The sequence below is a fragment of the Halobacillus sp. B23F22_5 genome (assembly GCF_043497085.1).
Classification (GTDB): Bacteria; Bacillota; Bacilli; order Bacillales; family Halobacillaceae; genus Thalassobacillus.
The window spans coordinates 1-57671 of record NZ_JBIEKI010000008.1 but is presented as its reverse complement, the minus strand read 5'-3'; the positions used below and the strand labels follow the sequence as shown (position 1 = coordinate 57671).

Here is a 57671-nt window from a genome sequence, read left to right as displayed (position 1 = left end):
GTGGAATACCGGAAACAAAAGCTGTGCGTAGTGGCGGCCGCTATATAATTAGCGGCAGAAAAACTTTCACCTCGATGGCTGATTGCCTGGACTATTTCATCGTATCTGCTTATGTGGAAGAGCTTGGGGAAGTCGGCTGGTTTTTGATAGATAAAAATCAGGAGGGTGTAACGGTCGAACATACCTGGGATACCCTTGGCATGCGGGGAACGGGGAGTGATGATCTCGTCTTGAATGGTGTTTCGGTAGAAGATGATAAGCTAGTCGAACTTACCAGTCAGAAATCATCCGTACCGAAAGGCTGGCTGTTGCACATTCCGGCATGCTACCTTGGCATTGCGATTGCTGCCCGCAACGATGCGATCGACTTTGCGAAGAATTTTCAACCGAACAGTCTCGATCACCCAATTGCTGAAGTTCCACACATTAAGCAAAAAATAGGTGAAATAGAGTTGAAGCTTATGAACGCGCGTTATTTCATGTATACCATTGCCGAAAAATGGGATCAGGAGCCAGAGAACAGGAAACAGCTTCAGGCAGAACTGGCAGCGGTGAAAGTAACAGCGACCAACACTGCAAACGATGTCGTCGATCTTGCTATGAGAATTGCCGGCGGGAGAGGGCTGTCGAAGCGATATCCTTTTGAAAAATATTACCGGGATGTCCGGGCAGGGCTGCATAACCCTCCAATGGATGACTCTGTTTTCGACATGCTTGCTGATCAAGCTTTCCTTAGATAATGTGAATAGGTTTCTTGTAAGCCAGCCTGCTGCAGGCTGGCTTTTGATTTGGCTAAAACCCAATCTTATGCATAGCGGGCAGTGCATAAATAAACTTCTTCCACAAAGACTATGAAAAAAGAAAAGGGATTTCTACTATGATGAAGGACGAGCCAATTTCTTATTTGCAATTATTATTTTTAATAATGATGTCATCCGGCTTCTATAATCATGTGATTATTGGACCGCCCATTTTAGATGCAGCTAAACGTGATGCCTGGATAGCTTCATTAATGACGACTTTTTCTTTTACAGTAATCCTCATTATCATTTATATCATTCATCGGATTACGAAAGATCAATCCGTCCTTCAATACTTGCAAGATAATATTGGGAAAGTGGGAAAGATGGTGTTCACTGTCCCGATCTTGGTCTATGTGATTCTTAGTGGCTACATCACATATTTTGATACCGTCACTTGGACAAACATCTCCTATTTGCCTAAAACTCCAAAAATTTATTTGGGCATTCTTACAATTTTAGTGATAATAGTGATTTTGAGAGGTGGTATGCAGACGTTAGCGATCACTGCTGGTGTATTGCTTCCATTAGTAGTGGTTCTTGGCTTCTTTGTAACGATTGCCAATATGAACAACAAAGAATACAATTTGCTATTTCCTGTTCTTGCAGAAGGGTGGGAGCCTGTATGGCATGGGTTCCTGTTAGGCAGTGGCGGGGCACTCGATCTAGGCTTCATTTTATTGATTCAACACCAAGTGAAGAAAAAAATGTCTTTTTGGAAATATATCGTCATTGGCGCTGTGCTTGTTAATTTATTGGTAACGCCCGTTATGGGTTCGATAGCGATGTTCGGTCCAGAGCATGCGTCCGAGTTGAGATATCCAGCTTATGAGCAATGGCGAATGGTCACCGTGGGGGCCTATATCAGTCATGTAGATTATTTTACGATATATCAATGGTTGTCCGGAGCAATTATTCGTATCGCATTGGTTGCTCATCTGATTCCTTATCTATTTCCGATTAAAACGAAAAAGGCAAAGTGGAGGATACAATTGTTTTTCTTATTTGGGTTATTAGTATCCATCTACTTACCACTGTCCGATATGCAGTTTTTAAATCTTCTTAAAGACTTTGTATTGCCGTGGATTGTATATGCCATGGGCTCATACTTGTTTATTCTCTTAGGTGTTATCGTTATGATCCATAGGAGGAAAGCGACATGAAAAGAAAGCGGAATAAGAAAAAAACAATCACTACTAAAGATACTTTCACTTTCGATGAACGCTCCCTAAGAGAATTATTTGAGGGATGTGAAGATGTAATTATCCGGAAAATGTCAATAGAAATAGGCAACATCCTGATCATATCCTGTGAAGGGTTATACGATCAGAAAGCCTTATTTGACTATGTGCTGAACCCCCTGCAAAAAAACAATGATAAAAGTAAGGGTTTGAAAGAAGTTCTTTCTGCTACTGTGAAAGAACTTGGCCCTTCTGTTACAAAAGAGCATATCGTCGAAGCTGTTTTTATAGGAAAGGTCGTATTATTGCACATGGAAAGTTCCGCGCTTTGGGAAGTAGAAGCGGTCGACCACCCGAAAAGAAGTGTAGAGGAGCCGAATACTGAAGTATCAATACGGGGTTCTAAAGAAGGTTTTGTAGAAGAGATTAAGATGAATACAGCTTTGGTCCGTAAGCGAATGCGAAGTTCTTCGCTGAAAGTGGCCACCTATGTTATAGGGGAGCGGACAAAGACTACTGTGCAACTCTTATATATGGAGGATATAACCAATAAAAAAGTAATAAAAGAGGTACAATCGAGGCTGGAAAAAATAAATATTGATGGGTTAGAAAGTAGTCTGCAAATCGAGGAGTTAATCGGAGATACTAAAAAGCCGCTATTCCCTCTTTTCGCATATACCGGAAGGCCTGATTATGTAATTGAAAGTTTGTTGCATGGGAGGTTCGCTATCCTGATGGATGGCACGCCTACTGCATTAATAGCTCCGGTCAATTTGTTTTTTATATTAAAAACGGCTGAAGATCACAATGTGTCTTCCATTTTTGTATTTTTTGAGCGAATGATGAGGGTTATTGGATTATATATTGCATTGTTCCTGCCTGCTTTTTGGATTGCCTTGATTTCATTCCATCCGGATCAACTGCCATTCACATTGCTTGCGACCGTTACCTTATCACGGGATGGGGTGCCATTTTCGGCAGCGGTGGAGTGTTTTATGATGTTATTTCTATTTGAAATGTTCCGGGAAGCCGGTGTGCGACTCCCCACTGCTATTGGACAAATTTTGTCTGTAGTGGGGGGATTGATTATTGGGCAGGCAGCTATTGCGGCAGGCTTCACAGCACCAGGGATTCTGGTGGTAAATGCCATTGCTTTAGTAGCGACTTTCACATTGATCAATCAATCATTAACAGGACTGGTAGGGATAATACGCCTCATCATTCTCTTTATCACTTCGTTGTTTGGGATGTTTGGTTTCTTTTTGTGTATGTTTGCATTGGTTGGTTATTTAGCAGGGTTACGGTCATTTGGGATTCCCTACTTATCCCCTTTGTCGCCACCACGACCAAAAGAGGTAATTGAATCTTTTTGGCATTCTGCTAATGATGCGAAGCGCCGGCCAAAAATGTTGAAAACCATTGATTTTTCCAGAAAAGGTCGTGAATGACATGTATAAAAGAGCTTTATCTATCATGTTTTCACTACTTATATTATCCGGTTGCTGGGATAGTAAAGCAGTCGATCAAATGGTTTATGTATCTGGATTAGGTGTTGATTACCAAAATGGGGAGTTCCTTATTTATGCCAGAATCCTTCCGTTTCAAAATGTCGGAAAGCAAGAGGGCGGTGGTGCACAAGGCACTAAGGATTTCCCCCTTTGGGGTGCTATGGGGACCGGATCCAGCTTCGATAGTGCCACAGATGATTTATACTATACAACACAGGAACCGATTTCCTGGGCGCATATAGGAGAAGTAGTATTTACAACACGGGCACTGGAAAAGAAAGCGATTATTGATGAAGTAGTCGATGTTTTGAACCGCTATTCGGAAACTAGAAGTGCCCCCTGGTTGTATGTAACAGATGAAGAGCTTCCTACTCTCGCCCAGGGACGGCCTATCTTAGGAACATCTCCATGGTATTCCAGGGTAAATGATCCTTTCCCTGTATTTGGTCAATTTTCTACCGTTAAACCAAAAGCAATTCGTGATTATTTGATTAATCGGTACGAACCGGGAAAAGTTGTTATTATTCCCATGATTCAGTTAAACACCAGCAAATGGTCAAAAGATAACCAGCCACACCCTATTCATGAATTTGGGGGCGCTGCTTTTGTTGATCACGGTGAATTTAGAGGCAGTATGAATGCAGATGAAGCAAAAGGTCTTCGGTGGATAGAGCCGGGATCAGAACGCATCCCGCTTTATTTATATAAGGGTGAAAAAGATTATGCCTCGCTAGTTTTTACGGAGCCTAAGGTGGAAATAAAACCACAAGTAGAGGGGGAGGGAGTAAAAGCTTCTCTCACAGTTGAAGTAGCAGGGGAAATCATTGAGAACCCTTTTCATGAAGAGGACGATGTATTGAAGAAAGTGGCAGCAAAGGAAATTGAAGAACAAATTATATCAACATACAAAAAAGGATTAGAATTCCAGGTAGACGTCTATCAAATCGGTTATCACTTTTACCAGGAAAATCCGCAATCCTTCAAGAAAATAATTGGAATGAAAAAAAGCAATTGGTTAAAAGACAGTACGTTAAATGACGTGCAGGTGAAAGTCGAGATTGTTTCTTCAGGTAGAATAAGAGCTGATAAATAACAGAAGGAAGCTGGATTAACAGCTTCCTTCTCCGGCCTTTCTAATCCTTGGCAAGGTGGTCAGCGAATGCTTTCGCATATGGAGGCAAATCTGGTGGACGGCGGGCTGAAATGATATGACCGTCTTCGACTACTGCTTCATCGGACCAATTCGCACCGGCATTTATCATATCGTCTTTTATACCAGGTGTACTGGTGACATTACGTCCTTCCAGTATTCCAGCAGAAATCAATACCCAGCCGGCGTGACAGATTTGCCCGATTGTTTTTTTCTTTTCGTCCATATGGCGGACAAAATGCAGGACTTCCTCATATCTCCGGAGCTTATCCGGTGACCAGCCGCCAGGGACGAGAATGCCGTCATAGTTCTCCGGAGAAATCTCATTGAAAGCGTAGTCTGAATCTACAGGAACCCCGTATTTTCCGGTATATTTCTTGTCTGCTTCTTTTCCAACAATATGAACAGTAGCTCCTTCTTCTCTCAAGCGAAGAACCGGGTACCAGAGTTCCAGGTCCTCAAAATCATCACTGACCAGTGCAATCACTTTTTTATTTTCTAAACGCATCTAGGTACCTCCTTTTCTTTTGGAAAGCTATCCACAGTTTAACAGACAGCCGGAATGTTTCTCGAAGGAAAAAAGCTGTTTCCCTGGTTCAGAGAAACAGCTTTAACTATTAAGAAGTTTCTAGTTTATTCTTGAATTCTTCCAATTTATTTTTCGTCTCTTTTGCAAGTTCCTTTATTTTGTCTGTGTCCGGCTTGTCAGCCTGTGCTTCGTCGATTAACGGGTATAGACTTTCTTCAATATTTTTGTAATCCCCTTCATAATTTTCCTCTACCTGCTTTTCGATTCGGTCCCAATCCTCTTCTAACGTCTTGCCTGCCTGGTTTATTTTAGCCGTGTCATTTGAAGATTCCTTAACCGTCGTAGTCAAGTCTTCAACGGTAGCTAGTACGACATCGACTCCGGATGGTAAGTCTGTAGAGACTTCACCACTTGAGCTTGAAGATTCCTTGGATTCCTGTTCTGTTTCTTCTTCAGCCGCACCTGAATCGTTTGTATCTTCTGGTTCAATCGTGTCATCGTTGCCTGATGTGCCGCAGCCTGCCAATACAATTCCGGCAGCCAACATAAAACTTAGTGGTCTGAATAGTTTCATGAGTAGACTCCTCCTTTGTTTGTTAGCAAGTATTCCCAACAAGAAAGAGTTACAAACAGTGTCTTTTTACTTAATATTATTAGATACCTTTTTATGTCATAAGATCAAAAGTGTGATGCCGGAAAGAAGCAAAGAAGTTATTGTCATGGCAAGCATCGGCTTTAATGCTTTTGAACGAAGGGCTGCTAAGCTGACATTAAGTCCTAATCCGACCATCGCCATGGTCAAAATAAACGTGGTAGCTGTGGAAATGAAAGAAACCAAAGCATCATTGAAGGGAATATAAGTTCCTAATACATAACTTCCTAACAGGCTGGTGGCAATAAAGCCGAGAAGGAACCATGGAAAGGCTACTTTTTCAGTGGTTTCGGGATTACCTTTTTTTCGCATGATGTAGATGAACAGGAAGCTGAGTGGTACCAGCAAGAGAACGCGACCTAATTTTCCAATAAGAGCCATCGCCAGGCCATCTTCCCCGGCAGGAGCTGCTGCAAGTGCAACATGGGCAACTTCATGCAAACTGATGCCTGCCCAGGATCCATAAGTAGCCGCATCGATTGGAAGTTTCGGCCGGATCAACGTATAACCGATCGCAAAAACGGTACCAATCAGAGAAATGATGCCAGCGCTGATTGCTGTATCATCGGCTTTCGCTTTCAATATCGGTGACACAGCGGCAATTGCGGAAGCGCCGCAGACTCCTGTCCCTACACCAAGGAGTAATGACAAGGAGTAATCCGCACGAAACAGCTTTGCAAATAACAAGGTCACTCCGATGGCAAATATAATTACTGCTACATCTCTAAGCAGGAGTGGTAAGCCGTCATGAAAAATGACATTCATATTCAACTTCAATCCAAACAGTATAATAGCTAGTCGTAACAATTTTTTAGCGGAGTATTGGATACCGGATCGGAGCTTTTCCGGATAGCCGAATAGCTGACGGTAAATGACAGCAAGGATGATGGCAGTTGCTAAAGGACCGATCATAGCAAGCCCTGGTATCCATGCGAGTAAAAAACCTAACCCAGCCATCAGTGCTGTAAACAGAATACCGGCGACCCATGATAAATGACCTTTAACTCTGTGATTATTTTTGAGCATAGCGCACGCTCCTAAAAAGTTTTGCGTTTAAAATCACTATACGTCAGCATTAATTATTAGTAAAATATAATTTAATAATAGTAATCATTAATAATACTAATGGTAGGTGAAATTATGGATTTAGAGGCACTGCGGACGTTGATAGTTGTAGTTGAAGGGAAAAGTTTTACGAAAGCGGCCAAAGCCCTTTCCATCTCCCAGCCCAGCGTCAGCCTGCATATTAAAAATCTTGAGGAACTGTTTCAAACCAAATTAATTGACCGTTCTCCAAAACATTTTCATGTCACACCGACTGGAGAGATTGTTTACCAGCGGGCCAAACAAATAGCGAGTATCGTTGAAAAGACACATGAAGAAATATTCTCCTACCATAATCAGTTGACTGGATCGCTAACGATCGGTGCGAGTTATACAGTTGGTGAATATATACTGCCATCTTTATTAAAGGACTTCGATCACAACTATCCGGATATCGATTTACAGATATATATCGAAAATACAGAAAAAATCAATCGTTCTGTGCTGTTACATGAATTCGATGTTGGCCTCGTTGAAGGTCAGGTCAGATCGAAAGAACTACGTTCGTTCCCATTTTTAGAAGATGAAATGGTATTAATCGTACCTCCGGGCCATCCAATCCGTGAAATAAATAACCTTAAATTAAGTGACCTGCAAGGACTTACATGGGTAGGAAGGGAGGAAGGATCCGGGACGAGAGATATTATGGATGCCGTATTTCGCGCTTACAGTATTAATGCAAAAAAATTGATTACCATTGGCAGTAACCATGGTGTCGTACAGGCGGTGCAGCATGGATTGGGGTTATCCTTCATTTCCCGATCCATCGTAGAAAATAAATTCGGTGAAGATCTTATGGTCCGTCTCCCGATCATTCAGTCACCGAATCGCTTTTTTTCTTGTGTGCTGCCTGCTGAAGGAGAGTTATCCAAAAATGTGGAAGTATTTATAGAGGCGATCACAGATAAATATAATATGGAGAACTGAGCTCTAATTCAAAAACAAGAAACCTTTTTATCCTTCATTCGTATATAAGCACAGCGGTAAAAAGGTAGGTAAGCCTCAAGACCGATTTACTCTTTGATATAATTAGTACATGATAGGGGTGTGCAAGAGGATTTGCACGAATAATCCTGAAAACAAGGAGAAGAAGTTATGCTAAAACGTATAAGTTTGATTATGATGGCACTGGTTATCTGGGCAGGAGCAGGGTTGACGCCGTTTGTGTCTGCTTCTACAGATGGCAGCAGTGATCAGGGAATCAACGAGAAGCTTGGAGTACCGATTGTAGTTTATGGTGATACATTGACAGATGCTCAGGAAGAAGAAGTTCGAAACCTGTTAGAGGTGGAAAATCGTGAAAATGTAGATGAGTTTTATGTAGATGGACAGGATATAGCCAATTATATTAATGGTAACCCGAATTCGCGTATGTTTTCTTCTGTGAAAATAACGCCCCAGGAACAAGGGGAAGGCCTTAAAGTCAATATTGTGACACCCGATAATATAACAGCGGTGACTAAAGAAATGTATGCCAATGCTTTGTTGACCGCGGGTGTAGAAGATGCGATTGTCGATGTGGCATCTCCTGTAAAAGTAACGGGACATTCTGCTTTGACCGGTATTTACAAAGCCTATGATTCTAAAGGCGTTAAGCTGGATGAAGACCGGATGGAAGTCGCCAGTGAAGAGTTGGATGTCGCCACAGAACTTGCCGAAAAGTCGGGCGTGGATAAAGAAAAAGTCAGTGAACTGCTGACTGAAATCAAAAAAGAAATGGCAGCTCAAAACCCTGCAACGAAGGAAGAAATCGAGCAGATTATCAATGAAAAGCTGCAATCCTTGAATATTGAGCTCAGTGAGGAAGATCGACAGTTATTGATCAACCTTTTTGAAAAGATGCGAGCATTGAATATCAACTTTGACCAAGTGCAAAAGCAGCTTGAGGATATCACCTCAAGTGTGAAGGATCTGCTGGGCGATAAAGGCTTCTGGCAGAAAGTTTCAACTTTCCTGCAGCGTATTGTTCAGGCCCTGTCTGACTTCTTCACCAGCATATTTGGATGATTATCATCGAGTGTAGGCCAGTGTTGGCTTACACTCAATTTTTGTATGTAAAAAAGCTTAGGGAAGGGCCCTAAGCTTTCGCTACATCCAGTTCCAGCGCCTACCCCCTCGAGGTTTGTTTTAAGCTTGTCGGAGGCCTGCAGGACAAGGAAAGCTTCTTAGAACTACATCGCACGAAGAAAAAGCGGTTTTCTTTTTCGAGGATGCAGGTCAGTTCGACGTCGGCACACTAGAACTACTTCTTAGAATGTACTTCGCAGAAAAAGACAAAGTCTTTTTTGAGGACGTGCCGTTTTTAGTCGAACGTCATTACTAGCAAGGCGCTTGCGCTTTTGTTCAATAATAAGGTGAAATCATCAGGTAAACAATAACTCCTGTGAGACTTACATATAACCAGAGGGGCATCGTCCATCTGGCGATTTTACGATGCTTGTCTACTTTCATAGCAAGTCCACGGAAAAGAGTGAGTAAAGCTAATGGAACAATCACCGCTGCTAAAATAATATGAGTAATCAATATAAAGTAATAGATTGTCTGCAATATTCCTTCTCCCCCGTAGGAAGTGGAGGAAGCCATCGAGTGATAGGTCAGATAAGATACAAGGAACAATGCGGTGGATGTGAATGCTGCGAATATGAACCGTTTATGCCAGGTAACATTTTTTCGTAAAATCATAAATAATGCTGCCAGCAGAAATACAAATGTGAAGGAATTCAAAATCGCATTGAGAAGCGGCAGTAAGGTAATGTCAAAGCTGGTACCACTGTCTATTTTTGGTACAAACAACAGGGCTACGACTATCAAGTTGATTGCGATTGATAAGCCTACCACCCATGGCACATAGTTGAATTCTTTATTGATATTCAATGTCGATTCCCCATCTCTAAAAATATAATTCATCCCTTAGTATATCGAAGTGTAATAGGAGAAGCACCTTTAAAATCTTACTATTTTATGAATTATCATCGTGTTAATAGTGTTATAGGAAAGGGTAAGCAAGTACATAGATATGATTGGAGGGGTTTATATGTTTATTTTTAAAGAAGATGCATTACAGGGGAGACATATTTTAGTTACTGGAGCGACCGGCGGAATCGGTTTTGAAACAGCAAAGGCGGCAGTACAGGCTGGTGCTGCCGTTACGATTACCGGCCGCAATGAAGAAAAATTGGAAGAGTTGAAGCAAGCCTGTGAGGAAATTACCACTGATGCGAAAGTTTTTATACAAAAAGCCGATCTGACTAAGGACGAAGATCGAAGACATTTAGTTGAGGAAGCTAATGAGGTAAATGGAAGGATTGATGGATTAGTCAACTCTGCCGGAATCGGTGGGGGAGGGCCAGTCAAAGATTTACCGGAAGAAGAGATGAGGAAAATTATGGAGCTCAATTACACCTCAACCGTGCTTTTGACACAATTAGTATATGAAACGATGCGAAAAGCAGAAGCGGGGGCTATCGTAAACTTATCTTCTTTATCTGGCCTGAGAGGAACAAAAGGAAATTCCGCTTACAGCGCATCGAAGTTTGCGGTAACAGGTTTTACACAAGCATTTGCGCATGAGGCGATTGAGGAGAATGTCCGTGTCAATGCGGTTTGCCCGGGTTTTGTTGATACCTCAATGGGGCTCAACGCCATCAAGAAAAAAGGAGAGCGTGAAGGCCGAGGTTTTGAAGAACAAATGAAGGTGGTAGAAGAGGGGATACCTTCAGGCCGGATTACGAAAGCGGAAGAAGTTGCTAATACGATTGTCTTTTTACTGAGCGATGCAGCTGAAAACATTGTCGGCGAGTCCGTGAAAATTTCCGGTGGAAGTGTCATGCGCTAATTCACTCGTGCACTAATCAAGGTTTTCACACCAGGTACAGAAGTATCGTACTGTTCGACAAATTTTCGAGCTATTTTCGGCTTTTTCGATCGTAACATCAAAATATCGAGCCTACTTAAAAAGAGCCTGGAGCAATCCAGGCTCTTTTATAGGATTTGGTCAAACGTTTGTTCAGTTTACCCATGCGACTCAGTAAGTTCATCTGGAAGGTCAGTAGGAAAATGGTTTCGGAATGAAAAGAGTACAACCAGTAAAGCAATCTCAGCAATTAGATGCAGAATAACGGTAATCATGATAAAAATCGGTGTCCATTCACCGTACGAATTAATCATGAATGTCTGAGCTACTGCCCCAACGAGTGCAATCGGAAGGTAAAGGTTCAACACTTTTTTAGCGCGTCGCTCACCGTCCAGCCACCCATATTTTCTTGCGGATTCGGTCATTCCTGTAAGCAAGTAATAGACAAGCATGATTTTGATTAAGCCAAGCAGCAGTGTATACCCTGTATATACGATCAGGTAATCCATGCCATATGGATCATTGGTGTTTTGGATGAAGACTGTAGGAATTGTTAGTATTGCAAGACCATACGCTAATTTGTGCAGCTTTTCATATCCCCCTGTGTGTTCCTGAAGGGTGATGATCCCTGAAGCAATTAACAAGTAGCCAACAGGATCAGCTAAGATATCAAACGCGAGGATATGTATTTCGAGAAAAACTAATAAAAACCCAACAAAGATACGTCCGAAAGATTGCTCGGTCATTGGCTGTCCTCCTTATGGCGTTTGATAAGTTCGTCTATATCTTCCTGTTCCAAATTGGGTTCATACTGAGCGATACTGGTAGGCATCGTGGATTCCCCATCTTCTGTCTCTGCGATAGCTCTGATAGGAAAGCGATAGCGGTGAAAACGATTTGGATCTTCTCTTCCAAAATCAAAACGGCTGGAGATTTGCAGCCAATCTCCTTTGTCAAAGTCTACAGGCAGAGGGTAATCTGTGATGCTGGTTCCCTCAAGCACGCGTTCTCCCGATCCCGAGGCAGGAGGTTCCTTAGCTGTCATGTCAGTATAAAGAGAGGCAAGTAGATTTTGATCATCGGCAATATTCACTTGAAAAGCTTCGTGTAGCTGATCCTCAAAAGGATAGTAGAGCTTCTGTAATGTGAAAGTACGCTCTGTTTTCATCAGCAGGCCATCTTCATTTTGATTGGAACTGCTGCTTGCCATATGGCTAAAGGTATCATCATGATTTATTTTTACAAAATTGATGTTACCAAGATCCACTTGTTGGCTTGTTCCGTCAGAAAAAAATACAGTCGCTTGCTGGAATTCAAACTTCCCGTTTTTATCCAGCATTTCTTTTAATTGATTGTGCTCAATATTAAAAGAGAAGGCTTTAAGTGTATGGTGTCTGAATTGCTGCAAAACGGACTGGCCAGGATTTCCATCGTCCACAAACGTTCCTGAATAGTTATGCTGGGCGGGAGAGGTAATCAGGCCGGGCAGCTCAACACTAGTGATCTCAACAGGCTTGTGACGGTTGGTTATGTATTGGACTTGAAGAGGTGTGTTTTCGCCTTGTTCAATTTCCTGGTATTGTTTCAGTATAATCGGTGTCTCCAGCTGGTTTATGGAAAAGTAAATACTGTTACCCAGCCAGCTAAGAAGGGCCAGAGCCATCCCCAGCCATAAGATTTTTTTCTTCATATGATTCTTCCTTTCATTTCAACTCCTTTTTTAAATACCAATCTGCTGCATTGGAATATAATACTTTCTCGGCAAGTTCTTCTCCCAAGGTCTCCTGGATGAGTTCAATATCCGTATCACAAAAAGGACGGGGGGCACGGGTGGAAGGGAGGTCGGTGCCGAACATCAATGCATCAGGATTCACGTGGACTATTGCTTGTAAGGCTTGTGCTACATCGATATTGACCCTGCCGAACCCGGTCGCTTTAACTTTCACGCCATGCGAAACGAGGTTCAGTAACGTATCAAAACCAGATTCCGTCAGGCCAAGGTGATCGATGGAAACAGCGGGGAGCGTTTTAAGCGTATGCTCGATTTCTGGCAGGTTTTTTGATTCGATATATAATTCCACATGCCAGCCCGCGAGGTCATAAATCCGGTGAGCAAATGATTCTAAATGTGCGAGCACCCCAGGTCCTCCGCGTTTAACATTAAAGCGGACCGCTTTTATTCCGTCTTCATCCAACGATAGTATTTCCTCGTCCGTTGTATCTACTGGAAGCTGGGTTACTCCAACGAATCTATTGCCCAAAAGTTGAAGGGCATTTTTTAAATACTGTTGGTCAAACCCCTGAAAAGAACCTGACACAACAGCACCTCCGGCTAAGTCCCATTGTGTCGTCCGCTTCTGATAGTCTTCACAGGTGAAAGGCTTTGGCAGATAACCCTGATTTTCAATCAATGGAAAACGAGGGTCGATGATATGTACGTGCGCATCAAAGATTCGAATGAGGTCCACCTCTCTCTGGGGAAAAATTATCCATTTTTAATTCTACCATATTCAACTTTTGAGAGTAGGACGGGAAGTGAAAAGCATGGTTGTCATGGCTACCACCAGTATAGTGATAGCGGAAAGCAGCAGGGTCTGCGAAGAAAAAAGCCATCCTCCTAACAAAATGACTCCAAGGTCGATGGTGAAAATGGCAAAACCGACATTGATTTTTAAAACATCAGCGACCATCTGTGCCAGCAAGTCTGTTCCTCCCGTGCTTGTCTGGTAACGAAGCATCAGCCCGATACCACCACCTACGAAAGCCCCGCCAATCATCGAACTAAGGGCAGGGTCGAGAGCTAAATGGAAATTTCTCAGCCAATAAAATAGATCGATGAAAAAAGAGGATATCAATAAACCATGCAGGCTGTTATAAAAATAATTTCGATACTTGAACCAGGCGATCAAAAAGATCGGAATGCTGACAAATAGAATGGTCAAGCCCGTTTCCAATCCCCACAAATAATGAAAAATCAATCCGATACCAATGACGCCCCCATCAAGTACATGATCTGGTACTAAGAAAAAGTTGATCCCGAATGCCAGGCATGCACTGCCAATGATAATGATGATTCCTTTTTCAATCAGTTCCTTCATACGATAACCCCTTCATTTTGGACAGGTTCACTACATTTATATGCAGGATGTTGCTTAATAAGAAAGGGTTCTGCTAAAACATCAAAATAGAAGGCAATATGACTTTACAGTTAAGGCTCCCTTTGCTTGAAGACTCAGTTTCGAGATAGTTGTGGCCGTTACCATGAGAGGAATGGGATGGTCTTGGAAACGACTCGCTTTCCTGCGGGGACCTGGCAAGCTTCCTCAGGCTTCGCCCTGCGGGATCTCGCCTAGCCCCTTCTCCCGCGGGAGTCTCGCCGTTTCCCTTCCCATCCAGCCAGTTTTGTACTACACGGCCCCTTCAAAAAGAGAAAGTATGTAGCTTAAACCTTCATATTGACGCATTTATAAAACGAGCCATAGTTTTCTTTCTAATATTATGGGCGGTTTTCACAAGTGTGATTTCGAGAACTTTCTATTATGGCAAGGGGCGTAAGGAAACGGTGAGACTCCTGTGGGAGCTGAGTGATAGCTGAGGCCCCGCAAGGCGTAGCCTGAGGAGACTCAGCACACGCCCACGGAAAGCGAATCGTTTCCTGGAGCCCCTAAACTCCAATAATATCTCGAAATAAAGTCTTCGACTTTACGGCCCTTTAGTTGAATAAGCAGCTTATGAAAAAGTTCACAACTTTTAACAGAAGCTTTATGAAAAGACAGAATGCCTGGAAGCCAATTTGCACAAACTAACGATTAATGAACTAGCGAGAAATGAGGGATTTATACATGGATTTTGATTTGCTATGGAAAGCAGTTGTCGTGGTAGTCGGTGGAACGCTGCTACTAAGGGTAGCCGGGCGGAAATCGATTTCACAGATGACCCTGGCTCAAGTAGTCATTATGATTGGAATCGGCTCATTGCTCATCCAGCCGATTGTTGGAAAAAATATCTGGACCACACTAATTGTCGGTCTTACCCTGGTTTTGACGTTATTAGTCATGGAGTATGTACAAGTAAAGGCAAATCCATTAGAAAAATTCATTACTGGCAGTTCCAAGGTTGTCATTGAAAATGGAGAGCTCCAGATTGATAGACTGAAAAAACTGCGGCTGACGGTTGATCAATTGGAAATGAAGCTTAGGCAAAATAGTGTCACTGATATCAACGATGTCGCCTATGCCACGATAGAACCGAATGGACAACTGGGTGTAGAGTTGAAGCAGCAAAAACAGCCAGCGACAAAAGGGGATATAGACAGTTTGAAAATGGAAGTGTTGGCATTGAAACAGCAGCTTGGCCAGCTTGGAACAACGGCTGCTTATACTGCCAGTAATCCAGCGCCTGCCATGCAAAAGGATATTTTTACAGAAGTATCGCAACAGGGTCATACCGAAGATCCGCCTCAAGAGTTCCAATAAAAAAGAAAATAAAGCTTCCCCTTTCTGAATAGGTATAAAGAGGACTATCCATCAGGAGGGGTTTTTTTGAGAACTTATCTGGAAGCTGCTCAGTTTGAACATGCTTTTTGGCTGCAGATATTAGGAGACCATGCCCGTTTCATCCGTGACTCGCTTTATCCGTCTGAAACGGAAGACATAGAAAAAACAAAGCAGTTCATTACTATATTTGACGAAATGGGAGCTAAGTCCAAAAATTTGTCCTTTGAGGAAGCTAAAACATTCACTAAAAAGGCAGGAGAACACGCGCGAAACTTCCGAGTGTATAAGCTATCACTCATCCAAAGGTCACTGGAAGGAAAGATTGGCATTCATTTGACACCTACTTTTATTAACCACATGGTTAATGAGCTGGAAGAATACCTGCTTGTGATTGGTTATCTGGGGAAAAGGAAGGAGCCGCCCGTTTTTCATGAGCTCCATCACCATATGTTATGGCTTTTAGATGCTTCCGGCCATGCCGGGGCGATCAATGACACAATGGATGCAACCGAACAGCAAATTAAAAAACAGAGCGATGCCTTTCGTCAAACGTTCAATGATTTGTATTTGAAATCAGTAGAAATGACGGGGTATTTGCGAGCTAATATCGAATCCTTTCCCGCATTGACACGTTTCAATAACGAAACGAAAGTCGAAATGAAATTGTTTCAGACATTTTTGAAGGAACTGGAAGAAATGGAGTTAACGGACGAGGCTTTAAGTTCCTTTACAGCTCTGATGGCAGACCATATGTTTCGGGAAGAATGCTACTACCTATTCAAGGTGGCGCAATCCACTGCTTCAAAGTATCCGGATTGTGATCCAACCAAATCGCGTCTTGAAAAAGAGGATAAATAAAAAGCTACATAACGGATATGCTAATAATCGACGTTTATAATCTTCAAACAAAGTAGGAATGTATATGCCTGAATTCAAATATGACTCCTGTACCATCCATTATGATGATATCGGTAAAGGGATAACACTAGTCTTGATACACCCGCCTGGCATGGGGAGGCAGGTCTTCACCTATCAACACCCCTTGAGCAATCAATACCGATTATTGATTCCAGACTTAAGTGGACATGGAGATTCATCGATTGCATCAGAACCCGTCACGATAAAGCGGTATGCTGAGGAAGTCAAGGCGCTTCTTGACCATACAGGCTCTCAGAAAGCTGTCATCTGTGGCTATTCAGCAGGCGGGGGAGTCGCCCAGGAGTTCGCATTATCTTATCCAGAGCGTACCAGAGCGTTAGTATTATCTGGAGGATATCCAAAAGTAGAAACACCACTATTGAAGCTCGAATACCGTATAGGAATGAAATGGCTTGAAACAAAGCCTGATTCTTTGATTCGGGTCCTTGCCCGATCTCACTTTTTAGATACGAATGTTCAGCAGATGATAACCGGTCATATGGGGAAAGCAGATTTAAAAAGCTGGTATGACTTTTACGATGAGTCCTATCGATATGATTGTTCAGCACGTTTAGGCGACATAGACTGCCCGGTCCTTTTAATGTATGGCGTTCGTGTTTTCTGGATTCATCACCATAGTTACCATTATCGAAAATGCGAAGATGTCCGCTTAACTCATATCGAAAAGGCGACACATCAACTGCCGACAAAGCATTGGCATAGCTTCAATCATTATGTGGACTTCTTCATACAGGAAAACCTGGCAAAACAAACCTATCACCAAGCAAAGATCATTCGATAAAAAACATCCCTCGATGAGGGGTGTTTTTTATTAGATTTAATGCATAAATAAATTCCCAGACTCAAACTGGGGGGACTTTGGTATGGATTTCTGTCGATATTTACTGCTAACTTCTTATCCAATATCAGTAAATTATGTGGTAAACTGAGAGAAGTGATAATATTCGGAAAATTCGGAGGGGTACGAAATGAAAAATGTGAAGGAAGTGAAAAGGGGAATATATCGAATCAGTCTGCCACAGCCGGTTTCTGGAGATGTGTTCGTATATTTGATTAAAAAAAATAAAGTCACACTGATTGATGCCGGTCATCCGTCTTCAGATTCTCAGGCCTGCCTGGCTGCTGCCTTGAAAGAGCTCGGAATAGGATGGGGGGATATTGATCAACTCATTGTAACACACCGGGACATGGACCATATTGGCGCTTTATTGGGTCATTCTGATGACCTTAACTGCAGGGTGTTTGCCGGATATCCATCTAAAAAAGAACCGAAACTTTACGAACAGCTTGAGGGCATTCGTCCTCAGCTGCCAGATCAGTTTACAGAAGAACTGTTGACCAAAGTGACAATGGACGAAATCGACTTTGCTCATGCAGAGCATCTTCCTATCACAGATCTTGTGAAACAGGGAGATATGATTGATATAGGAGACGGCAGGCTGGAAGTACTCGAAACCCCGGGCCATAGTTATGATCATATTTCTCTCTACGAACCGGGTTCGAAGCTGTTATTTGGAGGAGACGTGCTGATTGAAAGTGGCCCTCCGACGAAAATCATAGATTTGCAGCAATACTTACTTACGCTGGATGCATTAAAACAAAAAGATGTAGCTGAAGTTTTTCCAAGCCATGGGCCAGTCATGTACCACCATCATGATGCGATCGAGCAATCGATTACCACCATTATTGACATCGACCAGAAAATCATTACTTGCCTGAAGGATGGCTCTAAGTCATGCTACGATCTGGCTCTCCAGTTCAATAATGGAAAAGTGGATGAGCACTTGTTGTTTTATATACAATTGATTTCCAACCATCTCAATCGATTAAAGGATAAGGATATCATCATTGAAACAGACAAGGGCGTCTCCCTGCAATAATTTCCATATGATTTCGAAAAGGTTAATTAATTTTTCATGTGGCAAACTAAGCTTAAAAAAGGAGCTTACATTGTGAATGACGTTGCCATTAAAGAATTAAATGCTTTTCTAAAAGGTCAGTATATGGGGATTCATGCATACGAACACCTTATTCAGCGCGTGGACGACCCTGGTATCAAGCAGGAGTTACAAAATATTCAGCAAGAGCACAAGATGCATGCGATGGAAGTAGCTGAACGAATTCAGAATCTTGGTGGAAATCCGGTGGACGATGAAGGTTTTGTCGGGTCGATGCAGAATTTTGTCAGTAGATTCACCACCCCTGATTCAACAGCAGGGGTACTGGAAAGTGCTTTAAAGGGAGAAGACGTATATGGTTTACATTTATCAGAAGAGATTGTTAAAGGGGATCTTGATCCGGAGAGTAAGCAGATGATTGAGAGAATACTCGATGAAGATCGTAATCATCTTCAAATTTTAAAAGGGTTGATGCCAAACAGATAAGAGGGGGGTTCCCCTCTTTTTTTATTTGTCATTCTTTTTCTCGTGATTTTCAACTTCGTGATGACCGCTCATCATTTCACCTTCAGTAGGATGTTCTTCTCGTTCCTGTTTTGGAGGAAGAAAAGATTTAGAGAAAGAAATTCCTTTGCTGAAGACCTCGGCTTGTTCATTAGATGTTTCAACGGTAGCCTTTCTTTGTTTTTGTTGAGTCATGAAGATGGCCTCCTTTTTTAATATGTTATTATTAGTTATTATTCCATGGGAATGAAAAAGCTAAACATCCATGATGAGTAGCAGGAAATATCGGGAGAAAGAGGTGGTCTGATGGTCGAATTATTGACTGTATTGGATGACCAAGGTAATGAAATTGGAGTGGAGGACAGAGAGGAAGTACATAAGAGAGGGCTGTGGCATCAAACGTTTCAGTGCTGGTTTGTAGAAATAGATGCTGAAGAACCTTATATTTATTTACAGCATAGGGCGGCGAATAAAAGTGATTTTCCAAGTACACTGGACATCACTGCTGCAGGGCATATTGAGGCAGATGAAGCAATTATTGCGGCAGGAATTCGGGAAATAGAAGAAGAGTTGGGAATCAAGGTGGCAGAAAACGATTTGATATATCAAGGGTGTTACCAGGAAGAGCTGATTACAGAGCATATGATCGATCGGGAGTTTTGCCATGTTTATTTTTATCCTGTAAACAAGCGTCCCGGTTTTAGGGTCACTGATGAGGTAGAGGATGTCATCCGACTTCGTTTCCGTGACTTTGAGGAAATTTTACAAGGGGGCAGAAGGGAAGGGAGCTATTTAGTAAGCGGTGTGCAGAAGCCGATAAGTTTACATCACTTATGTCCCCACACTTCCGGTTACTTTTCTTTCGTTGCAGAAGCCGTCAAAAAACTATCCTCCTTTTGACAGTTATGCCTCTTGGGGATATAATCAAACTATTCAAAATAAAGGTACGTGCGCTTTTATGGGGAAGATCCTCATGACTGAGACGCCTCTTCTTAGGAAGAGGTTTTTTTACACTTTAAGAAAGTTTATTGTTGAAGGATGAAAGTATATAAAAAAACCAGGCTTACGCCATAATTTGGCGACTAGCCAGGTGTTTTTAATCGAAGGGAGCAGACAGACGTTATGGCAAAATCATTTGAAACGAAAGTCGTACATAGTAAATTGAAGCAGGAAGAAAACAAGATAAACAGCAAAGCTACCCCGATATATCAAACATCGGCCTACTCCTTTGAGAGCCTGGAAGATTTGGAAGGCTACTTTGAAGGAAATGCTCCTTATCTTTATACGAGGAACGGCAATCCGAATACGGACGATTTGGGCTACTCTGTAGCTCAGTTGGAGGGAGCACCTGCTGGAATGGCATCCTCATCCGGAATGTCTGCGATTTTATGCGGCATTTTAGCAGTAGTCGGGCATGGCGATCATATTGTAGCAGCAGAAGACACCTATGGTGGTACCTATCAGCTGCTTACCCAGGAACTGCAGACCTTTGGTATTGAAGTGACACTCGCTTCTTTTGATAACCTGGAAGAAGTAGAAGCTGCCATCCAGGAGAATACGAAACTTCTATACAGTGAATCTGTATCCAACCCATTTCTACGTGTAGAAAATATCAATGCTCTCGTCGAGATGGCAGAACGCCACCAGCTAATGACAATGATTGATAATACTTTTGCAACTCCATACCTTTTGCAGCCATATGAAGAGGGCGTCGACCTTGTCGTTCATAGTGCGACTAAATATATAGGTGGTCACAGTGATGTTTCTGCAGGCGTACTGGTCGGCAGGGAAGAACTAATTGAAAAGGCGAAAGGGAAAATGGTCAATCTTGGTGCCAACCTTAGTCCATTCGAAGCCTGGCTTGGTCATCGCGGGCTGAAGACCTTGGCGCTGCGTATGAGGCAGCAATCGGAGAATGCCGATTATGTAGCGGAAAGCCTGCGCAACCATACGGATATCGAGCATGTATATTACCCGGCCTACGTTTCGGAAAAAGGAAACGGAGCCATCATTACGATTGAATTGAATGAGCGCTGCGATATGGATACATTTTTCAAATCCCTGGGATGGATTAAAATTGTACCTTCGTTAGCTGGAGTGGAAACAACGGTATCTTATCCGAAAGGAACATCTCACCGTGCACTTACTGATGAGCAGCGGGAGAAAATCGGGATCAATGAGCGTGTCGTCCGAATTTCTATCGGAATAGAAGGGGCCAAGGATATTTTGACCCAGCTTGGTGAAGCGATTGAGGAATCGTTGAATGAGGCTTAAGTCCTGATTAAAGTTGGTGAAAAATTCACCCCGGCACCCATGCTATAATTGAAAGTGGAGCACGTCCTTTTAGGGAGGATCGGCTGCCCCCATCTATCAGGAAGGGGGGTGATGCCTACGAGCATATACGAAGTGTTGACCGTCATCTGGTCTTTCGGCACGTTTTTGATCGCTTTGCTCGCGTTGATCATGCAAATGATCAATAAAAAATAGACCTCCCTATTCACTCGGCCAAAAGTTGATAGGGGAGAGGCCTATTCCTGTAGTGGATAGCTGATCCCCCGGAGGGGGCGTGTATCCATGGCCGCAGCATCAGCTGCGGCTATTTTTTATTGTATGATTATCTATATACATCATACCACATCTGGCTATTTTTTAAATCAGTAATGTCCAAGAAGCCCTTTTTTCATGGCATACCTTTCGCAGGCAAGATAGACGGAAACACCGATAACTCCGTAAACAAGCGCATTGGCAATCAGCCACGTATAGTCCGATGTTGAGAAATCAGCCAGGGTATAGTTCTGAATCATGATCTGTCTTGTCATATCGACACCTTTTACGAATGGTGCAGCTATCAGGTATGGAGCCACAGATAATGGTACAAAGGTCAATCCCATGATAATGAATTGAAGAATTTGCAGAAATGCACTAATCTGTTTGAAGATGATTGACAGCCCGGCGATCATGAAACCGACACCGATCATGCTGGCAATGGTCAGCAGCAAAATCGGAATGGTGGCTGCTGGATTCAAGTTCAGCCATTCGCCAGTGGTTAGCATTGATAAAAATAACAAAAGTATCACAATCAGGAAATGGATGAATATCATCCCTGATAACCGGGAGAGTAAAATCCGCCATGCTCCCATCGGCGACATATATAATTGCTCCAGCGTCCCGCGCATCGCTTCGTCAGATACGGTCCATCCAATCGATTGAAGGGTCATCATAGCGAAGTACCAAAAAATATAATTGACGATGATGAATTGCGTGTTGGCACCTGCTTCTGCCGGATCGCCGATGACCTGGATTCCGAAAAACATGGCGAGAAAAATGATATAGAAGGTTAGCAGCAGACTCAATGTATTTGCGAAGTAACGTTTCATTTCAATATATTCTTTTTTGGTATTAACCCGGATGACATTCCATAGTGTCGTCATGAGGCCGCCTCCTCTTTGACCAACTGCATGAATACTTTTTCAAAATTGACTTCGGTTCGGCTGATGGTTTCGATCGGTGTATGGTTTCTTTTCAGGATGTCCATCAAAGCGTAGATTTCTTGATCTTCCTGCAGGCTGACCTGTAAGTCCAGGCCCTCCCAGGAGTGTATTGGGAATTCAAAATGAAGCATCTCCTGCTGTTCTTCTGTAAGCGGTTCTTGTAAGTTGATTTGGTAAGCGCTCGTTTTGAATAATTGAAGGAGGTGATCTACGCGTTCATCGGCAATCACCTTTCCATTGTTAATGATAACCGTACGCTCACATAAATCCTGGACAACAGGCATATCGTGGGTGCTGATGATAATGGTCTTGCCTTCCTTTTTAGCTATTGTCCTCAGAATCTCCCGTACTTCGTAGCCGGTTTCCACATCCAATCCTAAGGTCGGCTCATCCAGCAGGATGACATCGGTGTTTGCCAGCATAGCTACTGCGATTGCCAGCTTCTGCTGCATCCCGCGGGACAGCTTATTGACTAACTCGTGTCTTTTTTCTTGCAATCGGAACTGCGTCAATAATTTATCGATATGTGGCTTCATTGCTTTTCTGGACATGCCGCGGTTTCCGGCAAAATACTCGAGATTCTCCTCAACGGTCATCCGCCAGTAAAGGTTACGGTTACCTTCCAGGACAGCACTGATATGTCGCAGGGCTTTATTCCGTTTTTTGACGCTATCATAACCATTGATTATAACGCTGCCTTTATCGGGTACCAGCAATCCGCATATTGTTTTGATTGTAGTCGTTTTACCAGCACCGTTAGGACCGAGCAAGCCAAGTATTTCTCCTCTTTCTACTTCAAAAGAAACATCATCTACTGCCACGAACATTTCTTTAGCCTTACGCATTTTATAGATTTTTCGTATGCCATCTACCTTGATGATACTATCCATATATCCAGCTCCTTCCAAAACCTCTGATTTAAATTATATAGAATTTTCAAGGAATCACATCATTCCTTTAAGGTAAATGGCATCGGTCTCCAGACGGACAAATGGAAAAAGGTCGTAAGATAGTTTGTTCATCGTAAATCAGGAATATTTGCTCATAACACTTTATAAATGGTTACAAAAGTAAACCCGCTTCTTCAAAAAGAAGCGGGTTGTAAGATATCTTCTGCTTGTTTTATTTCTTCCTCGGAAGGAGAGTGGTAGCCCTTAAGGGGATAAGCTAGCCCGAGGTGTTCCCATTTATAAACTCCCATTGTGTGATAAGGAAGAATTTCTAATTTTTCTACGTTACCCAATCCATCGACGAACTCTTTTAATTGCTGAAGTGTCTTCTGTTTCATTAGTAAGTCCAGGAATGAGCACACGCCTGATCCAGACAGGAATGTTTTTTTCAGCTAATAGGTGGGCAAATGCATGGATCTGCTTATTGGTCATACCGGTCAATGACTTATGTTTATCGGAGTCCATTTGCTTCAGGTCAAGCAGGACTAAATCAGTTAACTTTAACAGTTCTTCCATCTTAGCTAAAAAAGTTGGGGAGCTGCTGAAACAGCCGCCTGATGAATCGATAGCAGTATGGATACCGAGTTCTTTGCACCGTGTGAAGAGTTCCATCAGAAAATCGATTTGCAGCAGAGGCTCACCGCCACTTACGGTAATGCCCCCTTTCGCTTTGATATAAGGGAGGTATTCCTTAATATCTTCCATGATTTCATCGACTGATTTCTCCGTCCCTCCAGTGCGATTCCAGGTGTCAGGGTTATGGCAAAACTGACACCTGAGCAGACATCCCTGGGTGAAGATGACGTATCGGAGACCGGGACCATCGACTGTTCCGCAAGTTTCGATTGAGTGTATACGACCGTTCATAAAAATACCTCCCTGTATCTGTTGAGCAGGAGGGAAGCCCTCCTTTTTTTCTATTGCATATCCAACACGATCCGTCCGTTGATTTTACCTTCTTCTAAATCAGAAAATATTTGGTTGATGTCTTCAAGTTTCGCTGTTTGGACGATGGTTTTTACTTTTCCTTGTGCTGCAAATTCCAATGCTTCTATAAGATCTTTTCTTGTTCCTACAATGCTTCCTACCACACTGACTGCATTCAATACGGTGTCAAAGATTGGTATCTCGATCATTTCCGGCGGAAGCCCAACCGCAACGCATTTACCTCCACGTTTAACGGAATAATAGGCTTCATCGAATGCTTTTTTAGATACGGCTGTACAAATGGTTGCTTGTGCGCCTCCGACCTCCCGTTGAATAAATTCACTTGAATTTTCAATAAGCGGGTTAACCACCAGGTCAGCGCCAAGCTCCTGAGCCAGCTTGAGTTTCTCGTCATGGGTATCAACAGCTACTACATTGTAGCCCATAGCCTTAGCGTATTGGACGGCGACATGTCCAAGGCCGCCGATACCATAAATGGCAACCCAGTCACCGGGTTTTGCTTCTCCAACTTTAAGAGCTTTGTAGGTAGTCACACCTGCACAAAAAATTGGGGCAGCTTCAACATAATTTAGATTATCAGGAAGTTTTACAGCATAATCGGCAGCTGCAATACAATATTCCGCATAACCTCCATCGACTGAATATCCGGCATTTTGCTGGTTATGGCATAATGTTTCCCGCCCGGTCAGACAGTACTCACAGTGGCCGCAGGCACTATATAGCCACGGGATGCCGACACGATCACCTTTTTGGAGGTGAGTCACCCCATCGCCGACTACAATGACTTCGCCCACACCTTCGTGCCCTGGAATCAAAGGGAGTTTCGGTTTTACTTTCCAATCTCCATGGGCAGCATGAAGGTCAGTATGACACACACCGCATGCTTTGATTTGGACAAGTACTTCACCAGGTGAAACATGGGGGATGGAGACGTCTTCAATCTGTAAATCTTCTTTAAATCGGCGGACAACTGCCGCTTTCATCGTCTTTGTGTTCATGTCCTTTGTTAATGTTTGCGTTGATTGATGGTGGTCGCACATGATTAATTTCCTCCTTCGAATTTAAAACGCTATATTTTTTCATGGAATGTACGGTTAATGACATCCAACTGCTGTTCACGAGTCAGCTTTACAAAATTGACAGCATAGCCAGAAACCCGGATAGTAAGCTGCGGATATTTTTCTGGATGATCCATGGCATCCAACAATGTTTCCCGTTCAAATACATTGATGTTCAAATGGTGCCCTTCCTTAATGGCATAGCCGTCTAAAATGGATACCAGGTTATCGATTCGATCGTTCAGTGTACGTCCAAGCGCTTTTGGAACAAAACTGAATGTATTGGATATGCCATCTAAAGCGTATTCGTAAGGTATTTTAGCGACACTGTTCAAGGATGCCAGCGCTCCTGATTCGTCTCTGCCGTGTAATGGATTGGCTCCTGGTGCAAATGGTGTTCCAGCTTTACGGCCGTCTGGCGTGCTGCCTGTTTTCTTTCCGTACACGACATTGGAGGTAATGGTCAAAATTGAAATAGTAGGTACGGCATCCCTGTATGCCTTATGCTGTTTGAATTTATTCATGAACGTTTTGACGATATCGACAGCAATATCATCGACACGGCCATCATTGTTTCCATATTTAGGATAATCACCCACGACTTCATAATCGACTGCCAGCCCATTCTGATCGCGAATGACGTGGACTTTTGCGTGCTTGATCGCGCTCAGGCTATCAGCCACAACACTTAATCCAGCGATGCCCCCAGCCATCGTACGCAAAACTTTTTGGTCATGAAGGGCCATTTCGATTCGTTCGTAAGCATATTTATCGTGCATATAATGGATGGCGTTCAGCGTATTCATATACAACTTAGCCAGCCAATCTAAAACATTATCGTACTTTTCCCGCACTTCCTCGTATTTTAAAATGTCATCAGTCACTGGCCGGAATGGAGGAGTCATCTGTACGTTCAATCGTTCATCAATGCCGCCATTGATAGCGTAAAGTAAAGCTTTTGCCAAGTTGACACGTGCTCCGAAAAACTGCATTTGTTTGCCAATCTCCATGGCACTCACGCAGCAGGCTATACCATAGTCATCGCCGTAATGCTCACACATGAGATCATCATTTTCATATTGAATCGAGCTGGATTCAATCGAAACCTTCGCACAGTATTGCTTGAACTTTTCTGGCAGCTTTGTGGACCATAATACAGTCAAGTTAGGCTCAGGAGCGGGACCAAGGTTAGTCAGGGTATGCAAGAATCGGAACGAGTTCTTCGTAACTAATGGATCGCCATGGACACTCACTCCACCGATCGATTCCGTCACCCATGTCGGATCTCCACTGAAAAGTTCGTTGTATTCAGGCGTGCGCGCAAATTTGATTAACCGCAGCTTCATGACAAAATGGTCGACTAATTCCTGAGCTTCTTCTTCGGTCAAAACGCCTTCTTTTAAATCCCGCTCCATATAGATATCAAGAAAAGTAGAAACTCTGCCAAGGCTCATCGCCGCTCCATTTTGCTCTTTAGTTGCAGCTAAGTAGGCGAAATATAGCCATTGGAATGCTTCCTGGGCATTGACAGCTGGGCGGGAGATATCAAACCCATAACTTGTGGCCATTTCTTTCAGTTCATGCAGGGCGCGGATTTGCTCAGCATGTTCTTCCCGTTCACGCAGGATGTCTTCTGACATCACACCGTCTGCCCCGAGCTGGTGATAGTCTTGTTGTTTCTTTTCTATTAAGAAGTCAACCCCATAAAGCGGCACTCTACGATAGTCGCCGATGATGCGTCCTCTTCCGTATGCGTCCGGCAGACCTGTTATGATGCCGACTTTCCTTGCCAGCTTCATTTCTGGTGTGTAGACATCAAAGACACCCTGGTTGTGAGTTTTCCGGAAATCGGTAAAAATTCGTTCGGTATCTTCGTCGAGTGTATAACCATAGGATTCACAGGACTGTTTGGCCATCCTTATTCCACCATAAGGCTGCATCGAGCGTTTGAAAGGCTGATTGGTTTGCACACCCACAATTTTTTCAATTTCTTGATTTAGATAGCCAGGGCGGTGCGAAGTGATCGACGAAGGGGTTTTGGTATCCATATCCCATACGCCTCCGCGCTCACGTTCTTCCACCGTAAGCTCCATCACTTGCTTCCATAGTTTCGTTGTCTCATTAGTAGGACCGGCGAGGAATGCATCATCTCCGGTATAAAGAGTATAGTTGCGGACAATAAAATCTCGGACATCAATTTCATTTTGCCATTTACCATCAGTAAAAGTTCTCCATGCTTGTGGCAGGGCCATAACAGTCGTCATGTTAATCCCTTCCTTTCTGTAATGATCATTCTGGTTATGTATTTATTGTAAAATAAAAATCTAATTGTGAATCATTTCACATTTGGAGATTATGTGAACATTTTCCAGGACTGTGGTTTAGCATTAAATTCAGGAATTAGCCAATATAAATTAAAAATAGCCAATAAATATTGAATTTGGCTCATGTCATCAAATAATGGCTAATAAATTCATAATTTCAGAAAACCTGGACAACCTCCATGTAAGGAAGGTGCGCATTTTCCGTTAAAGAAGTTGGAAGAGGTAGAGGTGTTAAACCGTCTCCTTATAGGGTATGGAAGAATAGAGGATGAAATCGCAGACAGAGAAGGAGAGATTGGATGTATTCGGTAACTTTTCAAAAAATCTTACTTTATATCGGTATCGGAGTATTCATCGGACTTATGGTGGGTCTTATCTTCGGCGATGTCCACCTGGGTATTTATTCGATTTTCTTAAGTATCATCACAATTCTGCTTACGGCGATATTCGCTGAGTTGTATCACGTCCGTGAAGCGATCAACAAACAACGAACAGAGCAAAATAAAATACGGAAGTAGAAAAAAGAGTAAAGCGACTTATTATCGTCGCTTTACTCTTTTTTAACGGAATAAACAAGTAAACAGCTGTTGAAATTTCATATAGTTATAGATGGTGTTTGCATGGCGTCCCTCTAGTGTATAAGGGTTGATTTTTGCCCGGAGGCAATCCATGAAGGCACGATCACAGAAGCAAGATGCGCCGTATTGTTGATAGCAAATGTCATGATACATACAACATGTATCCACACCATTCACTGGTGCACCGGGTCCGCTGCACCCTGGTCCGCACCAATTATAGCCGGGAAATACACAAAGACCCCTTTCCAATGTAAAATCACTTTGGTAGCCGGACATGTCAGTTTCCTCCTATAGTTATTTAGTTTAGGTTATGTTTAGTTGAAGGAAAAAGGGAGAGTATTCGCCTAGCGGGTTCAAATAAAAAGAAAACCTTGACCAGATCTGGTTAAGGTTTTCTTTCATTAGGGTAATCACAGTATTCAATGATTGTCCCTCCGGTATCAGCAGGATTGAGGTAGATCAATCTTCTGCCATGTTTATTGGTCCGTAATGTTTCCTCCAATGTTCGAATTCCTTGCTGCTGTAGTGTTTCCAGGGCTTCATCCAAATCGTGGACATGGTAGGCGATATGATGGACTCCCTTACCTTTTTGCTTGATGAAGCGGGCGATTGGAGAAGTAGTGTTATTCGTAGGTGCCAGCAGCTCCGTTCGGTTACCATTAATTTCTATTACAGCTATCTCACTTTCCACCCCTTTGGCCTCGCTTCGGTAGCGGTCGACCAATTGACCCCCAAGTATATGTTGGTAAAATTGGACACTTTCATCCAGGTTCCGCACCGCAATTCCAATGTGATCCAGTTCATATTTCATTTGAAGTTCCTCCCGTAGTTATTTGTATCCTTCATCATAGCAGTTTTCTGGTTTGCTATTGAAATATTTACGGTGCGATGGATGCATTTTTGTGAGTACAAGGAATGATTTTTAGTGATATGGAAGGAATTACTAACCGTGTCTAGAACTTCTTTGAAATAAGGAGGAGATTCGACATGAACGGAAAAGTAAAGACAATGGTTGAGCCGAAAGTCATCAGTAAAAAAGCATTCAAAATTATTGGATTAGCTTTTGAGACAACCATGGCGGAAAAGGATGTAAAAATTCCACGGCTGGTCGAGGAGTTTCATACGGCAAGAATCGTCGATATTGAAAACCGAGTGAATGCCCCGGTTTCTTATGGAATGTTTATAGACCCACCCAACTGGAATCCGGAAACAGAACCATTTACCTGGATGGCTGGGGTGGAAGTGGACAGCCATGACGTTCTTCCACCTGGAATGGTTGCCAGAACGTTTCCTGACCACCAGTATGCCACTTTGCAATTCAACCCTGCTGAGCATGAGTTTGATCCTTATCAATTTTTACACAAATGGATCAAGCAAAACGGTTATGAGCAAATAAAAGGGTTTGGTTTTGAGCTTTATGAGCCTTATACGGGATCACAGACGATGTTTACCCTTCATTTTCCAGTACGGGAGACGGAGAGCCAGGATTGAGACTCTCGCTAATGTCTTGTAGAATAGCTAGATGATTAGACATAAACAGAAAAGGTGTTTTTAAATGCAGTCATATATTGTGATTGGAGCAGGGATCCTGGGAGCATCTACTGCCTATCATCTGGCGAAATCAGGGGCAAAGGTGATCTTGATCGATCGTGAAGAACCAGGGCAGGCAACGGATGCGGCTGCTGGGATCGTATGTCCGTGGCTCTCTCAACGGCGTAATAAAAAATGGTACCGGCTGGCCAAAGGGGGAGCCAGGTATTACCCTGAGTTGATCGATAAACTAAAAGAGGACGGAGAAACAGAAACCGGTTATGAGAAAGTCGGAGCCATCAGCCTCCATACCGATGAAGACAAATTAGAGAAAATGGAACAACGCGCTTATAAACGGAGGGAGGACGCTCCGGAAATTGGAACGATTACCCGGCTGTCTCCAGAGGAAACAAGAGCACTCTTTCCACCCTTATCGACTGAATATGGTTCTGTGCACGTCAGTGGTGGTGCCCGTGTCAATGGGAAGGCGATAAGGCAAGCGCTGATTCGAGCGGCTGAGAAAAACGGCGCTGTCTTTTACCGTTCGCATGCTTCCCTCATCCATGAAGGTAATCGAGTAACTGGAGCGGAAATAGATGGGAGCAGACTTTTAGCAGACAAAGTAATTGTCACTGCAGGCGCCTGGGGTGGAGAACTGTTTCGTCCACTGGGACTAAACCTCCATATTACTCCTCAGCGTGCCCAGATTGCCCATGTAGAAATTCCCGGGGAAGACACAAGCGCATGGCCTGTCGTCATGCCTCCTACACCTCAATATATGCTCTCCTTTGAAAATGGACGGATTGTGGTCGGTGCGACGCATGATGACGGCGTGGGGTTTGACCATCGGGTGACTGCTGGCGGATTGCATGAAATTTTTGATAAAGCCTTACAGATAGCTCCTGGTCTGGCGGATAGCACGATGTTAGAAGCAAAAGCAGGGTTCCGGCCGTTCACCCCAGGTTTTCTTCCAGTCTTTGGGGAAGTACCTGGATTTGAAGGTGTTCTGATGGCTAATGGCCTGGGTGCTTCCGGCCTCACAGTAGGACCATATTTGGGAGCAGAGCTGTCCAGGATGGCACTTGGAGAGAAGACAGAGTTGGATCCTGCTGAGTATGATGTCTCAGAAGCCATCATTAAAGAGTGATTTAGATAAAAAAATTTGTAGGAGGCACACTTCCTGGTAGGGGTGTGCCTCTACGCATTGTTTTGATCCAAATGGTTTTATAATAATCAAGCAGTGGTAAAGGAATAGGGTTAACGACAACCACGAGGAGTTAGTTTATGGATATATTAATGTTTGTATTATTTATACTTTCTGCTATAGCTGCGTATTACCTTGCTGTGCAGTTAGCATCGTATGGAGACGGTGTAAAAGAAAAGACGAGAGCCTCGTCTGCTTTCGTCGGAATAATAATCGGGGTAGCCATCTCATTGCCAGAACTGACGTCAAGTGTCACAGCTATCATGATTGATAGCCCTGACTTAGCAATGGGTAATTTGCTTGGCAGTAATCTTTTTAATATCCTGGCATTGGCTTTACTGGATATCCATTATCGCCGCCAGCAAATCATGGGCCACACGAACCTGGAAAGTAAATTATATAGTTATTTATTGATTCTTATGACCATGGTCGTCATGATGGCTCTATCCCTCACGCTTCCAGAAGGGATTTATCATGTCGGTTATACCTCTGTAGTGTTGGTATTGCTTTACTTTGGCGGAATCAAATGGATCAATAGCCGTTCCGAAGAAAAAGTTAAACGGAGGTCCAGAGAGAACCGGCGTTTTGACGATCATTCTAAAAACCAGGTTGTATTACGCTTTATTATTTATGGTTTATTAATAATGGTTGCAGGTTCTGTTTTGACCATCACAGCAGATCAGATTGCTCAAATCACCGGTTTGGGTACTTCCTTTATTGGGTCCATTCTGGTAGGCGCAAGCACTTCCCTGCCCGATGCTGTCAGTGTTGCCACTGTCTTGAAGTTAAGGAATTACAATATGGCGGTAAGTTCAATGCTCGGAAGCAGTGCATTCAACCTCATGCTTCTTTCCTTTACAGATGCAATTTATTTCGGAAATAACTTATTCCAGCACGCCGGGCCTACCCACATGGTCACTAGCGGTGGGACCATTTTAACGGTGCTGCTGGTTTTATACAGCATTACCAGGAAAAAGCCTAGGTCTACGTTTGTCTATATCCTGCCTTCACTATTAATAGTTGGTGTCTATCTGGCAGCTACTGTTGTAATGTTCCTAATGAAGTAAAAAAATGCGCAAGGAAGCGTTCGAGCTTCCTTGCGCATTTTTAATAGCTATCCTTCCCCAACGACCCTAAGATCCTCAAACATCTCGAAATCAAGTCTTCGACTTTTCGGCCATTTAGTTGAATAAGCCTCTGAGGAAAAATCAGTAAAAATGGTTAACATAGCCTTACCACTAGTAATTAGAATACCATGTGATATGTAGGGGAGACAGCGGGTGCTGAGCTGTTTTGAATTCACATAAAAAGGGAAACATTGCGGTTATAGAGCAGCTAAATTAATGGATGAAGGTGAGAATATGAAATTACCAAAAGAGTTACTGCGACTGGCTGAAGAAAGAATTGCTCCCTACGATACCGAGGGGTTAGTGATTGGAGCTGGTAATGAAAATGGGGATATCATGATTGTCGGAGAAGCTCCTGGAGAAAAAGAAGCAGTGGAAGGAAAGCCATTTATCGGACGGGCTGGGAAAGAGCTGGATAAGCAATTGGATTATCTTGGGCTGACCAGGGACGATGTCTATATTACCAGTGCTGTTCGCAGCCGCCCTTATAAATGGGTCAAGACAACCAGGAAAGGAACAGGAGGAAAGCGTAAGGCCAACCGAAAGCCTAATCAAAAAGAGATACTGGCCCACGCTCCTATTCTCGATTATCAAATTGAACATATGAAGCCCCGCTGGATCATAGCACTTGGCAGTGTCGCTTATGAACGGTTAACAGGTCGTAAGGATAAAATGACCGAGATAGTGGGGAAATCCATCGAGACACCGATAAAAAAATTGAAAGATCAAACAGGCTCAGAGTATACCTATACAGATGAAAAATTCACAGTCATCCCGCTATACCATCCAGCAGCCGTCTTTTATAATCCTGTCATCAAAGAAGATATATATGCAGCGCTGGATCAGTTGAAAGATCATTTGACGAAGTAATCGTTGAAGCTCTGCATACTGTGCGGTTCATTATTGTGATTTTCTTTTACGACTGAGTGAGCCGCAGCAAGGACTGTTGTGCACATAACGAATAATACGATTAAACCTGTCATGTTTCGCACCTCCTTTGTTGGTTATACTTTAATTTATGAAACGCGTTTCAGAGCAAGGATAATTTTCAGTAAGGAGGGAAATACATGAGCAACATCCGTGATATTGCCAAACTTGCACAGGTTTCCGTTGCTACGGTTTCCCGTGTCTTGAACAACCATCCATACGTTAAAGAGGAGAAAAGGAAAGCGGTTTGGCAGGCGGTGCAGCAGCTCGATTACCAGCAGAATATCAACGCCGTCCACCTATCAAAAGGGAAGACCTTTGTCATTGGAGTCGTTCTTCCTTATATCAACCATCCTTACTTCAGCCGGCTTTTAGAGGGGATTGCTGACGCCGCAGAAGCAAAAGGATATAAGTTGATGGTGATTCAGACCAATTATCACGTGGATAAAGAAATGGAAGCACTCGATATGCTGCCACTGAAGCAGGTAGATGGGGTTATTTTCACTTCGCGAAGTTCTCCTTGGAATATACTGAAAGAGTATCGTGCATATGGTCCGGTGGTTGTCTGTGAGAATAAAGTGGATAATCAGATTTCAGCGATTTATATCGATCACTATCAAGCTTTTCAGCGGGGGATGGAATTGCTGATACAAAAAGGGCATCGGAAAATTGGCTACTGTATCGGCAGAAGAAAAGGAAGCAATAGTCAGAAGCGACATGAAGCCTATTGTGATCAACTAGCTGAAATTGGGGAGCCAGTGATGGAGCAGTGGATTTTTGAGCAATGTTTACATATGGAAGATGGAGCACGCGTGCTCAGGGAATGGCGTGATATGAAAGAAGCGCCAACCGCTCTTGTGGTAACGAATGATTTAGTGGCAGCAGGAATCATCCTGGAAGCCGAAAAGCTGGGAGTTTCGATACCGGAGCGTCTGGCGGTCATCGGATTTGATGATCAGCCGTTGGCAAAAGCTCTCCAGATTACTACCATCCGTCTTCCGCTTCCAAGCATAGGTAAGGAAGCGTTTCTGCAAGCAATCCAGGACGTAAAAATCATTCATAAAGCTTTACCGTTTGAGCTGGTTGAACGAAAAACCGTATAGGAAAATGATGAGAGTAGTAATAGCCGACCATTGGAAAATGGAAGGCTATTTTTTTTCAGTCCAATCGTCGTTAACCGGTAACTTACGCTTTTGATCGTCCAGCTCCAGCTACCAACGACTCGTGTACTTCCTTCACCTGCGTACGATAAGTTAACATCGATTCACTCTGCTCATCGTGTTTCCTTTATCTCCTCCGGTGCAGTCCAGTCCAATCGTCGTTAAACGGCATCTTCCGCTTTTGAATTCTTTATAATTTTCTGAAAACGTATTGACTTTTCACTATTTGCACGTTATCGTTAGGTTAAATAATATAACACTTATTCATCGTTACGATTTTATAACGTTATATAAATAATATTGTTTATGTCCCTTACATAAAAATTGTTGATCATCCATTAAAAACTATAAGACTTGATTATTCAAAAGAAATGACTGTCTGCCTGGCATGACATATTAATTTATTGGCGTTTATCAATCGTGATGAATAAAAGGGAGGTAATGAGATGTCAACGACTTTATCTTATGATCGCTTATCAGAAGAAGAGAAGCATTCGCAATTTATGGAGCGTATCGAACGAGGAGAAAAAATCGAAGCGGATGACTGGATGCCGGATGATTACCGGATGACATTAATTAAATTGATTTCCATGCATGGAATTAGTGAAATCATGGGGGCACTTCCTGAAAAAGAATGGGTACCGAAAGCACCCTCATTACGGAGAAAGCTCGGAATTATGGCTAAAGTTCAGGATGAAATGGGTCATGGCCAGCTGTTGTTGAGAGTTGCAGAGGATTTAATGAAACCGATGGGAAGAACACGGGAAGAGATCATGCAAGATTTATTCAGAGGAGATTTGAAGTTTCATAATGTCTTTCATATGCCTGCCCCTACGTGGGGGGATGCCGGTTTGATAGGCTGGCTCGTTGATGGCGCTGCTATTATTACTCAGACGAATATGCTGAAAGCTTCTTATGGTCCATATGCCCGTGCCTTGAAACGAATCTGTGCAGAAGAAGTTTTTCATGCCCAGCACGGAGAGGCAATTATCATGGCTTTGGCAGAAGGAACAGAAGAGCAGCGGGCATTGATACAGGATGCGATCGACCGTTGGTGGGAATCGCTGTTGATGTTCTTTGGGCCGGCGAGTGCCACCACAACAGGAACATCGAAGCAGGATACGACCATTAAATATCGTATCCGTACAAAAACGAATGAAGAATTGCGTCAAGCTTTTCTAGATAAATATATTCCGAGAGTTCTTTCCCTGGGTTTAACGATTCCAGATGAAACGCTTCATTACGATAAGGAAAAACAACAATGGGTGTATCAGCAGCCGGACTGGAATGAATTTAAAAATATCGTACGGAATAATGGACCTAAGTCAAAGGATCGGCTGGACCTCAGGATTACAGCTTATGAAAATAATGCCTGGGTACGCGAAGCATTGAGTCCTGATGGAGCTGTAGTTTAAAAAATGCAGGATAATGACGGGGGGATGGATATGACAAATAATGGGCGAGAGTTTTATCAGGAATTCGAGGTGTTCAGCAGTAAGTCTAATGGTGATCAGGTGCAGCATCAGTTCAGCCTGCTGGCTCCGAATGAAGAAATAGCTCTGGTGATGGCGCAGGAAAACTTCATGCGCAGGCAGCCTGTCGCAGATATCTGGGTAGTGAAACGTTCACATATCCGGAAAATGACACAGGAAGAAAAGGGGTCGCTGCAGCGGCTGGATAACAAAGAATACCGCAACACAAAAGGGTATGGCTACTTGAAGAAAAAATGGCGTCACTATGAACAAAATATTCTGGATGAGAAAGAAATCTTGTCATGGGGAGGGGACGGCAAAAAATGAACTCAGTTCAAGAAGCGAAAGCAGATCCTAAATTTAAGACAGCCGTCACAGAATTGCTGTATCAGTTGGCGGATGATGATTTCATTATCGCTTTCCGTGGTTCAGAGTGGCTTGGCCTCGCCCCGCATATTGAAGAGGATGTGGCATTTTCTTCTATCAATCAGGACACGATGGGGCATGCGGCCATCTACTATCAGCTTCTCGAAGATTTAGGAGAAGGTGATGCGGATGCGCTTGCTCATGGCCGCGAAGCAGGTCAGAGGAAAAACGCGATTTTACTGGAAGAGGTCAACGGTCCTGGACATTATCTGAAGAAGCCTCTCTACGACTGGGCTTTTGCGGTAGTTCGTCATTATTTTTATGCCCAGGCAAAGAAAGTTCGCATCGAGTCTTTAAAGAATTCTTCCTACCAGCCGCTGGCTGACGCGGCTGTGAAAATCAATATGGAATTATACTACCATCTGCTTCATTGGAAAACGTGGTTCACGCAGCTGGTTACTGCTAAAGGTGAAGCGCCAGAACGGATGAAAAATGCGATCGATAAAGTATGTGCGGATATGGAAGGTGTATTGACGCTCGGTCCAAAGGGGGCTGATATGGCTGCACTAGGACTGATTGAAGAGGAAAAATTGCTGTCTCAGCGCTGGCACAATGAGATGGATAAGGTATTCGAGTCACTTCCAATTTCTCTCCCGCCCGTTCAGGCAAAACGTGGTAACGGACGAGAGGGTGTCCATACGGAAGACTTGAACAGTGCCCTCGCTACGTTGGGAGAAGTATACAAGCAAGATCCGGTCGCCAGCTGGTAATTAAAAACAGGAAAGGAGGGGTGGCCATGAGCCTGGTGTCAACTTCAGAACAGTCTGTTCGGGAAATGCTTGCGCAAGTGAAAGATCCTGAAATCGATTCTGTCAGCGTGCTGGATTTAGGAATGGTCGAAAATATAGCGATCGCAGAGTCATCCGTCCATGTAGAGATGCTGCCCACATTCATGGGATGCCCGGCATTGGAAATTATCAAGACTAACGTAGAAAACAAACTACTGGAGCTGGAATGGGTGGAGAGAGTAAATATGACATTTATTTACCACCCGGCATGGACTTCAGAGCGGATCACATCGGAGGGTCGTGAGCGATTGAAGGAGTTCGGGATAGCCCCTCCACCTGAGAAACCTGGACCGGATGGTGCATGGCATGTTGATTGTCCGTATTGTCATTCGACATACACTACCATGGAAAACATTTTTGGCCCTACCGCCTGCCGCAGTATTTTATATTGCAAGCAATGTAAGAACCCTTTTGAAGCGATGAAGCCTGTATCCACCATGATGTAATTGTAATAGAAAGGCTCAGGATAAGGGGAAAGTCAGACAGCTCTTTTTAATAACTCAGGAAAGGATGATGGAATATGGTTAAAATGATCGCACTCTACAAACACCCGGAGGACAAAGAAAAATTTGATGAACATTATTTCAACACCCATGCGCCTATCACAGCGAAAATACCTGGTTTAAGAGAAATGAAGGTTACGAGAGTCACAGGGTCTCCGATGGGTGGAGAAGGAAAATACTACCTGATGTGCGAAATGTATTATGACAGCTACGATGCTTTGCAGGAAGCGATGAAAACGGACGAAGGTAAAGCTTCCGGGAAAGATTTAATGGGGTTTGCGGGTGATTATGTCACCTTGATGGTTGGAGAAGAAGTAGATGAGTGATTTTACATTCATCCGAACAAGCGTCAAAGATCAGGTGGCTTCGATTCAACTGGACCGCCCAAAAGTTCTTAATGCGCTGAACCGGGGGATGGTTACAGAGGTTATCTCAGCAATGGAAATGTTCGACCGAAGTGATGATGTGAAAGTGATCATGCTAAGTGGGAATGGCCGCGCATTTGCTGCCGGGGCTGACATTGATGAAATGGCTGGAGATGGACCGATCGATTTTGAGATGAACAATCCTTTTGCGGATTGGGATCGGATCGCTAAAGTGAAAAAGCCAGTCCTTTGTGCTGTACACGGATTTGCTCTGGGGGGAGGATTCGAACTGGCACTGGCGTGTGACATGATTTTTGCAGCAGATACGGCGGCATTCGGTTTTCCAGAAGTGAACATTGGGGTGATGCCAGGCGCAGGGGGGACACAGCGTCTGACCAAATTGTTAGGAAAACCGCAAGCTCTGGAATGGTTATGGACAGGGGATAAAATGAGTGCACGGAAAGCTTATAACTATGGGGTAGTAACCCGTCTGACTGCACCTGAACTATTGTTTGAGGAAACAGAAGCATTTGCACGCAGGCTGGTAAAACAACCACCGCTATCGTTGCGGTTAATCAAGGAGGCTGTCGACAAAGCCGTCGATCACCCGCTTGATGAAGGTATGCAGCTGGAACGGAAGAATTTTTATTTATTATTCGCTTCTGATGATCAAAAGGAAGGAATGAGCGCTTTTCTTGAGAAGCGGCGCCCAGACTTCAAAGGGAAGTGAGGAGGGATACCATGTTCGAAACGATCAACTACCAGATACATAACAACATCGCATGGATTACGATGAACCGGCCTGACAAGCTCAATGCTTTCATTGGGCAAATGAACAAGGAAGTACAGCAAGCTGTTAAGCAGGCGAATGGAGATGAATCGGTAAGGTGCCTCGTCATCACCGGAGAAGGGCGCGCTTTTTGTTCGGGGCAGGATTTATCAGAAGTTAATGAGGATACGAACCTGGGCGATATCATTCGTTCCAATTACGGTCCAATGATTAAAGAAATAGCGCGTTGTGACAAACCGATTGTGGCAGCACTGAACGGAGTAGCTGCAGGAGCCGGGATGAGTCTCGCCCTGGCCTGTGATTTCCGGATAGCTTCCGAAAAGGCGAGCATGGTGGAGGCATTCATCCATGTGGGACTGATTCCGGATGCCGGTAATCTATATTACTTGCCTCGCCTCGTCGGGCATGCTAAAGCACTGGAATTAGCCATTCTCGGTGAAAAAATCACAGCTGCTGAAGCGAAAGAATTCGGACTGGTGACAAGAGTTGTTCCGGAAGGTTCATTGGAAACAGAAGTGACACAGTTTGCTGAGAGGTTGGCATCGATGCCGACCAAAGCGATCCAATTGATCAAACGTAACCTAAAAGAGAGCTGGACGATGGATCTTGATGAGTATTTGGAAAAAGAAGCCCAGGGACAGCGCATTACAGGGCTGACTGCCGACTACAAAGAAGGCGTCGAAGCATTTTTACAGAAGCGCAAGCCAGAGTTTGTTGGTAAATAAGCGTTCTTTCACGTTAATTAAGCCTTCGAAGCAGTTGATTCGGCGGTCCTGGCGAATGATTAAGCATTAGAGCAACAATCTGGCGCTTGAGCCAGATAATCAGGCTTATTAAATTTTAAAAAGGAGTGGAGACATTATGGCACAAGTAAAAGAACAGAAATTAGAACAGTTGGACATGAAGCGTGATCGCTACCAAATGATCATTAATGGAGAACGGACGGAGAGTTCTACAGGTGAAACAATGACCATCCATAATCCGGCGACAGGCGAAGCGATTGCGCAAGTGGACAAAGCTTCGATTGAAGATGTCGATCGCGCCGTAGCAGCAGCACGTAACGCTTTTGATAACGGAAAATGGAAGCGCTATCCTATCAACAAGCGCTCACGTACGATGAATAAAATCGCAGGTATCATGCGTTCCCGTTTCAACGAATTAGTAGAGTTAGAGATTCTTGATTCAGGTAAGACGCTATCAGCAGCGCAGGGACAGGTCATGCAGGCCATTGAAGATTTCGAGTTTTATGCAGGTGCAATTGTCGGTCACCGCGGTACCGTCAACAACATGCCTGGTGCGTTCCATAACTATACAGAAAAAGAGCCGGTCGGTGTCTGTGCCCAAATCATTCCTTGGAACTATCCGATGATGATGGCGGCTTGGAAAGTAGCTCCGGCAATTGCTGCTGGATGTTCCGTAGTCGTCAAGCCCGCGTCACTTACTCCTTTGACTGCCATTGTAATGGGCGAAATTTGTATCGAAGCCGGCGTTCCGGAAGGTGTTGTCAACATTGTTCCCGGCTCTGGTTCTGAAGCAGGTAACCATTTAGTGGAGCATCAAGATGTCGACAAGGTGGCCTTCACCGGTTCTACACCTATCGGAAAAGACATCATGGCAAAGGCTTCCGAGACTTTGAAACGTGTAACGCTCGAGCTTGGCGGAAAATCTCCTAGCATAGTGTTTGATGATACCGATGTCGATGCAGCTGTTGATGGTTCCTTATTTGGTATTTTCTACAACACCGGGCAGTCCTGTGAAGCGCGCTCCCGTTTATATGTTCATGAAGATATCTATGATGAGTTCATGGAAAAATTCGTGGCGAAGACGAAGAAGCTGAACCTTGGGAACCCGTTCGAAAAAGATACGCACATCGGTGCGATTATCAGCCAGCAACAGCTGGAAGTCATTGATGGCTATGTGAAATCAGCGGTTGAAGATGGCGCCACTGTATTGGCTGGCGGGAAGCCGGCGGTAGTGGAAGGTTATGAAAATGGCCACTGGTATGAGCCAACCATCATTACGGATGTCAACCATGACATGAAAGTGGTCCAGGAAGAGATTTTTGGACCAGTGGTGGTCGTCATGAAGTTCAGTGATGAAAAAGAAGTGATCAAGCTTGCCAACGACAGTGATTATGGTTTAGGTTCTGCGGTTTGGACAAAGGATCATGGCCGTGCAACTCGAGTAGCTAACCAGATCGAAGCGGGTATCGTAATGGTCAACTGCCCATTCTCCGCATTCCCGGGCACACCATTCGGAGGCTATAAACAGTCTGGTTTCGGCCGTGAACTTTGCGTAGAAACGCTTGATTTATATACCGAGACAAAGAGTATCATCTCTTATTACGGCAGCAAGCCAATCAATCCGCTTGGCGTATGATAAATCAGTAAATATAAAGGCTGTCTCCTGGAGGCAGCCTTCTCCTTTAGGTTGTAATCACAGTTTCGGGGTGGAATATGGAGGAGTTAAAGTAAATACTGTCTGTTAATAAAGAATAATAGATTACTGGGGGTTAGATCGTGATCAATAAAATAGTAGTCGTCGGATCAGGTGTGATGGGACGAGGGATCGCTTATGTAAGTGCCGTGGGCGGTTATGAGACAGTGCTTGGAGATATCAAAGAAGAACAGCTTGCCAGTGCAGAGGTTGAACTGGAGAAAGTATTCCATAAAGGAATTGAAAAAGGCAAGATTACACCGGAACAGCGTGATCAGGCTCATGGACTATTAGGCTATGCTACTGATCTGGGACAAGCTGTCACGGATGCCGATTTGGTAATAGAAGCGGTACCGGAAAAGCAGGAAATCAAACGTAAGGTTTTTGAAACGGTGGATCAGCATGCCAAAGAAACCTGTTACTTCGCTACCAACACTTCAACGATGAGCCCGACAGAAATCGGCTCCTATACGAAACGCCCCGAGAAGCTGATAGCGATGCACTTTTTCAATCCTGTTTATAAGATGCCGCTTGTAGAGATTGTACGCGGGCTGGAGACAAGCGATGAAACAGCGGAAGTGATTCGTAATGTAGCCGAACAAATGGGGAAAGAAACGGTGGTCGTAAATGAGTTTCCTGGGTTTGTAACGAGTAGAATCAGCACGCTTGTCGGAAATGAAGCTTTTTATATGCTTCAGGAAGGCGTCGGAACACCGGAAGAAATTGATAAAGCGATCAAGCTGGGACTCAACTATCCGATGGGACCATTTGAACTGGGCGATATGGTGGGGCTCGATGCCCGGTTGAACAACTTGAAGTACCTGCATGAAAAACTTGGTGAGAAATATCGTCCTGCACCCCTGTTAGAGCAATACGTGAAAGCTGGCAGGTTAGGGAGGAAAACAGGGCGCGGAGTATATGATTACCGGGAAAAGGAAGTGCTGAAATGAAAGAAGTCGTCATCGTAGATGCTGTTCGTACGCCAATAGGAAGGTATCGTGGTGCATTGAAGCACGTCCGCCCGGATGACTTAGGTGCTGTCGTCATCCGGTCGCTGCTGGAGCGTAATGCTGATGTTCCCATCGAAGAGTTGGAAGAAGTCGTGCTCGGTAATGCCAATCAGGCAGGGGAGGACAACCGAAATGTTGCCCGGATGTCGGCGCTGCTCGCCGGACTACCGGTAGATGTTGCCGGCGTGACAGTCAATCGTTTGTGCGGATCGGGACTTGATGCAGTCAATTACGCAGCTCGTGCAATTATGGCAAATGAAGGGGAGGTTTTCATTGCAGGTGGAACGGAAAGCATGACCAGGGCTCCATTTGTCATGGCCAAGCCGGCAAGTGAATTTCCTCGTGGTAATCAGGAAATGTTCGATACGACAATCGGCTGGCGATTTGTTAATGATAAGCTGGCCAGGGAATACGGGACCGACAGTATGCCGGAAACAGCAGAAAATGTAGCTGAGCGTTACCAGATTTCCAGGGAAGCACAGGATCAATTTGCTTATAATAGCCAGCAGAAAGCGAAACAGGCGATGGAAGCGGGTCGTTTTAAAGAGGAAATTGTACCGGTCACCTATCATGACCGAAAGAGGAATGTAGTCGTAGTCGATACGGATGAACATCCTCGCCCGGAGACCAGTTTGGAAAAGCTCGGTAAACTCCGGCCTTTATTTGACGGCGGCACGATTACAGCGGGGAACGCCTCCGGTGTTAACGATGGTGCTTCTGCGCTATTATTGATGTCCAGGGAAAAAGCAGAAACATTAGGGCTGAAGCCGCTTGCTAAGTATGTTGTATCTGCCACAGCGGGACTTGAACCGAAAGTGATGGGGCTGGGGCCAATTTATGCGACCAGAAAAGCATTGAAGCGTTCGAATCTATCAATCTCTGATTTTGGCTTAGTAGAGCTTAATGAAGCGTTTGCGTCCCAATCGCTCGAATGCATCAAACAGTTGGAATTGGATGAGGACAAAGTAAATGTCAATGGAGGAGCCATCGCTTTCGGACACCCGTTAGGAGCAAGTGGCGCAAGGATTTTGACTACTTTAGTCCATGAAATGAAGAAACAGGATGTCCAGTATGGTCTGGCTACGATGTGTGTCGGGGTTGGTCAGGGCATAGCCACGATTATAGAGAATATACGTACATAAGTAGTGGCTGCTTACTCGTTTCTAAAACATCAGATTGCTGGATGAACACAAGCGGAGGCTTGTGTTTTTCTATGCACTTTAAGAAAGTTTAACTTTGTTAAAGGATTAAAGTATAAGAAATACTAAGGCTTTCGCCATAAGTACTTGGCGACAAGCCAAGTTTTTCTAAAGGATAATAAAAAATATAACAGTTGTTTTTATCAGGTTGTTGATATATAACAGTAAAATCATTACAATAGAAGATGTAAACGCTTTAATCACATGTAAGGGAGAGCTGATGCGATGCATGTACCATTAGTATTGACTGATTTCTTAGATCGAGCAGTTGAACTTTACGGAGACAAGCCGGCAATCATCGATGATGAGCGGGTGCTTACATACCGGCAAATGAATGAACGAGTCAATCAACTTTCCCGGGGGCTGAAGGCGCTTGGGATAGAAAAAGGGGATAAAGTTGCTTATCTGGCACCAAATTCTAACGAAATGCTGGAGGGCTTTTATGGTGTCTTTCAAGTTGGTGCAATCATGACGCCTTTAAATACCAGATTAAAGCCAGCTGATTATCAATTCATCCTGGAACACAGTGAAAGTAAGGTATTATTTGTGGATCAGGATTTATATCCATTAGTAGAAGAAGTGTTGCCAGAGTTGACGAATTTAGAGCAGGTCATCATTCACGGCAAGGCAAAAGATGGCTGTCTTGCTTATGAAGGATGGCTTGAAACTTTTCCAAATGAATCTTTTGAAAGAGCGGAATTAGAAGAATCCGATATCGCGTCCTTATTATATACTAGTGGAACGACAGGTAACCCTAAAGGAGTGCTGCTAAGCCACCGCGCGAATTACCTCCATGCCCTGTCAACAATGCATCATCTACGAGTCTCCGATCAAGATACGCTTCTTCACGTTTTACCAATGTTCCATGTCAATGGATGGGGTTCTCCTTTTTACTATACAGCCAATGGGGCGACTCAGGTCATGCTCCGCAAAACAGATCCTAAATTAATTTTAGAAAAAATCAAGAAGCATAACGTTACGGTGCTTCATATGGCGCCGACCGTGCTGAATATGGTCATTGAAGCATTCGAAGCAGAAAAGCCTGTTTTGGAGCAGGACGTTCGAGTTGTTATCGCAGGCTCTGCTCCGCCTCCGGCTTTTGTTAGAAAAGTGGAAGAGGATTTGCAATGGAAGTTTATCCAGGTATACGGCATGACTGAGATATCTCCGCTGATTACCACTTCTGAACTGCGTTCCATGGATCTTGATCGTCCGGCAGAAGAGAGGTACCGCCTGAAGGCTAAAGCTGGTTATGAGATGATTGGCAGTAAAGTGAAAGTTGTCGATGAACTTGGTGAAGAGATCCCACATGATGGAAAAGCGATTGGGGAGATTGTTACTCGTACCAACGGCATGATGGAAGGGTATTATAAGAATCCGGAAGCCACAAACGAAACAATCCGCAATGGCTGGCTGCATACCGGTGATATGGCTGTAGTTGATGAAGGCGGGAATATCGAAATCGTCGATCGAAAGAAGGATGTCATCATAAGCGGTGGTGAAAATATTTCTTCGATTGAAGTAGAAGGGACCCTCTACGAACACCCCTCTATCCTCGAAGCAGCTGTCGTGGCCGTACCGAATGAAAAGTGGGGTGAGGTGCCTCACGCAGTCGTTGTCCTAAGAGAGGGAGAGACTTTGAGTGAAAATGAAATCATCGCGTTCTGCAGGGAAAAGCTGGCCCATTTCAAAGCACCCAAAAGTGTCACTCTCACAGACGAGCTGCCGAAAACCGCCTCAGGTAAAATACAAAAAGTCGTTATCCGTAAATCTTTCTGGGAAGATAAAGATCGGATGGTTAATTAAAATTGAGCATTTGACAGCCCCTGATAAGGTAATACCGGGGGTTGTTTTTTTATTGGTAGAAGGGGAATTGAACGGTAAGGAGGAATGAAGATGATCGGAAATGTAGAATTGGTACTGGATGCGAAAGCGTATTTAGGAGAAGGACCAAGCTGGGATAGTGAACAACAGGTGCTTTACTGGGTTGACATCGAAGGAAAAAAAGTTCACATTTACGACCCTGAACACGGAAAAAATAGTGAAATCCATGTGGATCAGCGGGTAGGTGCAGTGGTCCCAAGGAATTCTGGTGGAGCTATCGCCGCTATGGAAAAGGGATTTTATTCATTGGATTTAGAATCGGGGGAAACCCGGCAGATCACTGACCCGGAAGCGGGTGTTTCCGAAAACCGCTTCAACGATGGTAAGTGTGATCCAGAAGGGCGTTTTTGGGCTGGAACAATGAGCTATAGCGGCATCCAGGAAAACGGTGCGTTGTACTGTCTGGATACAAATCTAAAGGTAGAAAAAAAGGTCGACCATGTCAGTACTTCCAATGGAATTGCGTGGTCACCGGACCACCGTTATATGTATTTTATTGACACACCGACAAAACAGGTAGTCCGATATGAATATGATAAACACCAGGGTGCTATTACCAATCCTGCGATAGTTGTAGAAATACCAGATGGTGAAGGGAAGCCTGATGGCATGACGATAGATGCAGAGGGCAACTTATGGATTGCTCACTGGGGTGGATCTAAACTATCTGTCTGGAATCCTGATAAAGGAGAGCAATTGCGTTCGATTCCTGTCCCTGCATTGAATGTAACTTCATGCGTGTTTGGCGGTAAGGAAATGAACGAGTTGTATATAACCACTGCCAGTGTCGGCATGGAGGAGGAAGATTTGAGGAAGTTTCCATCGGCAGGTGGGTTGTTCAAAGTCACCACAGAGGTCACCGGCGCACCAAGTTATCATTTTAAGGGTTAGATGCTTAAAGAATGCTGCCGTATACCAGATGATTTGGTCTGAACGACAAATCATCGGCCGTCAGACTTAATTATCATCAAAAAGGCTGCCACTCAGGCAGCCTTTTTTTCGATAAATAAGAAAGTATAAAACTCGGACTCTTCCGCGGAATGTTGGCCAGCTCCAGCACCCAGACACTCGCGACATAAGCAACCCGTCTTGCAGAAGGGAAGGACACCTTCCTCCAGCCGTTTTGCTTATGCGTGTCGTGTCTATCAGGGCGCTTGCGCTTTTCTTACGTTAATTCAATGGTTGTTGCGGAGCCGGCGCATAGCTTTGCAGCATCTGCGTCATATCCTGCTGGGCAAGCTGTGGAACCTGGTAATAGCCGTGCTTATTTTGATATAAGAACAACTCGTAGCTCATTTCAATTAAGTTAGGCACACTATCAGCAACGACTCTTCGCAACACAGGATTCGTCATTTCAAGCGCAGTCATCGCCATGGTCGATGCCAATCCTTTTACTTGACCAAGCATGAAAGAAGAGTATTCGGCATCAGTCAGTTCTGTCGGATTTTGAGCAGGTTTTTTTGGCTGCCCTGGTTTCATTCCATAAACCACATCATTGTTTAGAGTCATTTTGTACACATGGGTGGACTGAGATGGTTTTTGGCCTGTCTTGAAGCTTTCCGTCATTGTGTTATAAAGCTCGGTAGTGAAATTTGCCTGGCGAGTCAAAATGTCTTTTAACTCTGGATCCTGAATATTCTGCTCGAAAATTTTATATTGATCGAGCATACCTATAACTCCGCCAATGACTTCGTGAGCATCAAAAAGTTCATGCCCTCCGTGACTCATATTGGGAGGCATATTGGAAGAAACCTGCTGGCTGCCGTTCATTTGGGTTTGATTCATTTGGTTTTGATTTTGCATATTTTTCCCTCCATATCATAACTTCTTCCTTATTTTTAGCAAGTTCAGGAAATTTATGTGGGAGGGATTATAGGTTTTTAGCATTCCGAGTCAAAAAAGTACTGTCTTTCAGCCATTCCGGATGAATGGCTTTTCTGGAAGGGGAAAGATTTTTTAAATTCACCCCAGCCCCATAATAATAGGCCTGCCAAACGATTTTTGAACAATACTGCTCATGGTCCTTACTGCCGAGCGGAGTCATGATGCGGTATGCAGCTGTCGGATATTTTCTATATAGTTCTTCCAGGTAATCGGCTGCCTTTACTCCGACTTCCGGTTCATTTGGAGTATAGATCGATATCGAACGGAATTTTTGAAAATAGCGGCTTATGCTATCCTTCATGAGACCGGATGGTATCGAATGGATGACTTCCTTGTGGAGATTTACTATTCCCACGTGGCCAACGTACTTCGATTCACTTTGACCAATTGGAGAAAATAACAAATCACCAGGTGAAATTGTTAAATTTGTACCTGGGTACATAGCTGGATCATGATGTACGATGGGAGCCCGGGCTTTTCGTGGTCTAAATAAAAATACAAAAAGCCCAGTGGCCAGACTTAGTAAAAAGGTGAGTACAGACGTCTTTTTCATACGTGTCCTTCTTTCTGATATTGAATTAAGTCAATCGTAGGGGAATCTGAAGCAAAACTCAACTAAACAATCGGTGGTCACGTTTTTTTATGGGGATAAAAAGCGTGTTCAAAGGATTTATGAAACAAATGTTTCTTCTGTCATGCCTTTACCATGTTCATAGAAAGACCCTCTCGAATTCCAGTTCGAGAGGGTCCCAATCGTTATTCAAAAATTGTGTTGGAAAGCAAACGATAGAGATAATAAGTATGATCGCGGAATCCAGCTTCTAACCCGATCAACGTCACATCATTATCTTTCTCCTGAATGATAACAGCTTCACCGGCTGCTGTTTCACTATTTTTCCAGAAACCTGCCTGGAAAAAGTCAGCTTCTGCAAAAGAGGCTGCCACCGTCTGATCACTTAGATTAGTGTACCATACAGGATTGTAGACAAAACCGATATCGTTGCTGCTGTAACCTGCAGTTAAGGGAGAATCCAGATACTCCACTTTCACAATTCCATTGCTATTACGTGGTCCGGTCTCAATAGCAGCATCTGTAAGACCGATTGTTTTTGTAGCTTTAGATGCACCGGCTCCGACAGCAATATATTTTCCGCCATCTGTCACAAAGTCGTCTATCTGCTGTTGGAAAGTTTCGAATTGCTGAGCATTCTTTAAACCGAATTGCTTGTTGGCGTCTGAAAGCTGATACGAAATCAAACTTTCGGTTCCGCTGTAGACGAACACATCATAGCCGGTCAATCCTTGTTCCGCTACTTGTTGAGGACTGATTTCATTAACCTCAAACCCTAACTTTTCAAGAGCGATTTTAGTTCCGGAATGAGATTGTGATTTCCAAATACCTCCATCTTTTAAGATTGCGACTTCAATACTTTCCAAGGGTTCCGCCTGGACGGGGATTTTTTTCGTTTCCAATTTCATATTTGAATCTTTGACGAGCGCACGAAGGTCGCTGCCAGGACGGTTTTCTACATAAAAGTCACTATTGGTATCTTTATAGACGGTCATTCCACTTTGAAGCAGCTCATTTACAAGGGAAACAGCTTCTGTTGAACTATTTGGGATCAGGTAAGGACCTTTGCCTGAAAGTTCTCCATCTGCTTTAATTTGATTGACAACGACGGACTGAACATCAAATTCTTCTTGAACTGGTACTGCTTTGAACCCCCATAACTCTGGGAAGCTCCAGGCGGAAATATCATACATAGCGGAAGTATCATCACTGATATCCTCCCCATCCCAGAGGATGGTGTTTGCAAGACCGGCTTTTGCCTGATTCATAGAAACGATGAACGTTCCAGCTTCATAAGTTTTCCCATTCAGAGTGAAAGCTTGCTTTGCTTTTTCTACTTCAATATCATTCTGCTGTAAATGCTCGATCGCTTTAAGCGTGGAGTTAGGATCGTCTTCATCCGTTGGAAGCACGTAAGCTTCCGGGAAAAACCCTTCCTCATGATCAGGGTGCTGAAAATTGATGCCTCTTTCAAAAATTTCAATCTGATCTTTGATCATCTCATCTTTATTTTCCGTAGCAAATTTCAAAGCGCCCATAACGGAATTAATTTGCCATTCTACGCCATCCCAAGTATTGGATGGGGCTTCGATTGTCGCTCCATACGCACCATGATACATCGCGTACATTGGTGCGAATATAGGCGGATAGTCGTCCCAGCCTGCTTCTGCATCGCGGGCGGGAATGTGTACACCTTCAATATTTTGATAGAAGTCAGTTTCATAACTTTCTTTATTATTTACAATTTCTGCTTCCATCGCTTCTGCCTGGTCAAGTGCCCACTTGGAATATAAGTCATATTCATAGTTGGGGTTATGTGGTGGGGTAGTAGGCTCGATTAGTCCAGGCTTCTCATCTGAATAATTGACATATCCATGTAAATCCAGGAAAACCATCGGGTTCCACTCTGTAAGCAGCTTCACCGATGCTTCTGTTTCCGGCTGGGATTGCGTAATATAGTCACGGTTTAAATCGATTCCTTCCGCGTTATACCTGGTGGCATTTACACGACCGTCAGGGTTTACGATGGCGTTGAAAATCAGGATATTATTTTCTAAAATCTCTTTTGTCTCCTGATCGTTTTCAAAAGCAAAACGCTCAATCAGCTTCAAAACAGCATCAGAGCCGACGAACTCATTACCATGGATAGATCCATCAATCATGATCGGGACCTTGAAGTCTGGATGCTTGTCCACCCATTTTTGTGCATCTTCCGGGTTTTTGAACATCTTATTTCTTAGTGCCTGGATTTTGCCGTATTTTCCTTTGGCTTCCGGGTCACTGATCGTAACAGCGTAAATGTCACGTCCTTCCGTCGATTGTCCCACGACTTCCAAGGATACCCGGTTGCTGTTTTTTTCAATGCTTTTCAGGTGTTCCACTATTTTTTCATAAGTAACATAATCATAGTGTTCCGAATTAAACGGACTTTGTTTCTGCTGGTCTGCCAAAGCTTCTTTTGTTGAAGCAATACCTAATGAACCCATAACAATAATTGCCAACAAGAGCGCTCGAATAATTATTTTTTGCATATGTAAATCTCTCCCTTCATAAATATTCAACTATATTTATGAATATAAATTCAATAATCTTCCACTCAGATATTCCAAAATCAATAAAATGACCTATCTCTATAGGAATTTTTAACCCTTATAAATAAGGGAAAGTGACTTAGAAATAAATGCCAGTTTTTTATGTGGGGGGTAGTTTATAAACCTCCTCTAAAAAATGTGTTAAAATTTGGTTAAGCATCCAGGTGAAATAACTACAGGAGGATAATTAAGGGGAGGTGAATCAACTGATCACTTATGAAATTATAGATTCTAAGCTACATAAGGTTAAACTACTAGATCAGGATGTAGTAAGTGAGGAAATCGAAGCGATCGTATCTGATTTTGACCTCATCATTTCTGAAAAAACGACACTAAGTACTAAAAAGGGTTCTGTACATTGGCATATCAAGAAACAAGATGAAACGGGCGTCTTAGAAATAACCTATTGGCCGAAGAAATCCAGGCTCTGGATAGACATACATAATAATAGACGCAAAGAGTGGAACCTTGGGGTGATTGAGCCGATGGCAAATCGTTTTTCGCAGGAGTTTGGAGGCAGGGTTGAAAACATCAGCAAGTAAATGGACGCTGTTAACAGGCGTTCATTTTTTTTTGTGGCAAAATAGATATTCTAAATTTTTTAAACAAATAATTCTAAAAGTATTGAATTATGAATTCTATACATATAGAATAAGAGCGAGGTGATAAATATGGAATTATTTTCTACAAGTAATAAGGAGCGGGAAACTTACCGTGTGGAAGTGGAGTGTTCGTTGTTATGGGAAAGCGCATTGGGAATAGCGGCAATAACAAATAAGTCATTGATTCAAACATTGGAACAGCCTCAAAGTTATTGGGAAACGATTAAAGCTTCTTTATCAAAAGAAATGAACGACCACCTGGAATATGTAGAAAAAAACAATACCTGGAAAGCATTGTTGCAATTATTACATGCGAGCGATACAACGGACTTAAATGCTTTCATTTCGTATCTGAAAAATCTATCGGATGAAGAAATCAGATATCTTTCTATTCCTTATTTAGGTCAAGATAAACAAGACTTGAGGGAAAAGGCTGCTTCAGGAGCAGGGGAAGCGATCGATCAGTTAAAGGACTATACGTCTAATAATCCTTTCTTCCCCACGTATATTGAGTTTATTTGTAAAGTAGAGGCAGACGAGTTGAAAAGCCATCTCGCAGGTGTAATGACAGGATGGTTTGAGACGGTGATTAAACCTGAGGAAGATGAGCTGCATGCTATTTTGCAACGAGACGTGGAAGACAAGCAACGAATGATGAAAAAGCTCGGCTCCGAATCTTTTGTAGAGTGGGCGACAAATGGCATAAGCTATTTGCCAGAGCCAAGCGTATACAAAGTTCTACTGATTCCTCAATACACCTATCGTCCCTGGAATGTGGAAGCTGATTTGGAAGGAGTAAAGGTCTTTTACTATCCAGTTGCAAATGAAAGCCTGCATCCGGAGGACAACTATATCCCTAACCAGATGCTCGTATTAAAATATAAAGCACTAGGGGATGAAGTTAGGTTGAAGATCATGAAAATGCTCAGTGAACAACCTCGTTCGCTCCAGGAGTTGACCACCGAATTGCAGATGGGTAAAACAACGGTCCATCATCACCTGAAAATCCTGAAGTCTGCCAGGCTTATAGCAGCAGAAAAATCCGGATACTATGTTCAGGAACAAGCATTGGCATCACTTCCAAAGGAAATGGATCAATACCTGGGGCACTTATAAGAAGTTTTGTTACAGCTAAAGCTCTTATTCTTACCCTATTATTTTTATGTAATCGTTTTATTTGGGTGAAATGGTGGTATGTATATAAGGCTATATCACTACGGAATCTGATTACATATTTAAGAGGAGGAGCTATGAAAAACGTAACACTGGTCTTTTGGTATTCTATTACGATTTGTACGGCTTTTGTGCTTTGGGGAGTTTTTGCTCCGGATCATTTAGAGTCGGTTTCCAGTAACGTAACCAGCTATATCTCGAATGTGTTTGGCTGGTATTATCTTTTAATCGTTATGCTGATGTTAGTTTTTTGTGTCTATTTGATTTTTTCCCGTTTCGGTAAAATCAGACTTGGAAAAGACAATGAACGTCCTGACTTCAGCTTACCAACCTGGTTTGCCATGTTATTCAGTGCAGGGATGGGAATGGGAATGGTCTTTTGGACAACTGCGGAACCGATCTCCCATGCTTTTAAAAGTGCCCCTGTTGCAGAAACAGGCTCAGATCAGGCTATCAAGGATGCGCTGCAATATTCCTTTTTCCACTGGGGCGTTCACGCCTGGGCAGTGTACGGCGTAGTCGCTTTGGTTCTTGCTTATTTTAAATTTCATAAAGGATATCCTGGCTTGATCAGTGCTACACTGGTTCCGTTGTTCGGTGAGAAGAGCATGGGAGGTATAACTGGGAAGCTGATTGATACCTTAGCAGTATTTGCTACTGTAGTTGGTGTCGCAGCGACTCTCGGTTTTGGCTCTGCTCAAATTAACGAAGGTTTGGCCTTTCTTTTTAATACTCCGAATAACTATGGCTTTCAATTACTGATATTAGCGGTAGCAACAGCACTATTCATCATTTCTGCCTGGTCAGGAATTCATAAAGGGATCAAGTACTTAAGCAACATCAATATGGGGCTCGGCTTCTTATTGCTGATATTATTATTCATAGTTGGACCAAGCTTGTATATTTTGAATATGTTCACAAGTACGCTCGGAAGTTATATCACCAACTTTTTTGATATGAGTTTCCGGATCGCACCTTTGAATGAAGAAAACAGATCCTGGATCAATGCCTGGACAATCTTTTACTGGGCCTGGTGGATCTCCTGGTCACCATTTGTTGGGATTTTTATTGCCCGGATATCCAGAGGCCGTACCATCAAAGAGTTCATGCTTGGGGTATTGGTTGTTCCTTCTCTGGTATGCTTTATCTTCTTTGCTGTATTTGGAGTGTCAGCATTGAATTTAGAGCAAAATGGAATGGCTGTAATTTCTAAGTTTGCCATGGAGACAGCCACATTCGGAGTGCTTGAACAATATCCTTTAGGAGCGCTGATGTCGTTCATCACTATCTTTGTTATTGCTATATTCTTTATCACTTCTGCTGATTCAGCTACATTTGTGCTTGGCATGTTAAGCGCCGGGGGGTCTTTGAATCCGTCGAGTGCCGTCAAAATCATTTGGGGTCTGACATTGTCAGCGATGGCTGCCATCATTGTCTATTTTGGCGGAACACAGGGTCTTCAGAATGTGCTGATTATTGCTGCCCTGCCATTCTCGGTCGTAGTCCTATTTATGGGAGCGTCATTTTACAAGGCGGCACGTAAGGAAATGGCGAAAGAAAAGAAGAGGAAACGTATCAAGGATAAAGGAAAATCTCTTACTCCAAAAGAGAAAGGATAGTTCAAAGAAGACTATAAAAGGGGCTGGTGCACCGGAGTGCGCCAGCCCTCTTTATATGCTATTTCCAAAACAATGTAAGCTTTGCTATCTTTTTCATAAAATCATCTATTGTGTCCACGTCTTTGGTTGAGTGATTGTACCATTTTTGAATCGTATCCAGCAGCCAAAAAGGAACAGGCTTCCCGTCAATATAATGATAGTATGCATCGTAACCTTTTTTTAAGTGCTCCCAGCGGTAGTCGTTGCCCGGGTTGATATATTCAGAAACATCTAGAATTTTGGCCCGGCCATTTTGCAAAAGAATATTTTTCAAGTGAATATCCCTTGGGTTCAGGCCATACTCCTTAATATGGTTTCTTGTTTCTTCTACATCCTGAATGACTTGTAATGGTATATGGATGCCTTGTAACAGACAATCATATAAGGTTGGTCCTTCTTCATAACGTAAAACAAGATAGCGGTCTCCCGTATCATATAATTTTGATAGATTTGGTATGTCGCTAAGCTTTTCATAAACCTGCTGTTCGATGTCTTTTTTATAGAGCTTATCATCAGCATAAAGTTTAAATGCCAGTGATGGCATTTCTTTATGCCGGAATACAGCCGCATCTGTCCCGACACCTATGCACTTTAAATGCTTTGAGTTTCCTTGAATTGCTACGGGAGCATTGCCAGGAGAGGAACTGACTTTAATATTGGATAATGCGCTAGCAGCTGCATGCCAATCTTTGGACATTTTTGATCAACGCCCTTCTGTTAAGATAAAAACTCCTACTGAATAATAATAGTATTCGGACGAAGGGCGTCATATTAGTAGGTATTTTATTTTTGAATCATGCAGCCCTGACAGCTTCATAGTGATTAATTATTCATATCTATTGTAATTGTTTCATTTACTTCTTTGGTGCGCAGCAGATCACTTACTGTGATGAATAGCTTCTCCGACCTGAGGAGATAGGAATCGGGGATGGTGAAAGTATAGCTATCTTTTTCTCTCATCATGATATTTCCCCCGGAATAGAGAGGGTCTTCTTTCTTCTCATTTTCTACCTCGATATTAGTATCCATCCATGGATTTTCGCTCGCAAAACTTGGTGATTCTACGGATAAATACTCACTGGTATTTTCTTCATTAAGCGGCTGGTAGCGGATGGTGAACTGAGCTCCATCTTTTTTGATATATTCGACTTGATCCAATAGCACTTCTGTCTGGAAAACTTCGGCTACTTTTACAGCATCTTCTTTATCTAATTTGGTAGATCGATAGGGAGTATCTTCATCCTTTATCCAGTCATCATTATAATCGGAAACATCTGCTTCCAAAGTGAATGATTGATCACTGACGGTACTGCTTTGGACAATCGATAGTGTCATCTCCTCGGGTACTTCTGTATACGGGCTGGTATGGGCAATAAACTCCGTTTGTTGGGATTGGTCATTTTGACGCAAAGGGTCAAAATAAGCACGGAAAGATTCTTCCCTATTCCCTGTCTTTAATTTTCCTTCCAATTGGGCTGGATTGTCCTGGTTCTTGGCAAGAGAAAATTCAATCTTTGTTGCCATTACATCAAGATTGATGTTTTTCACTTGAAGGGCAGTGCCATCCAGGTTTAATGTCTTGTTTACTGGTATCGAAGCTATCAGGTTATCTTTCAGGTCATATTCGAGTTGTAAGGTGGTTTCACCGGTTTTATAGGCGCTGTCCGGAAGTTTAAGGTTAAAATCAACGGATACCGTTTCACTCATCTTCTCGATGGGTTGCCCTTGATCATCCCGGAAAGGACTGGCTGTGGCCATCAGGAATACTTTTCTATCATGTACTACTGCTTCAGCAGAAAATGCCGAATGCAGAGATGGCGGATGCCTGAAAAGCTCTCCATCAAGGGATTCGACTGTCATACGGTTCAAACCGATATCATGATAGTTGCTGGAAAGTTGCTCTAATCCTTTTAAATCTAAACTGTAAAATAAAAATGTTGCCTGATTCGAAAACCATATTTTATCCAAATGAACTTCACCGTCATGGTCGGTAATGGATAGCGTCTGATCGATTTCCTGGAAAAGTCCCCGGTCATTCGCGGTTTTTATACCAGGGATGTATTTTTCATAGTGCTCGTAAACTTCGTCTTTAGAATCTACTTCTTCCCATTGCGCGGGTAAGTCTATCTCCGGTTCTTTCTTATCTTCTGCTTCTGTATCCGGAATGGATGAATCCATCACCGGGTCACCCATGAAAAATTGGGTGCCGATGAACAACCCTAATATGATAGCCCCTGCCATCACAATTTGAACTTTGCTTCTGTTGTTTTCCTTCTCTGTCATGTACATATCCCCCGTTAAAACTAGATAATAATTAATTCTGTAAAAATATGTAGATTCCTGCAATATTCATGAAAACTCTCCTGCCAGGAGCCTATGATTTGAAATAAAAGAAGGAGTCATGTTACATATAACTATCATCTGGAAATTATAAAAAAATGAGGGGATGAATTGATTAAAAAATTCCTCAGTATGATCGGGAGTTTGATCATATTCCTGGCAATCGTGCTATTTTTTGTTTTTTATTTGGAGCAAGACGAAGTGGAGTTCGATTTCCCGAAAAGGGAAGGAGATGACCCGATGCCAACCAAACTCCATCCGACTGTGGCGGAAAAGCGCGATCAGTTAGTTGCCAGAGCGGAAGAAAAAGGAATTGAAGTAGTTATCACCGAAGGGTTCCGTACCATTGAAGAGCAAGAAGCGATTTATGAGCGTGGAAGGTCTGAAGAAGGTAATATCGTCACCTATGCGGAAGGTGGCGAATCTTATCATAATTATGGACTAGCGATTGATTTTGCTTTACGCAATAAAAATGAAAAAGTGATATGGGATACGGAATATGACGGGAATGGTAACGGAAAATCGGATTGGATGGAAGTCGTGGCAATAGCCAAGGATCTAGGGTTCGATTGGGGCGGAGATTGGCGCCGTTTCAAAGATTATCCGCACTTTCAGATGGATATGGGTTACAGTATCCGTGAATTGAAGAACGGGTTCCGTCCGGAAGTCCCGCAAGATGCAGACCAATCCCCGAAGAATGAATAAAAATAGGCTCTTTCCTAGTGACGTCACTTCAGGACTTCGTTGCGAAAACGTCATGTTTATGGTAACATTATTTTCTGACAATTATAGTATTTCATCATAGATGATAAAGAAAGAGGTTAAGCGAATGGGCATGAATACACGGTCAATGATCTTCACCCTGTACGGGGATTATATCCGACACTATGGAAACGAAATCTGGATAGGCAGTTTAATCAGCCTGCTCAAAGAATTCGGCCATAATGAACAGGCTGTCCGCGCAGCAATTTCCCGCATGTATAAACAAGGCTGGGTAGAATCTACGAAAAAAGGGAACAAAAGTTATTATTATTTGACAGAACGTGGTGTCAACCGGATGGAAGAAGCCGCAGACCGGATTTTCAAATTCAAGCCGGCGGAATGGGATGGCAAATGGCGAATGTTAATGTATACCATTCCGGAAACGAAGCGAAACGCCCGTGATGAGTTCCGGAAAGAATTGGTGTGGAGCGGTTTCGGAGCCATGTCGACCTCTACGTGGATTTCTCCGAATGATTTAGAAAAACAGGTCAAAGATCTAGTTGAAAAATACGAAATTGAACCTTACGTCGAATTCTTTGTTTCCGAGTATAAAGGCCCTAATGACGATGCGAAACTGGTGGAGAAGTGCTGGAATTTAGAAGAGATCAACGAGAAGTATCAGGAGTTCATTTCCTATTACAGTCAGAAGTTCATCATCGACCGGAATAAGATTCAAAATGGGGAAATGACGGATGCAGAGTGCTTTGTGGAACGTACAAGTCTGGTGCATGAATACCGTAAATTCCTATTCGTGGATCCGGGTCTGCCGGAAGAATTACTGCCGAAGAAATGGCTGGGCAACCATGCAGCCTCTTTGTTCAGTGATTATTACCGGACGTTGGCAGAACCTGCTTCGCGATTCTTTGAACAGGTTTTCAAGGAAGGTAATGAGATTAAGCATAAAGATGAATCTTATAATGTTCTGGACCATCCACTAATGATCGAACCTTAAAAAGCCGTCTCGCAAGAGACGGCTTTTAGCTTGGCTTCAAGTGTTGATTTTACAATTAAGCTCCCTTTACTTGAAGACTCAGTTTCGAGAGAAACTGTTTCCATTACGGGTGGGAGCGTTTGGAGGTCCAGGAAATCACTCGCTTTCCATGGGCGTACGGTGAGCTTCCTCGGGCTAAAGCCCTGCGGGATCTCACCATGTACTATGCTCCCATTGGAGTCTCGCAATTTCCCCATAACCGTCAAGCTAACAATGAGTGTTGCGAAAAGAGAGTTATGACCGATCTCTTTTTCAATATTTTTCCAACCATAACCTTAACTTTCACTATACAAATTCATCAATCCAAAAACACTG

General features: G+C 43.3%; 59 protein-coding genes and 1 pseudogene (1 of these 60 running past the window's edge). 39 read left to right on the top strand and 21 right to left on the bottom strand.

Annotated features, from left to right (window positions below; genetic code table 11):
- From ACGTN9_RS12190 to ACGTN9_RS12175, 4 genes are all read left to right on the top strand, one after another.
- Window positions 1-740: the 3' portion of an acyl-CoA dehydrogenase family protein gene (locus ACGTN9_RS12190; RefSeq protein WP_499593142.1), read on the top strand. Its footprint begins 421 nt before the window's first position; only the last 740 of its 1161 coding nucleotides appear in the window; its start codon lies off the left edge, out of view; the stop codon is at window positions 738-740.
- Window positions 741-880: 140 nt separating this feature from the next.
- On the top strand, window positions 881-1963 hold the full coding sequence (locus ACGTN9_RS12185; protein ID WP_499593140.1) for an endospore germination permease: 1083 nt from the start codon (window positions 881-883) through the stop codon (window positions 1961-1963).
- Window positions 1960-3429 carry a spore germination protein gene (locus ACGTN9_RS12180; RefSeq protein WP_499593138.1) on the top strand — a complete coding sequence of 490 codons (1470 nt, stop codon included), beginning with the start codon at window positions 1960-1962 and terminating at the stop codon, window positions 3427-3429. The genes ACGTN9_RS12185 and ACGTN9_RS12180 overlap by 4 nt, the downstream gene beginning before the upstream one ends.
- 1 nt (window position 3430) lies before the next feature.
- A complete protein-coding gene (locus ACGTN9_RS12175) occupies window positions 3431-4582 on the top strand; it encodes a Ger(x)C family spore germination protein (RefSeq protein ID WP_499593297.1) in 1152 nt (383 codons plus the stop codon).
- A 40-nt stretch (window positions 4583-4622) separates the two neighbouring features.
- Here the strand turns inward: ACGTN9_RS12175 and ACGTN9_RS12170 are convergent, their stop codons facing one another.
- The 3 genes from ACGTN9_RS12170 to ACGTN9_RS12160 all read right to left on the bottom strand — a co-directional run bounded on the left by ACGTN9_RS12170 (window position 4623) and on the right by ACGTN9_RS12160 (window position 6846).
- Window positions 4623-5147 (bottom strand): type 1 glutamine amidotransferase domain-containing protein, encoded by a 525-nt coding sequence (locus ACGTN9_RS12170; RefSeq protein WP_499593136.1) that lies wholly within the window; start codon window positions 5145-5147, stop codon window positions 4623-4625.
- 109 nt (window positions 5148-5256) lie between these two features.
- Window positions 5257-5742, bottom strand: a complete 486-nt coding sequence (locus tag ACGTN9_RS12165) for a hypothetical protein (protein ID WP_499593134.1) — start codon at window positions 5740-5742, stop codon at window positions 5257-5259.
- Window positions 5743-5838: 96 nt separating this feature from the next.
- On the bottom strand, window positions 5839-6846 hold the full coding sequence (locus tag ACGTN9_RS12160) for a YeiH family protein (RefSeq protein ID WP_499593133.1): 1008 nt from the start codon (window positions 6844-6846) through the stop codon (window positions 5839-5841).
- Window positions 6847-6960: 114 nt separating this feature from the next.
- Between ACGTN9_RS12160 and ACGTN9_RS12155 the strand changes: the two genes are divergently transcribed.
- Both ACGTN9_RS12155 and ACGTN9_RS12150 read left to right on the top strand, forming a co-directional pair.
- Window positions 6961-7851 (top strand): LysR substrate-binding domain-containing protein, encoded by an 891-nt coding sequence (locus tag ACGTN9_RS12155; protein WP_499593131.1) that lies wholly within the window; start codon window positions 6961-6963, stop codon window positions 7849-7851.
- A gap of 168 nt (window positions 7852-8019) precedes the next feature.
- Complete coding sequence (locus ACGTN9_RS12150; protein WP_499593129.1) at window positions 8020-8931, top strand: DUF1002 domain-containing protein; 912 nt, start codon at window positions 8020-8022, stop codon at window positions 8929-8931.
- Window positions 8932-9267: 336 nt separating this feature from the next.
- Here the strand turns inward: ACGTN9_RS12150 and ACGTN9_RS12145 are convergent, their stop codons facing one another.
- Complete coding sequence (locus tag ACGTN9_RS12145) at window positions 9268-9831, bottom strand: DUF420 domain-containing protein (protein ID WP_499593127.1); 564 nt, start codon at window positions 9829-9831, stop codon at window positions 9268-9270.
- A 127-nt stretch (window positions 9832-9958) separates the two neighbouring features.
- Here ACGTN9_RS12145 and ACGTN9_RS12140 point away from each other — a divergent pair, with 127 nt between their 5' ends.
- Window positions 9959-10759, top strand: a complete 801-nt coding sequence (locus ACGTN9_RS12140) for an SDR family NAD(P)-dependent oxidoreductase (protein WP_499593125.1) — start codon at window positions 9959-9961, stop codon at window positions 10757-10759.
- A 176-nt stretch (window positions 10760-10935) separates the two neighbouring features.
- On the opposite strand, the gene ACGTN9_RS12135 is transcribed toward ACGTN9_RS12140, so the two are convergent.
- From ACGTN9_RS12135 to ACGTN9_RS12120, 4 genes are read right to left on the bottom strand one after another with little or no spacing between them, the layout of a single operon-like run.
- On the bottom strand, window positions 10936-11523 hold the full coding sequence (locus tag ACGTN9_RS12135; RefSeq protein WP_499593123.1) for a hypothetical protein: 588 nt from the start codon (window positions 11521-11523) through the stop codon (window positions 10936-10938).
- A complete protein-coding gene (locus tag ACGTN9_RS12130) occupies window positions 11520-12467 on the bottom strand; it encodes a hypothetical protein (RefSeq protein ID WP_499593121.1) in 948 nt (315 codons plus the stop codon). The genes ACGTN9_RS12135 and ACGTN9_RS12130 overlap by 4 nt, the downstream gene beginning before the upstream one ends.
- A gap of 13 nt (window positions 12468-12480) precedes the next feature.
- Window positions 12481-13236 carry an amidohydrolase family protein gene (locus tag ACGTN9_RS12125; protein ID WP_499593295.1) on the bottom strand — a complete coding sequence of 252 codons (756 nt, stop codon included), beginning with the start codon at window positions 13234-13236 and terminating at the stop codon, window positions 12481-12483.
- Window positions 13237-13287: 51 nt separating this feature from the next.
- Entirely contained in the window at window positions 13288-13875 is a 588-nt protein-coding gene (locus tag ACGTN9_RS12120; RefSeq protein WP_499593119.1) for a YitT family protein, read from the bottom strand.
- Between the two features lie 744 nt (window positions 13876-14619).
- Between ACGTN9_RS12120 and ACGTN9_RS12115 the strand changes: the two genes are divergently transcribed.
- The 5 genes from ACGTN9_RS12115 to ACGTN9_RS12095 all read left to right on the top strand — a co-directional run bounded on the left by ACGTN9_RS12115 (window position 14620) and on the right by ACGTN9_RS12095 (window position 18596).
- A complete protein-coding gene (locus ACGTN9_RS12115; RefSeq protein WP_499593117.1) occupies window positions 14620-15252 on the top strand; it encodes a DUF421 domain-containing protein in 633 nt (210 codons plus the stop codon).
- Between the two features lie 66 nt (window positions 15253-15318).
- Window positions 15319-16131, top strand: a complete 813-nt coding sequence (locus tag ACGTN9_RS12110) for a DUF2935 domain-containing protein (RefSeq protein WP_499593116.1) — start codon at window positions 15319-15321, stop codon at window positions 16129-16131.
- A 64-nt stretch (window positions 16132-16195) separates the two neighbouring features.
- Window positions 16196-16993: an alpha/beta fold hydrolase gene (locus ACGTN9_RS12105; protein ID WP_499593115.1), complete on the top strand. Its 798-nt coding sequence runs from the start codon at window positions 16196-16198 to the stop codon at window positions 16991-16993.
- A 187-nt stretch (window positions 16994-17180) separates the two neighbouring features.
- Window positions 17181-18092, top strand: a complete 912-nt coding sequence (locus tag ACGTN9_RS12100; protein WP_499593114.1) for an MBL fold metallo-hydrolase — start codon at window positions 17181-17183, stop codon at window positions 18090-18092.
- Window positions 18093-18164: 72 nt separating this feature from the next.
- A complete protein-coding gene (locus tag ACGTN9_RS12095) occupies window positions 18165-18596 on the top strand; it encodes a ferritin-like domain-containing protein (RefSeq protein WP_499593113.1) in 432 nt (143 codons plus the stop codon).
- Window positions 18597-18617: 21 nt separating this feature from the next.
- Here ACGTN9_RS12095 and ACGTN9_RS12090 read toward each other — a convergent pair whose 3' ends face one another.
- Window positions 18618-18809, bottom strand: coding sequence for a hypothetical protein (locus tag ACGTN9_RS12090; protein ID WP_499593112.1), 192 nt, complete (start codon window positions 18807-18809; stop codon window positions 18618-18620).
- A 111-nt stretch (window positions 18810-18920) separates the two neighbouring features.
- Here ACGTN9_RS12090 and ACGTN9_RS12085 point away from each other — a divergent pair, with 111 nt between their 5' ends.
- From ACGTN9_RS12085 to ACGTN9_RS12075, 3 genes are all read left to right on the top strand, one after another.
- Window positions 18921-19514 (top strand): NUDIX hydrolase, encoded by a 594-nt coding sequence (locus tag ACGTN9_RS12085; protein ID WP_499593111.1) that lies wholly within the window; start codon window positions 18921-18923, stop codon window positions 19512-19514.
- 222 nt (window positions 19515-19736) lie between these two features.
- The gene (locus ACGTN9_RS12080; RefSeq protein WP_499593109.1) at window positions 19737-20888 is read left to right on the top strand and encodes a trans-sulfuration enzyme family protein; all 1152 of its coding nucleotides are present in this window, start codon (window positions 19737-19739) and stop codon (window positions 20886-20888) included.
- Between the two features lie 111 nt (window positions 20889-20999).
- Window positions 21000-21101: a putative holin-like toxin gene (locus ACGTN9_RS12075; protein WP_084315779.1), complete on the top strand. Its 102-nt coding sequence runs from the start codon at window positions 21000-21002 to the stop codon at window positions 21099-21101.
- Window positions 21102-21268: 167 nt separating this feature from the next.
- Here the strand turns inward: ACGTN9_RS12075 and ACGTN9_RS12070 are convergent, their stop codons facing one another.
- The 5 genes and pseudogenes from ACGTN9_RS12070 to pflB all read right to left on the bottom strand — a co-directional run bounded on the left by ACGTN9_RS12070 (window position 21269) and on the right by pflB (window position 27325).
- Window positions 21269-22045 carry an ABC transporter permease gene (locus ACGTN9_RS12070; RefSeq protein WP_499593107.1) on the bottom strand — a complete coding sequence of 259 codons (777 nt, stop codon included), beginning with the start codon at window positions 22043-22045 and terminating at the stop codon, window positions 21269-21271.
- Window positions 22042-22995 (bottom strand): ABC transporter ATP-binding protein, encoded by a 954-nt coding sequence (locus ACGTN9_RS12065; protein ID WP_499593105.1) that lies wholly within the window; start codon window positions 22993-22995, stop codon window positions 22042-22044. The genes ACGTN9_RS12070 and ACGTN9_RS12065 overlap by 4 nt, the downstream gene beginning before the upstream one ends.
- A gap of 194 nt (window positions 22996-23189) precedes the next feature.
- Window positions 23190-23922, bottom strand: a pseudogene (pflA, locus tag ACGTN9_RS12060) (pyruvate formate-lyase-activating protein).
- A 50-nt stretch (window positions 23923-23972) separates the two neighbouring features.
- Window positions 23973-24986 carry an alcohol dehydrogenase AdhP gene (gene adhP, locus ACGTN9_RS12055; protein ID WP_499593293.1) on the bottom strand — a complete coding sequence of 338 codons (1014 nt, stop codon included), beginning with the start codon at window positions 24984-24986 and terminating at the stop codon, window positions 23973-23975.
- 86 nt (window positions 24987-25072) lie between these two features.
- Entirely contained in the window at window positions 25073-27325 is a 2253-nt protein-coding gene (gene pflB / locus ACGTN9_RS12050; RefSeq protein WP_499593103.1) for a formate C-acetyltransferase, read from the bottom strand.
- 359 nt (window positions 27326-27684) lie between these two features.
- Between pflB and ACGTN9_RS12045 the strand changes: the two genes are divergently transcribed.
- Entirely contained in the window at window positions 27685-27903 is a 219-nt protein-coding gene (locus ACGTN9_RS12045; protein WP_499593101.1) for a hypothetical protein, read from the top strand.
- Window positions 27904-27945: 42 nt separating this feature from the next.
- On the opposite strand, the gene ACGTN9_RS12040 is transcribed toward ACGTN9_RS12045, so the two are convergent.
- Both ACGTN9_RS12040 and ACGTN9_RS12035 read right to left on the bottom strand, forming a co-directional pair.
- Window positions 27946-28239, bottom strand: coding sequence for a phospholipase (locus tag ACGTN9_RS12040; protein ID WP_499593099.1), 294 nt, complete (start codon window positions 28237-28239; stop codon window positions 27946-27948).
- A gap of 109 nt (window positions 28240-28348) precedes the next feature.
- Window positions 28349-28774, bottom strand: coding sequence for a VOC family protein (locus ACGTN9_RS12035; protein ID WP_499593097.1), 426 nt, complete (start codon window positions 28772-28774; stop codon window positions 28349-28351).
- Between the two features lie 176 nt (window positions 28775-28950).
- On the opposite strand from ACGTN9_RS12035, the gene ACGTN9_RS12030 reads away from it, so the two are divergent.
- From ACGTN9_RS12030 to ACGTN9_RS11950, 17 genes are all read left to right on the top strand, one after another.
- Complete coding sequence (locus ACGTN9_RS12030) at window positions 28951-29454, top strand: GyrI-like domain-containing protein (RefSeq protein WP_499593095.1); 504 nt, start codon at window positions 28951-28953, stop codon at window positions 29452-29454.
- 64 nt (window positions 29455-29518) lie between these two features.
- Window positions 29519-30640, top strand: a complete 1122-nt coding sequence (locus tag ACGTN9_RS12025) for an NAD(P)/FAD-dependent oxidoreductase (protein WP_499593093.1) — start codon at window positions 29519-29521, stop codon at window positions 30638-30640.
- A gap of 137 nt (window positions 30641-30777) precedes the next feature.
- A complete protein-coding gene (locus ACGTN9_RS12020; RefSeq protein WP_499593091.1) occupies window positions 30778-31764 on the top strand; it encodes a sodium:calcium antiporter in 987 nt (328 codons plus the stop codon).
- Window positions 31765-32058: 294 nt separating this feature from the next.
- Window positions 32059-32694, top strand: coding sequence for a uracil-DNA glycosylase (locus tag ACGTN9_RS12015; RefSeq protein ID WP_499593089.1), 636 nt, complete (start codon window positions 32059-32061; stop codon window positions 32692-32694).
- Window positions 32695-32891: 197 nt separating this feature from the next.
- Complete coding sequence (locus tag ACGTN9_RS12010; RefSeq protein WP_499593088.1) at window positions 32892-33854, top strand: LacI family DNA-binding transcriptional regulator; 963 nt, start codon at window positions 32892-32894, stop codon at window positions 33852-33854.
- Window positions 33855-34357: 503 nt separating this feature from the next.
- Entirely contained in the window at window positions 34358-35326 is a 969-nt protein-coding gene (paaA, locus tag ACGTN9_RS12005; protein ID WP_499593086.1) for a 1,2-phenylacetyl-CoA epoxidase subunit PaaA, read from the top strand.
- Window positions 35327-35356: 30 nt separating this feature from the next.
- Window positions 35357-35710 carry a 1,2-phenylacetyl-CoA epoxidase subunit PaaB gene (paaB, locus tag ACGTN9_RS12000; protein ID WP_499593084.1) on the top strand — a complete coding sequence of 118 codons (354 nt, stop codon included), beginning with the start codon at window positions 35357-35359 and terminating at the stop codon, window positions 35708-35710.
- Window positions 35707-36519, top strand: coding sequence for a 1,2-phenylacetyl-CoA epoxidase subunit PaaC (gene paaC / locus ACGTN9_RS11995; RefSeq protein WP_499593082.1), 813 nt, complete (start codon window positions 35707-35709; stop codon window positions 36517-36519). The genes paaB and paaC overlap by 4 nt, the downstream gene beginning before the upstream one ends.
- A 26-nt stretch (window positions 36520-36545) precedes the next feature.
- Window positions 36546-37043: a 1,2-phenylacetyl-CoA epoxidase subunit PaaD gene (paaD, locus tag ACGTN9_RS11990; protein ID WP_499593081.1), complete on the top strand. Its 498-nt coding sequence runs from the start codon at window positions 36546-36548 to the stop codon at window positions 37041-37043.
- A 74-nt stretch (window positions 37044-37117) separates the two neighbouring features.
- Window positions 37118-37426, top strand: coding sequence for an EthD family reductase (locus tag ACGTN9_RS11985; RefSeq protein ID WP_093045327.1), 309 nt, complete (start codon window positions 37118-37120; stop codon window positions 37424-37426).
- Window positions 37419-38195, top strand: a complete 777-nt coding sequence (locus ACGTN9_RS11980; protein ID WP_499593079.1) for an enoyl-CoA hydratase/isomerase family protein — start codon at window positions 37419-37421, stop codon at window positions 38193-38195. Before ACGTN9_RS11985 ends, ACGTN9_RS11980 begins: the two co-directional genes overlap by 8 nt.
- 11 nt (window positions 38196-38206) lie before the next feature.
- Window positions 38207-38980, top strand: coding sequence for an enoyl-CoA hydratase-related protein (locus ACGTN9_RS11975; RefSeq protein WP_499593077.1), 774 nt, complete (start codon window positions 38207-38209; stop codon window positions 38978-38980).
- A gap of 136 nt (window positions 38981-39116) precedes the next feature.
- Window positions 39117-40634 (top strand): aldehyde dehydrogenase family protein, encoded by a 1518-nt coding sequence (locus ACGTN9_RS11970; RefSeq protein WP_499593075.1) that lies wholly within the window; start codon window positions 39117-39119, stop codon window positions 40632-40634.
- Window positions 40635-40774: 140 nt separating this feature from the next.
- Window positions 40775-41641, top strand: a complete 867-nt coding sequence (locus tag ACGTN9_RS11965; RefSeq protein ID WP_499593073.1) for a 3-hydroxyacyl-CoA dehydrogenase — start codon at window positions 40775-40777, stop codon at window positions 41639-41641.
- The gene (locus tag ACGTN9_RS11960; RefSeq protein ID WP_499593071.1) at window positions 41638-42843 is read left to right on the top strand and encodes a thiolase family protein; all 1206 of its coding nucleotides are present in this window, start codon (window positions 41638-41640) and stop codon (window positions 42841-42843) included. Before ACGTN9_RS11965 ends, ACGTN9_RS11960 begins: the two co-directional genes overlap by 4 nt.
- A gap of 282 nt (window positions 42844-43125) precedes the next feature.
- A complete protein-coding gene (locus tag ACGTN9_RS11955) occupies window positions 43126-44706 on the top strand; it encodes a long-chain-fatty-acid--CoA ligase (RefSeq protein ID WP_499593069.1) in 1581 nt (526 codons plus the stop codon).
- 90 nt (window positions 44707-44796) lie between these two features.
- Window positions 44797-45675: an SMP-30/gluconolactonase/LRE family protein gene (locus ACGTN9_RS11950; RefSeq protein WP_499593067.1), complete on the top strand. Its 879-nt coding sequence runs from the start codon at window positions 44797-44799 to the stop codon at window positions 45673-45675.
- Between the two features lie 279 nt (window positions 45676-45954).
- Here the strand turns inward: ACGTN9_RS11950 and ACGTN9_RS11945 are convergent, their stop codons facing one another.
- The 3 genes from ACGTN9_RS11945 to ACGTN9_RS11935 form a co-directional block, all read right to left on the bottom strand.
- Window positions 45955-46587, bottom strand: a complete 633-nt coding sequence (locus ACGTN9_RS11945) for a spore coat protein (RefSeq protein WP_499593065.1) — start codon at window positions 46585-46587, stop codon at window positions 45955-45957.
- 67 nt (window positions 46588-46654) lie between these two features.
- Complete coding sequence (locus ACGTN9_RS11940) at window positions 46655-47221, bottom strand: YiiX/YebB-like N1pC/P60 family cysteine hydrolase (protein ID WP_499593063.1); 567 nt, start codon at window positions 47219-47221, stop codon at window positions 46655-46657.
- A 203-nt stretch (window positions 47222-47424) separates the two neighbouring features.
- A complete protein-coding gene (locus tag ACGTN9_RS11935) occupies window positions 47425-49770 on the bottom strand; it encodes a M14 family zinc carboxypeptidase (RefSeq protein WP_499593061.1) in 2346 nt (781 codons plus the stop codon).
- A gap of 257 nt (window positions 49771-50027) precedes the next feature.
- Between ACGTN9_RS11935 and ACGTN9_RS11930 the strand changes: the two genes are divergently transcribed.
- The 3 genes from ACGTN9_RS11930 to ACGTN9_RS11920 all read left to right on the top strand — a co-directional run bounded on the left by ACGTN9_RS11930 (window position 50028) and on the right by ACGTN9_RS11920 (window position 53224).
- Window positions 50028-50372 carry a hypothetical protein gene (locus ACGTN9_RS11930; RefSeq protein WP_499593059.1) on the top strand — a complete coding sequence of 115 codons (345 nt, stop codon included), beginning with the start codon at window positions 50028-50030 and terminating at the stop codon, window positions 50370-50372.
- A gap of 129 nt (window positions 50373-50501) precedes the next feature.
- On the top strand, window positions 50502-51548 hold the full coding sequence (locus ACGTN9_RS11925) for an ArsR/SmtB family transcription factor (RefSeq protein WP_499593057.1): 1047 nt from the start codon (window positions 50502-50504) through the stop codon (window positions 51546-51548).
- A 134-nt stretch (window positions 51549-51682) separates the two neighbouring features.
- Window positions 51683-53224, top strand: a complete 1542-nt coding sequence (locus ACGTN9_RS11920) for a BCCT family transporter (protein WP_499593055.1) — start codon at window positions 51683-51685, stop codon at window positions 53222-53224.
- A gap of 58 nt (window positions 53225-53282) precedes the next feature.
- Here the strand turns inward: ACGTN9_RS11920 and ACGTN9_RS11915 are convergent, their stop codons facing one another.
- Window positions 53283-53960, bottom strand: a complete 678-nt coding sequence (locus ACGTN9_RS11915) for a serine/threonine protein kinase (protein WP_499593053.1) — start codon at window positions 53958-53960, stop codon at window positions 53283-53285.
- Between the two features lie 125 nt (window positions 53961-54085).
- A complete protein-coding gene (locus ACGTN9_RS11910; RefSeq protein ID WP_499593052.1) occupies window positions 54086-55546 on the bottom strand; it encodes a hypothetical protein in 1461 nt (486 codons plus the stop codon).
- A 189-nt stretch (window positions 55547-55735) separates the two neighbouring features.
- On the opposite strand from ACGTN9_RS11910, the gene ACGTN9_RS11905 reads away from it, so the two are divergent.
- From ACGTN9_RS11905 to ACGTN9_RS11895, 3 genes are all read left to right on the top strand, one after another.
- A complete protein-coding gene (locus tag ACGTN9_RS11905; protein ID WP_499593290.1) occupies window positions 55736-56308 on the top strand; it encodes a M15 family metallopeptidase in 573 nt (190 codons plus the stop codon).
- A gap of 130 nt (window positions 56309-56438) precedes the next feature.
- Window positions 56439-57317: a phenylacetic acid degradation operon negative regulatory protein PaaX gene (gene paaX, locus ACGTN9_RS11900; RefSeq protein ID WP_499593288.1), complete on the top strand. Its 879-nt coding sequence runs from the start codon at window positions 56439-56441 to the stop codon at window positions 57315-57317.
- 119 nt (window positions 57318-57436) lie between these two features.
- The coding region (locus ACGTN9_RS11895; protein WP_499593051.1) for a hypothetical protein at window positions 57437-57671 on the top strand (235 nt) is incomplete at its 3' end.

Bases quoted from the DNA above. Each gene is read 5' to 3' on its own strand.
- ACGTN9_RS12175 (WP_499593297.1), top strand. From the start codon at position 3,431: ATGTATAAAAGAGCTTTATCTATCATGTTTTCACTACTTATATTATCC.
- ACGTN9_RS11925 (WP_499593057.1), top strand. From the start codon at position 50,502: ATGGAATTATTTTCTACAAGTAATAAGGAGCGGGAAACTTACCGTGTG.
- paaA (WP_499593086.1), top strand. From the start codon at position 34,358: ATGTCAACGACTTTATCTTATGATCGCTTATCAGAAGAAGAGAAGCAT.
- ACGTN9_RS12025 (WP_499593093.1), top strand. From the start codon at position 29,519: ATGCAGTCATATATTGTGATTGGAGCAGGGATCCTGGGAGCATCTACT.
- pflB (WP_499593103.1), bottom strand. From the start codon at position 27,325: ATGACGACTGTTATGGCCCTGCCACAAGCATGGAGAACTTTTACTGAT.
- ACGTN9_RS12015 (WP_499593089.1), top strand. From the start codon at position 32,059: ATGAAATTACCAAAAGAGTTACTGCGACTGGCTGAAGAAAGAATTGCT.
- ACGTN9_RS12140 (WP_499593125.1), top strand. From the start codon at position 9,959: ATGTTTATTTTTAAAGAAGATGCATTACAGGGGAGACATATTTTAGTT.
- ACGTN9_RS12035 (WP_499593097.1), bottom strand. From the start codon at position 28,774: ATGAAATATGAACTGGATCACATTGGAATTGCGGTGCGGAACCTGGAT.
- ACGTN9_RS12165 (WP_499593134.1), bottom strand. From the start codon at position 5,742: ATGAAACTATTCAGACCACTAAGTTTTATGTTGGCTGCCGGAATTGTA.
- ACGTN9_RS11945 (WP_499593065.1), bottom strand. From the start codon at position 46,587: ATGCAAAATCAAAACCAAATGAATCAAACCCAAATGAACGGCAGCCAG.
- ACGTN9_RS12115 (WP_499593117.1), top strand. From the start codon at position 14,620: ATGGATTTTGATTTGCTATGGAAAGCAGTTGTCGTGGTAGTCGGTGGA.
- ACGTN9_RS11920 (WP_499593055.1), top strand. From the start codon at position 51,683: ATGAAAAACGTAACACTGGTCTTTTGGTATTCTATTACGATTTGTACG.
- ACGTN9_RS12030 (WP_499593095.1), top strand. From the start codon at position 28,951: ATGAACGGAAAAGTAAAGACAATGGTTGAGCCGAAAGTCATCAGTAAA.
- ACGTN9_RS12010 (WP_499593088.1), top strand. From the start codon at position 32,892: ATGAGCAACATCCGTGATATTGCCAAACTTGCACAGGTTTCCGTTGCT.
- ACGTN9_RS12070 (WP_499593107.1), bottom strand. From the start codon at position 22,045: ATGACGACACTATGGAATGTCATCCGGGTTAATACCAAAAAAGAATAT.
- ACGTN9_RS12160 (WP_499593133.1), bottom strand. From the start codon at position 6,846: ATGCTCAAAAATAATCACAGAGTTAAAGGTCATTTATCATGGGTCGCC.
- ACGTN9_RS12075 (WP_084315779.1), top strand. From the start codon at position 21,000: ATGCCTACGAGCATATACGAAGTGTTGACCGTCATCTGGTCTTTCGGC.
- ACGTN9_RS11905 (WP_499593290.1), top strand. From the start codon at position 55,736: ATGATCGGGAGTTTGATCATATTCCTGGCAATCGTGCTATTTTTTGTT.
- ACGTN9_RS12020 (WP_499593091.1), top strand. From the start codon at position 30,778: ATGGATATATTAATGTTTGTATTATTTATACTTTCTGCTATAGCTGCG.
- paaB (WP_499593084.1), top strand. From the start codon at position 35,357: ATGACAAATAATGGGCGAGAGTTTTATCAGGAATTCGAGGTGTTCAGC.
- paaD (WP_499593081.1), top strand. From the start codon at position 36,546: ATGAGCCTGGTGTCAACTTCAGAACAGTCTGTTCGGGAAATGCTTGCG.
- adhP (WP_499593293.1), bottom strand. From the start codon at position 24,986: ATGAAAGCGGCAGTTGTCCGCCGATTTAAAGAAGATTTACAGATTGAA.
- ACGTN9_RS12120 (WP_499593119.1), bottom strand. From the start codon at position 13,875: ATGAAGGAACTGATTGAAAAAGGAATCATCATTATCATTGGCAGTGCA.
- ACGTN9_RS12065 (WP_499593105.1), bottom strand. From the start codon at position 22,995: ATGGATAGTATCATCAAGGTAGATGGCATACGAAAAATCTATAAAATG.
- ACGTN9_RS12040 (WP_499593099.1), bottom strand. From the start codon at position 28,239: ATGTCCGGCTACCAAAGTGATTTTACATTGGAAAGGGGTCTTTGTGTA.
- ACGTN9_RS12170 (WP_499593136.1), bottom strand. From the start codon at position 5,147: ATGCGTTTAGAAAATAAAAAAGTGATTGCACTGGTCAGTGATGATTTT.
- ACGTN9_RS11950 (WP_499593067.1), top strand. From the start codon at position 44,797: ATGATCGGAAATGTAGAATTGGTACTGGATGCGAAAGCGTATTTAGGA.
- ACGTN9_RS12045 (WP_499593101.1), top strand. From the start codon at position 27,685: ATGTATTCGGTAACTTTTCAAAAAATCTTACTTTATATCGGTATCGGA.
- ACGTN9_RS11915 (WP_499593053.1), bottom strand. From the start codon at position 53,960: ATGTCCAAAGATTGGCATGCAGCTGCTAGCGCATTATCCAATATTAAA.
- ACGTN9_RS11935 (WP_499593061.1), bottom strand. From the start codon at position 49,770: ATGCAAAAAATAATTATTCGAGCGCTCTTGTTGGCAATTATTGTTATG.
- ACGTN9_RS12180 (WP_499593138.1), top strand. From the start codon at position 1,960: ATGAAAAGAAAGCGGAATAAGAAAAAAACAATCACTACTAAAGATACT.
- ACGTN9_RS12090 (WP_499593112.1), bottom strand. From the start codon at position 18,809: ATGACTCAACAAAAACAAAGAAAGGCTACCGTTGAAACATCTAATGAA.
- ACGTN9_RS11980 (WP_499593079.1), top strand. From the start codon at position 37,419: ATGAGTGATTTTACATTCATCCGAACAAGCGTCAAAGATCAGGTGGCT.
- ACGTN9_RS12145 (WP_499593127.1), bottom strand. From the start codon at position 9,831: ATGAATTATATTTTTAGAGATGGGGAATCGACATTGAATATCAATAAA.
- ACGTN9_RS11985 (WP_093045327.1), top strand. From the start codon at position 37,118: ATGGTTAAAATGATCGCACTCTACAAACACCCGGAGGACAAAGAAAAA.
- ACGTN9_RS12100 (WP_499593114.1), top strand. From the start codon at position 17,181: ATGAAAAATGTGAAGGAAGTGAAAAGGGGAATATATCGAATCAGTCTG.
- ACGTN9_RS12080 (WP_499593109.1), top strand. From the start codon at position 19,737: ATGGCAAAATCATTTGAAACGAAAGTCGTACATAGTAAATTGAAGCAG.
- ACGTN9_RS11960 (WP_499593071.1), top strand. From the start codon at position 41,638: ATGAAAGAAGTCGTCATCGTAGATGCTGTTCGTACGCCAATAGGAAGG.
- ACGTN9_RS11955 (WP_499593069.1), top strand. From the start codon at position 43,126: ATGCATGTACCATTAGTATTGACTGATTTCTTAGATCGAGCAGTTGAA.
- ACGTN9_RS12185 (WP_499593140.1), top strand. From the start codon at position 881: ATGAAGGACGAGCCAATTTCTTATTTGCAATTATTATTTTTAATAATG.
- paaC (WP_499593082.1), top strand. From the start codon at position 35,707: ATGAACTCAGTTCAAGAAGCGAAAGCAGATCCTAAATTTAAGACAGCC.
- ACGTN9_RS11975 (WP_499593077.1), top strand. From the start codon at position 38,207: ATGTTCGAAACGATCAACTACCAGATACATAACAACATCGCATGGATT.
- ACGTN9_RS11970 (WP_499593075.1), top strand. From the start codon at position 39,117: ATGGCACAAGTAAAAGAACAGAAATTAGAACAGTTGGACATGAAGCGT.
- ACGTN9_RS11910 (WP_499593052.1), bottom strand. From the start codon at position 55,546: ATGACAGAGAAGGAAAACAACAGAAGCAAAGTTCAAATTGTGATGGCA.
- ACGTN9_RS12130 (WP_499593121.1), bottom strand. From the start codon at position 12,467: ATGAAGAAAAAAATCTTATGGCTGGGGATGGCTCTGGCCCTTCTTAGC.
- ACGTN9_RS12155 (WP_499593131.1), top strand. From the start codon at position 6,961: ATGGATTTAGAGGCACTGCGGACGTTGATAGTTGTAGTTGAAGGGAAA.
- ACGTN9_RS12150 (WP_499593129.1), top strand. From the start codon at position 8,020: ATGCTAAAACGTATAAGTTTGATTATGATGGCACTGGTTATCTGGGCA.
- ACGTN9_RS12085 (WP_499593111.1), top strand. From the start codon at position 18,921: ATGGTCGAATTATTGACTGTATTGGATGACCAAGGTAATGAAATTGGA.
- paaX (WP_499593288.1), top strand. From the start codon at position 56,439: ATGAATACACGGTCAATGATCTTCACCCTGTACGGGGATTATATCCGA.
- ACGTN9_RS12105 (WP_499593115.1), top strand. From the start codon at position 16,196: ATGCCTGAATTCAAATATGACTCCTGTACCATCCATTATGATGATATC.
- ACGTN9_RS12135 (WP_499593123.1), bottom strand. From the start codon at position 11,523: ATGACCGAGCAATCTTTCGGACGTATCTTTGTTGGGTTTTTATTAGTT.
- ACGTN9_RS11940 (WP_499593063.1), bottom strand. From the start codon at position 47,221: ATGAAAAAGACGTCTGTACTCACCTTTTTACTAAGTCTGGCCACTGGG.